Annotated in this window: 49 protein-coding genes and 2 pseudogenes; 17 read left to right on the forward strand and 34 right to left on the reverse strand. The window is 71.7% G+C overall.

Going from position 1 to position 56,333, the window contains the following annotated elements:
• Window positions 1–235 precede the first annotated feature (235 nt).
• Window positions 236–1,024, reverse strand: coding sequence for an MBL fold metallo-hydrolase (locus AB0I10_RS25625; protein ID WP_363154958.1), 789 nt, complete (start codon window positions 1,022–1,024; stop codon window positions 236–238).
• Between the two features lie 132 nt (window positions 1,025–1,156).
• Between AB0I10_RS25625 and AB0I10_RS25630 the strand changes: the two genes are divergently transcribed.
• The 3 genes from AB0I10_RS25630 to AB0I10_RS25640 all read left to right on the forward strand — a co-directional run bounded on the left by AB0I10_RS25630 (window position 1,157) and on the right by AB0I10_RS25640 (window position 2,801).
• Entirely contained in the window at window positions 1,157–1,525 is a 369-nt protein-coding gene (locus AB0I10_RS25630; RefSeq protein ID WP_363154959.1) for a cupin domain-containing protein, read from the forward strand.
• A 290-nt stretch (window positions 1,526–1,815) separates the two neighbouring features.
• Window positions 1,816–2,208 (forward strand): thioredoxin, encoded by a 393-nt coding sequence (gene trxA / locus AB0I10_RS25635; RefSeq protein ID WP_363154960.1) that lies wholly within the window; start codon window positions 1,816–1,818, stop codon window positions 2,206–2,208.
• Window positions 2,205–2,801 carry a histidine phosphatase family protein gene (locus tag AB0I10_RS25640; protein ID WP_363154961.1) on the forward strand — a complete coding sequence of 199 codons (597 nt, stop codon included), beginning with the start codon at window positions 2,205–2,207 and terminating at the stop codon, window positions 2,799–2,801. Before trxA ends, AB0I10_RS25640 begins: the two co-directional genes overlap by 4 nt.
• A gap of 30 nt (window positions 2,802–2,831) precedes the next feature.
• Here AB0I10_RS25640 and AB0I10_RS25645 read toward each other — a convergent pair whose 3' ends face one another.
• From AB0I10_RS25645 to AB0I10_RS25695, 11 genes are all read right to left on the reverse strand, one after another.
• The gene (locus tag AB0I10_RS25645) at window positions 2,832–3,863 is read right to left on the reverse strand and encodes a rod shape-determining protein (protein ID WP_363154962.1); all 1,032 of its coding nucleotides are present in this window, start codon (window positions 3,861–3,863) and stop codon (window positions 2,832–2,834) included.
• 95 nt (window positions 3,864–3,958) lie between these two features.
• Window positions 3,959–4,621 (reverse strand): hypothetical protein, encoded by a 663-nt coding sequence (locus AB0I10_RS25650; protein WP_363154963.1) that lies wholly within the window; start codon window positions 4,619–4,621, stop codon window positions 3,959–3,961.
• Window positions 4,605–5,414 (reverse strand): FkbM family methyltransferase, encoded by an 810-nt coding sequence (locus AB0I10_RS25655; RefSeq protein ID WP_363154964.1) that lies wholly within the window; start codon window positions 5,412–5,414, stop codon window positions 4,605–4,607. The genes AB0I10_RS25650 and AB0I10_RS25655 overlap by 17 nt, the downstream gene beginning before the upstream one ends.
• Window positions 5,411–5,635 carry a Trm112 family protein gene (locus AB0I10_RS25660; RefSeq protein ID WP_363154965.1) on the reverse strand — a complete coding sequence of 75 codons (225 nt, stop codon included), beginning with the start codon at window positions 5,633–5,635 and terminating at the stop codon, window positions 5,411–5,413. Before AB0I10_RS25660 ends, AB0I10_RS25655 begins: the two co-directional genes overlap by 4 nt.
• A complete protein-coding gene (locus AB0I10_RS25665) occupies window positions 5,622–6,602 on the reverse strand; it encodes a DMT family transporter (RefSeq protein WP_363155004.1) in 981 nt (326 codons plus the stop codon). Before AB0I10_RS25665 ends, AB0I10_RS25660 begins: the two co-directional genes overlap by 14 nt.
• 4 nt (window positions 6,603–6,606) lie before the next feature.
• The gene (locus AB0I10_RS25670; RefSeq protein WP_363154966.1) at window positions 6,607–7,380 is read right to left on the reverse strand and encodes a class I SAM-dependent methyltransferase; all 774 of its coding nucleotides are present in this window, start codon (window positions 7,378–7,380) and stop codon (window positions 6,607–6,609) included.
• The gene (locus AB0I10_RS25675; RefSeq protein WP_363154967.1) at window positions 7,377–8,924 is read right to left on the reverse strand and encodes a condensation protein; all 1,548 of its coding nucleotides are present in this window, start codon (window positions 8,922–8,924) and stop codon (window positions 7,377–7,379) included. Before AB0I10_RS25675 ends, AB0I10_RS25670 begins: the two co-directional genes overlap by 4 nt.
• On the reverse strand, window positions 8,921–13,576 hold the full coding sequence (locus AB0I10_RS25680; protein WP_363154968.1) for an alpha-(1->3)-arabinofuranosyltransferase family protein: 4,656 nt from the start codon (window positions 13,574–13,576) through the stop codon (window positions 8,921–8,923). The genes AB0I10_RS25675 and AB0I10_RS25680 overlap by 4 nt, the downstream gene beginning before the upstream one ends.
• A 49-nt stretch (window positions 13,577–13,625) precedes the next feature.
• A complete protein-coding gene (locus AB0I10_RS25685; protein WP_363154969.1) occupies window positions 13,626–14,351 on the reverse strand; it encodes a class I SAM-dependent methyltransferase in 726 nt (241 codons plus the stop codon).
• A gap of 7 nt (window positions 14,352–14,358) precedes the next feature.
• A complete protein-coding gene (locus AB0I10_RS25690) occupies window positions 14,359–15,579 on the reverse strand; it encodes a glycosyltransferase family 4 protein (RefSeq protein ID WP_363154970.1) in 1,221 nt (406 codons plus the stop codon).
• Between the two features lie 288 nt (window positions 15,580–15,867).
• Window positions 15,868–16,866, reverse strand: coding sequence for a DUF3068 domain-containing protein (locus AB0I10_RS25695; protein ID WP_363154971.1), 999 nt, complete (start codon window positions 16,864–16,866; stop codon window positions 15,868–15,870).
• A 275-nt stretch (window positions 16,867–17,141) separates the two neighbouring features.
• On the opposite strand from AB0I10_RS25695, the gene AB0I10_RS25700 reads away from it, so the two are divergent.
• Both AB0I10_RS25700 and AB0I10_RS25705 read left to right on the forward strand, forming a co-directional pair.
• Window positions 17,142–17,288 (forward strand): hypothetical protein, encoded by a 147-nt coding sequence (locus tag AB0I10_RS25700; protein WP_363154972.1) that lies wholly within the window; start codon window positions 17,142–17,144, stop codon window positions 17,286–17,288.
• 9 nt (window positions 17,289–17,297) lie between these two features.
• Entirely contained in the window at window positions 17,298–18,614 is a 1,317-nt protein-coding gene (locus tag AB0I10_RS25705) for a helix-turn-helix domain-containing protein (RefSeq protein ID WP_363154973.1), read from the forward strand.
• A 12-nt stretch (window positions 18,615–18,626) separates the two neighbouring features.
• On the opposite strand, the gene AB0I10_RS25710 is transcribed toward AB0I10_RS25705, so the two are convergent.
• A complete protein-coding gene (locus AB0I10_RS25710) occupies window positions 18,627–19,568 on the reverse strand; it encodes a GntR family transcriptional regulator (protein ID WP_363154974.1) in 942 nt (313 codons plus the stop codon).
• A 203-nt stretch (window positions 19,569–19,771) separates the two neighbouring features.
• Between AB0I10_RS25710 and AB0I10_RS25715 the strand changes: the two genes are divergently transcribed.
• Complete coding sequence (locus tag AB0I10_RS25715; protein WP_363154975.1) at window positions 19,772–21,388, forward strand: MFS transporter; 1,617 nt, start codon at window positions 19,772–19,774, stop codon at window positions 21,386–21,388.
• On the opposite strand, the gene AB0I10_RS25720 is transcribed toward AB0I10_RS25715, so the two are convergent.
• Window positions 21,381–22,010, reverse strand: a complete 630-nt coding sequence (locus AB0I10_RS25720; RefSeq protein WP_363154976.1) for a disulfide bond formation protein DsbA — start codon at window positions 22,008–22,010, stop codon at window positions 21,381–21,383. The genes AB0I10_RS25715 and AB0I10_RS25720 overlap by 8 nt on opposite strands.
• A 101-nt stretch (window positions 22,011–22,111) precedes the next feature.
• A complete protein-coding gene (locus tag AB0I10_RS25725; RefSeq protein WP_363154977.1) occupies window positions 22,112–22,543 on the reverse strand; it encodes a MarR family transcriptional regulator in 432 nt (143 codons plus the stop codon).
• 87 nt (window positions 22,544–22,630) lie between these two features.
• Between AB0I10_RS25725 and AB0I10_RS25730 the strand changes: the two genes are divergently transcribed.
• The 4 genes and pseudogenes from AB0I10_RS25730 to AB0I10_RS25745 form a co-directional block, all read left to right on the forward strand.
• Window positions 22,631–23,650, forward strand: a complete 1,020-nt coding sequence (locus AB0I10_RS25730) for an NADP-dependent oxidoreductase (RefSeq protein WP_363154978.1) — start codon at window positions 22,631–22,633, stop codon at window positions 23,648–23,650.
• A gap of 181 nt (window positions 23,651–23,831) precedes the next feature.
• Window positions 23,832–24,260, forward strand: a complete 429-nt coding sequence (locus tag AB0I10_RS25735; RefSeq protein WP_363154979.1) for an organic hydroperoxide resistance protein — start codon at window positions 23,832–23,834, stop codon at window positions 24,258–24,260.
• Window positions 24,261–24,468: 208 nt separating this feature from the next.
• Window positions 24,469–25,527 (forward strand): LacI family DNA-binding transcriptional regulator, encoded by a 1,059-nt coding sequence (locus tag AB0I10_RS25740; protein ID WP_363154980.1) that lies wholly within the window; start codon window positions 24,469–24,471, stop codon window positions 25,525–25,527.
• Window positions 25,528–25,591: 64 nt separating this feature from the next.
• Window positions 25,592–27,094, forward strand: a pseudogene (locus tag AB0I10_RS25745) (sugar ABC transporter ATP-binding protein); the annotation flags it as partial.
• Window positions 27,095–27,127: 33 nt separating this feature from the next.
• Here AB0I10_RS25745 and AB0I10_RS25750 read toward each other — a convergent pair.
• Complete coding sequence (locus tag AB0I10_RS25750) at window positions 27,128–28,327, reverse strand: transposase (protein WP_363154981.1); 1,200 nt, start codon at window positions 28,325–28,327, stop codon at window positions 27,128–27,130.
• Between the two features lie 139 nt (window positions 28,328–28,466).
• Here AB0I10_RS25750 and AB0I10_RS25755 point away from each other — a divergent pair.
• Together AB0I10_RS25755 and rbsK are read left to right on the forward strand one after the other, a co-directional pair.
• A pseudogene (locus AB0I10_RS25755) lies at window positions 28,467–29,159 on the forward strand (substrate-binding domain-containing protein); the annotation flags it as partial.
• A gap of 47 nt (window positions 29,160–29,206) precedes the next feature.
• The gene (gene rbsK, locus AB0I10_RS25760; RefSeq protein WP_363155005.1) at window positions 29,207–30,115 is read left to right on the forward strand and encodes a ribokinase; all 909 of its coding nucleotides are present in this window, start codon (window positions 29,207–29,209) and stop codon (window positions 30,113–30,115) included.
• Window positions 30,116–30,222: 107 nt separating this feature from the next.
• Here the strand turns inward: rbsK and AB0I10_RS25765 are convergent, their stop codons facing one another.
• The 3 genes from AB0I10_RS25765 to AB0I10_RS25775 all read right to left on the reverse strand — a co-directional run bounded on the left by AB0I10_RS25765 (window position 30,223) and on the right by AB0I10_RS25775 (window position 33,736).
• On the reverse strand, window positions 30,223–31,668 hold the full coding sequence (locus tag AB0I10_RS25765) for a nitrilase-related carbon-nitrogen hydrolase (protein ID WP_363154982.1): 1,446 nt from the start codon (window positions 31,666–31,668) through the stop codon (window positions 30,223–30,225).
• 94 nt (window positions 31,669–31,762) lie between these two features.
• Window positions 31,763–33,052, reverse strand: a complete 1,290-nt coding sequence (locus AB0I10_RS25770) for a pyroglutamyl peptidase (protein WP_363154983.1) — start codon at window positions 33,050–33,052, stop codon at window positions 31,763–31,765.
• A 114-nt stretch (window positions 33,053–33,166) separates the two neighbouring features.
• Entirely contained in the window at window positions 33,167–33,736 is a 570-nt protein-coding gene (locus tag AB0I10_RS25775) for a TetR/AcrR family transcriptional regulator (protein ID WP_363155006.1), read from the reverse strand.
• Window positions 33,737–34,011: 275 nt separating this feature from the next.
• Between AB0I10_RS25775 and AB0I10_RS25780 the strand changes: the two genes are divergently transcribed.
• Window positions 34,012–36,537, forward strand: a complete 2,526-nt coding sequence (locus AB0I10_RS25780) for a glycoside hydrolase family 3 C-terminal domain-containing protein (RefSeq protein WP_363154984.1) — start codon at window positions 34,012–34,014, stop codon at window positions 36,535–36,537.
• Between the two features lie 13 nt (window positions 36,538–36,550).
• Here AB0I10_RS25780 and AB0I10_RS25785 read toward each other — a convergent pair whose 3' ends face one another.
• From AB0I10_RS25785 to AB0I10_RS25795, 3 genes are all read right to left on the reverse strand, one after another.
• Complete coding sequence (locus tag AB0I10_RS25785; RefSeq protein ID WP_363154985.1) at window positions 36,551–37,249, reverse strand: DUF4097 family beta strand repeat-containing protein; 699 nt, start codon at window positions 37,247–37,249, stop codon at window positions 36,551–36,553.
• A gap of 234 nt (window positions 37,250–37,483) precedes the next feature.
• Window positions 37,484–38,509 carry an aldose epimerase family protein gene (locus AB0I10_RS25790; RefSeq protein ID WP_363155007.1) on the reverse strand — a complete coding sequence of 342 codons (1,026 nt, stop codon included), beginning with the start codon at window positions 38,507–38,509 and terminating at the stop codon, window positions 37,484–37,486.
• A 19-nt stretch (window positions 38,510–38,528) separates the two neighbouring features.
• Window positions 38,529–39,446: an SGNH/GDSL hydrolase family protein gene (locus tag AB0I10_RS25795; RefSeq protein WP_363154986.1), complete on the reverse strand. Its 918-nt coding sequence runs from the start codon at window positions 39,444–39,446 to the stop codon at window positions 38,529–38,531.
• Between the two features lie 321 nt (window positions 39,447–39,767).
• Between AB0I10_RS25795 and AB0I10_RS25800 the strand changes: the two genes are divergently transcribed.
• Entirely contained in the window at window positions 39,768–40,262 is a 495-nt protein-coding gene (locus AB0I10_RS25800) for a DUF3145 domain-containing protein (RefSeq protein ID WP_363154987.1), read from the forward strand.
• Window positions 40,263–40,654: 392 nt separating this feature from the next.
• Here AB0I10_RS25800 and AB0I10_RS25805 read toward each other — a convergent pair whose 3' ends face one another.
• The 5 genes from AB0I10_RS25805 to AB0I10_RS25825 form a co-directional block, all read right to left on the reverse strand.
• On the reverse strand, window positions 40,655–41,920 hold the full coding sequence (locus AB0I10_RS25805) for a beta-ketoacyl-[acyl-carrier-protein] synthase family protein (RefSeq protein WP_363154988.1): 1,266 nt from the start codon (window positions 41,918–41,920) through the stop codon (window positions 40,655–40,657).
• Between the two features lie 76 nt (window positions 41,921–41,996).
• On the reverse strand, window positions 41,997–42,245 hold the full coding sequence (locus AB0I10_RS25810; protein WP_363154989.1) for an acyl carrier protein: 249 nt from the start codon (window positions 42,243–42,245) through the stop codon (window positions 41,997–41,999).
• Window positions 42,246–42,348: 103 nt separating this feature from the next.
• On the reverse strand, window positions 42,349–43,395 hold the full coding sequence (locus tag AB0I10_RS25815) for a ketoacyl-ACP synthase III (protein ID WP_363154990.1): 1,047 nt from the start codon (window positions 43,393–43,395) through the stop codon (window positions 42,349–42,351).
• Window positions 43,396–43,408: 13 nt separating this feature from the next.
• The gene (locus tag AB0I10_RS25820; RefSeq protein WP_363154991.1) at window positions 43,409–44,371 is read right to left on the reverse strand and encodes an ACP S-malonyltransferase; all 963 of its coding nucleotides are present in this window, start codon (window positions 44,369–44,371) and stop codon (window positions 43,409–43,411) included.
• A gap of 89 nt (window positions 44,372–44,460) precedes the next feature.
• Window positions 44,461–45,645, reverse strand: a complete 1,185-nt coding sequence (locus tag AB0I10_RS25825; RefSeq protein WP_248866473.1) for a helix-turn-helix domain-containing protein — start codon at window positions 45,643–45,645, stop codon at window positions 44,461–44,463.
• A gap of 58 nt (window positions 45,646–45,703) precedes the next feature.
• Here AB0I10_RS25825 and AB0I10_RS25830 point away from each other — a divergent pair, with 58 nt between their 5' ends.
• Window positions 45,704–46,375, forward strand: a complete 672-nt coding sequence (locus AB0I10_RS25830; RefSeq protein ID WP_363154992.1) for a pirin family protein — start codon at window positions 45,704–45,706, stop codon at window positions 46,373–46,375.
• Window positions 46,376–46,450: 75 nt separating this feature from the next.
• On the opposite strand, the gene AB0I10_RS25835 is transcribed toward AB0I10_RS25830, so the two are convergent.
• Window positions 46,451–47,263 carry a serine hydrolase domain-containing protein gene (locus tag AB0I10_RS25835; RefSeq protein WP_363154993.1) on the reverse strand — a complete coding sequence of 271 codons (813 nt, stop codon included), beginning with the start codon at window positions 47,261–47,263 and terminating at the stop codon, window positions 46,451–46,453.
• 137 nt (window positions 47,264–47,400) lie between these two features.
• Between AB0I10_RS25835 and AB0I10_RS25840 the strand changes: the two genes are divergently transcribed.
• On the forward strand, window positions 47,401–47,889 hold the full coding sequence (locus AB0I10_RS25840; protein WP_363154994.1) for a MerR family transcriptional regulator: 489 nt from the start codon (window positions 47,401–47,403) through the stop codon (window positions 47,887–47,889).
• Between the two features lie 7 nt (window positions 47,890–47,896).
• Window positions 47,897–48,913 (forward strand): aldo/keto reductase, encoded by a 1,017-nt coding sequence (locus tag AB0I10_RS25845; RefSeq protein ID WP_363154995.1) that lies wholly within the window; start codon window positions 47,897–47,899, stop codon window positions 48,911–48,913.
• A 32-nt stretch (window positions 48,914–48,945) separates the two neighbouring features.
• Here AB0I10_RS25845 and AB0I10_RS25850 read toward each other — a convergent pair whose 3' ends face one another.
• The 6 genes from AB0I10_RS25850 to AB0I10_RS25875 form a co-directional block, all read right to left on the reverse strand.
• Window positions 48,946–50,238: an acyltransferase gene (locus AB0I10_RS25850; RefSeq protein WP_363154996.1), complete on the reverse strand. Its 1,293-nt coding sequence runs from the start codon at window positions 50,236–50,238 to the stop codon at window positions 48,946–48,948.
• Between the two features lie 81 nt (window positions 50,239–50,319).
• Entirely contained in the window at window positions 50,320–51,486 is a 1,167-nt protein-coding gene (locus tag AB0I10_RS25855; protein ID WP_363154997.1) for an alpha/beta hydrolase, read from the reverse strand.
• Between the two features lie 197 nt (window positions 51,487–51,683).
• Entirely contained in the window at window positions 51,684–52,364 is a 681-nt protein-coding gene (locus AB0I10_RS25860) for a response regulator transcription factor (protein ID WP_363154998.1), read from the reverse strand.
• Window positions 52,361–53,842 carry a sensor histidine kinase gene (locus AB0I10_RS25865; protein ID WP_363154999.1) on the reverse strand — a complete coding sequence of 494 codons (1,482 nt, stop codon included), beginning with the start codon at window positions 53,840–53,842 and terminating at the stop codon, window positions 52,361–52,363. The genes AB0I10_RS25860 and AB0I10_RS25865 overlap by 4 nt, the downstream gene beginning before the upstream one ends.
• A 135-nt stretch (window positions 53,843–53,977) precedes the next feature.
• Window positions 53,978–54,856 carry a DUF4429 domain-containing protein gene (locus AB0I10_RS25870; RefSeq protein ID WP_363155000.1) on the reverse strand — a complete coding sequence of 293 codons (879 nt, stop codon included), beginning with the start codon at window positions 54,854–54,856 and terminating at the stop codon, window positions 53,978–53,980.
• 189 nt (window positions 54,857–55,045) lie between these two features.
• Window positions 55,046–56,260 carry an alpha/beta hydrolase gene (locus AB0I10_RS25875; RefSeq protein ID WP_363155001.1) on the reverse strand — a complete coding sequence of 405 codons (1,215 nt, stop codon included), beginning with the start codon at window positions 56,258–56,260 and terminating at the stop codon, window positions 55,046–55,048.
• Between the last annotated feature and the right edge of the window lie 73 nt (window positions 56,261–56,333).

A 56,333-nucleotide genomic window follows, 5' to 3' on the forward strand; every position in this document is an offset into this window, starting at 1 on the left:
GGTTCCCCATGGTCAGGATGGCGACGCCTACGCGCAGATGACGCACAGATGAATGCTCCGTTCTTGGTGGCTCCCTGCGATGCTAGCCGCCAGGACGAGAAGGCCGCCGATTTGTCCCGTACGGGAGTGCAGATGGCCACAACTACGGTGCCGCCAGCGGCAATTCTTTGGCGGCCGGGGGATCGTCGAGGCGTGGTGCGGGGCCGCAGCGGGCGCGATCGGCCTCGTGACGACGTCAGGACTCGGTGGCCGCCCCGCCGGTCAGGATGCTCGGGCGGGCGACGAATTCCGCCTCCGGGCTGAAACGCACCGCGAGACCGTCGGCCAGGGAGCGAAGCGCACCGGCGCAGTCGCCGCGGAACGAGGAACCGTGCATGACGGCCAGCGTGTGCGGTGCGAGCTTGGCGAGGGAGCGCATCGTCTCGACCGCCGCGGTCAGGCAGGAGGTCTGGCGGAACATCTCCTCGGCTTCCAGGGCGGCCTCGACCAGGTCGTTCTCGGTGACCGCGGGGCCGTTGCCGACGTGGGTGAAGAGGTCACCGCACAGGAGAGTGCCGGTGTTCTCCTCGTACAGCACACGTGCCTCCCAATTGTGCGGCACATGCGGGGTGTTGAGATTCCGGACGCGGCGGCGCACCTTTTTGCCGCCCAGGTCCAGCGTCTCGCCGTCGGCCATCGGGCGCGGCGGGCGGTCGGCCAGGTCGTTGAGGGAGACCAGGCAGCCGAGCAGGCCGTGCGCCACCTCGGCATGCGGGGCCGCGGCCAGGAACTGGTTCATGGCTCCGCACTCGTCCGCCTCGACATGCCCGAAGGTCAGCCAGCGCAGCCGGTCGACGGGCACCACCCGGCCGACGGCTTCCGAGACGGCGGGGAACAGCGACCGCATGCCCGTGTGGAAGAGCAGCGGCTCCTCCGCGTCGACCAGGAACTGGTTGAAGGTGAACCCTGCGGGCGGCGCGATCTCGGGAACGAAGGTGGATATCCGGTAGATGCCTTCGGCTATCTCATCGACGGATGTCTCCATGAGCAGCACGTCCTTCCAGCACCGCCCCCTGCCCATGGTAGGTCCGGAACAGGGGGCCTGCCGTGCGGGTGGCTGCCCGCTGCCGTGCGGCGCACCATGGAAGGACCAGGGGGGTTGGCAGGAGGAATCCTCATGTTGGAAGTCAAAACGGTCGACAAGCCGGATGAACGGCGGGACTTTCCCCGAGGCCACCTCGAAGCCCTGCACCTCAGCGGACTGGACTTCGCCGTGGCCACGTTCGAGCCCGGCTGGCGCTGGTCGGAGTCGCTACGCCCGCTCGTCGCGACGGACAGCTGCGAGGTGCACCACAACGGCCTCGTGGTGCAGGGGCGGATGCGCATCAGGATGAACGACGGCGCGGAGTCCGAAGTGGGGCCCGGCGATGTGTTCGTCGTCTCTCCCGGGCACGACGCCTGGGTCGTCGGTGACGAGCAGGTCATCCTGTACGACTTCGCCGGCGGTATGGCCACCGATTACGGTAAGGCGGCGGGCGGGTCATAGGCGTCCGCGGCACGCGCCGGGCATGTGCTGCGCATCCCGGCGTGGTGTTCGAGGCCGGCGGTCGCTGTCGGCCTCTGCCGCTGTATGGCACGGCCCTTCCGGAATGTGGAATGTTGACGGTGGGTTCTCGGCGTGTGGATGCACACGCCGATTTGCATGTCTAGGACGGCGCCCGGTGGGCAGGGGAGCGGGACGGTCCGGCATGCGATGCGGAATAGGGGCACACGGTGTGCCCGTTACCGCAGCTGGACACCCATGGGACACCGACGACAGACCGGAAGCAGGCAAGCATGAGCACGGTTGAGCTCACCAAGGACAACTTCGACGAGATCGTCTCCGGCAGCGAATTCGTCCTGATCGACTTCTGGGCCGAGTGGTGCGGCCCCTGCAAGCAGTTCGGCCCGGTCTTCGAGCGGTCGTCCGACAAGCACGACGACCTGGTCTTCGCCAAGGTCGACACGGAGGCGCAGCCCGAGCTGGCGGCGGCGTTCCAGATCCAGTCCATCCCGACCCTGATGATCGTCCGCGACAACATCGCGGTGTTCGCCCAGCCGGGCGCGCTGCCGGAGGCCGCTCTGGAGGACGTCATCGGCCAGGCCCGCGGTCTGGACATGGACGAGGTCCGCGCCTCGGTCGCCGAGGCCCAGGAGAGCGAGCAGGGGCAGCAGGCGCAGGCCGAGTGAGTGAGCTGCTGCTGATCAGGCACGGCGAGACCGAGTGGAGCCGGTCAGGTCGGCACACCAGCTGGACCGATCTGCCGCTCACCGCCGCAGGCGAGGAGCAGGCCCGCGCGCTGCGGCCGCTGCTGTCCGGCCGGAAGATCGGGCGGGTGTACGCCAGCCCGATGGTGCGGGCGCTGCGCACCGCCGAGCTGGCGGGCCTGGCGCGGCCGGCGATCGATGCCGAGCTGCGGGAATGGGATTACGGCGGCTACGAGGGCATCGCCACCGCCGAGATCCACCGCGGCACGCCCGGCTGGTATCTGTTCACCGACGGGGTCGCCCCCGGGCCCGACGAGCACCCCGGGGAGTCGCCCGAGCAGGTCGGGGCGCGTGCCGACCGGGTGCTGGCGCGGATCGCGCCGTGGCTCGATGCGGATGAGGGCGATGTGGCGCTGGTGGCGCATGCGCACTTTCTGCGGGTGCTGACCGCCCGGAGGCTCGGACTTCCGGCCGCCGCGGGCGGGTTCTTCACGTTCGAGACCGGGGCGGTCGGCGTCCTGGGGACCGAGCACGGCCGCCCCGCGGTGGTCGCCTGGAACGCCCGGAGTCTGTGAGGGAACGCCCGGAGTCCGTGAGGCGCGGGGTTACGGAGCCATCGGATCGAGGTGCAGGGGTTTCACCTTGCCCTCGATCATGGCGCCCAGCCCCTGTACGGCGCAGGTGCTGGGGCAGTCCGCGATGTGCACCGGCATGGTGGTGGCCTGCTGGATCATCGGCTCCAGGCCGGGGATCAGCGCACTGCCGCCCGCGAGCATGATGCCGCGCTCCCCGAGGTCGGCCACCAGGTCCGGCGGGCAGCGGCGGAGCACCGCCCCGATGCCGTCGAGAATCGAGGTCAGGGGGGTGGCGATGGCATGCCGTACCCGTTCGGCGTCGACAAACACGGAGCGGGCCTGGCCGCTGTGCATGTCCCGGCCGTGCACCTCGGTCGATCCCGTGGCGAGCCCGCCGGTGTGGGAGAGCAGCAGGTGCAGCGGGCGTGCGCCCTGGCCCGCCAGCATCAGCTCGTGGTGCAGTCGCAGATGCTGGATCACCGCGTGATCGATGGCATTGCCGCCCACGGGGACGGTCTCGGCGGCCACGATCGAACCGAGTGAGAGCACCGCGACCTGCGTGGTGCCGGCGCCGCACACCACGATCATGGTCGCTTCGGGGTGCTCCACCGGGAGCCCGCAGCCGACGGCCGCGGCGATCAGGGTGTCGACCAGCTCGACATGGCGGGCACCCAGGCCGGTGAGCGTCTCCACGGCGGCCCGCTGGGACAGCGGCTGGCTGCCGTAAGGGAGGCAGACCGCGGCGCGCATCGAGGGCCGGCGCCGCCAGCTCTTGCGCAGTTTCTCGCCGACGAGATGACGCAGCAGCCGCTGGGCCATGTCGATGTCCACGATGGTGCCGCCGGATACCGGGCGCACCACGCGGATGTAGTCGGGTGTGCGGCCGTCCATCAACTCGGCCTGGTCGCCGACGGCCAGCACCGCGCCGGTGCGGATATTGACCGCGGCGGCGGTCGGCTCATCGACCACCAGGCCCTGGTTCTTGACATACACCCTGGTCCGGGCCGCGCCCAAGTCGACGGCGGCCGAGCAGCGCCGCAGTTGGGCCAGGCTGATGGTCATGGGTGATTCCTCCCCAGAAGGCTGGTATGGATGGAGTACTCGCACGTGACCATTCGCAGGTGGCCACTCGTACGCCATCCTCCGGTCGTGGCACGTCAGCTGCCTGCTGGAGAGGGCCAGTCGGGGGACGGGTGAAGGGGCGCGGCGCCTCGGTCCACACGCCGCTGGAACAGGCCCCAGGTGAACTCCGTGACGATGGCCTGGGGCTCGCCGTCAGGGTCGGGGGCCGTGCAGGCCAGGGCCCAGCGGGTGGGTGCGCTGCCCTCCATCGGGCGGGCCGGGGCGAAGGCGCGCGCGACCTCGTCGACGGTGCAGGACCAGGGCGTGAGGTCCGCGGTCGTACGGAGTTCGGGGGCGGCGGCACCGGGCGCGCGCACCAGCCAGGCGTTGACGACGGTGCCCCGGGCGGCGGTGAGCACTTCGAACCTCAGCTCGGGCCAGAGGGGGACGGGCCAGGTCAGGGCCTCGCAGGTCAGGTCGCCGAGGCGCCGGGCGGTGACGGTCTCGGGGGTGCCGAGCAGGGCGCGGTAGGGCTGGACGCCGCGCGCTTGCGGTGCGTGCATCCGCGCCTGCCAGCGGCGGTTGGCCTCGCGCAATTCCGCGCGGGAGACGTCCAGTTCGCGCAGCGCGTCCTGGACGAGACCGGGCTGGTGGTCGGCCATGCGGCGCAGCAGGACGAGCTGGAAGGCAACCGGTCCGGGCAGGTCGGAGGGGGTGCCGGAGCCGGTGGGCGGGTCATTGTCAGTGGTGCGGTTCATGATGGACATGGTCGTGGACGGTGCGGGTCGCGGGGGATCCGGGACGGTCGCCGTCGGGGAGGAAGAGGACGGAATTGACGTAGCGGCGGTGCGGTGCGAGGGAGCGGCGCAGCAGCCCGTGTTCGGCGACGTGGGAGGTGCGGGACTGATGAGCGGACAGATCGAAGTCGGCCAGTGGCGTCCAGTGGTCGTGCGGCAGGACCCAGCCGCGATAGCCGCGGGCGGCCGTCCAGTCCAGTACCGGCCGGAGCGGCTGGATGCGGGTCTCCAACTCGACGAAGAGCGCCGGGTGTTCGCGCTCGACGAGGTCGGCCGCACCGCGCAGCACCGCCAGCTCCCCGCCGTCCACATCGATCTTGATGAGGGTGACGGAGGCCAGGCCGAGGGCGTCCAGGGGGAGGCAGGGCACGTCGAGGGCGGTGCCGTGCAGTTCGCGGCGGACGAGCGAGGAGACCCCGCGGTCGCCGCGGCCGTCCGGGGGCAGCCAGAGGGTGGCGCAGCCGGCGTGGTCGGTGGCGGCGGCGGGGACGACATCGACATGCGGCGGGGTGACGGAGGCGATCAGCCGGGCGAGATGGGGGACCGGCTCGATGGTGACGACGCGATCCGCGCGCCGGGCCAGCCGACGGGTCCAGGGGCCGTACCACCCGCCGACGTCCACGGCCGTGCCGCCCGGCGGGCAGAAGTCGGCCAGCCGACGCAACTCCGGTTCGAACCGCGGATAGAGCCCGGCCGCCATGGCCGACACCAGCCGGGCCGGCAGCCGCGGGCCGAGCCGGGCGGCGAGCGTCACGACCGCGTCTCCTGCTCGGTGAGGCAGCGCAGCAGACGCTCGTGTTCGGCGTCCGTGACCTGTTCGCCGGAGGAGGGGAGGAGCTGGGGGATGCCGTCGAGGATCGGATAGCGGCGCCGCAGCCGGGGGTTGTAGAGGGCGTCGTCGGGGGTGAGGAGGGACAGCGGGCCCTTGTCGAGCGGGCAGGCGAGGATCTTCAGCAGCGGGTCATCGGGCTTCATGGCTCAACTCCGTTAAGGGGGAGGGGGATTCAGCGGGCGGATCGGGGGCGTTCGCCGGGGCGGTCTCGCGGGCGGGGGCCGGGGCGTCGTGATCGTGGCGGGGGAGTGCGAGCAGGACGGACAGGGCGACGGCCGTGCCGCCCAGCCGCAGCGCCAGCCGTACGGGCTCGGCGGGCAGCGGCTCTCCGAAGGCGACGGTGCCGCAGGCGACGGTGAAGACGCAGGTGACGGTGGAGCAGACGGGGACGATGACGGAGGCGCGGCAGCGTTGCAGGGCGGTCTGGGACAGCACCAGGCCGGTGGCTCCGGTGAAGAGCAGGAGGTAGGGATAGGGCGAGCGGAAGAGTTCCGCGGCGGCGCCCGGGATGTCGCGGGTGGTGAGCAGGCCGGAGACGCCCTTGATGGCGAGTGAGCTGACGCCGTAGAGGAGGCCGATGGCCACCCCGTAGGGGACTCCCGCGGTCGGCAGGCGGTGGCGGCGCTTGGCGCGGCGTTCCGCCGAGCCGTACAGCAGCAGCCCCGCGGCCAGCGACGGTACGGCGATGGCGAGGAGTGTCGCGGGCGGCGCGGTACGGGCGATGGCCTGCGCGTCATCGTCCTGGAGGGAGGCGACGACCAGCCCCAGCGCGACGAGTATCGCCACGATGCTCTGCCGCTCACGGCCGCTGGTCCGCTCGCCGAGCACCGCTGAGGAGAGGAGCAGCAGCAGGACCAGACCCGAGATGAAGATGCCCTGAGCGGCGGCTATGGGGAGGGTGCGATAGACGGCGAGTTGGGCGGCGAAACCGGCGGCCAGGGCGAGCGAGCCGCCGAGCCACAGCGGGCTGCTGAGGAGGTGGCGGACGACCCGGGCGGGCTGCCGGGTGCTGAGTGCGGGCAGCGTGGACAGCGCGCGCTTCTCCAGCACAAAGCCGGTGCTGTAAAGGACGTTGGCGAGCAGCGCGGCCGCCACGCCCCACCACAGCATCGCCCTACTCCCTTCTCCGGCGGGCATGCGCGAGCAGGATGGAGGCCAGGGACGGGACATGGCATGCGGCGCGGTCGAGGGGCCGCAGCGGGCGCGGCACATCGTGATACGGCGCGCCGGCGATCCGTACGACATCGAAGCCGGACGCGGTGAGGAAGCCGCGTAACGCGCGGGCGGTGTAGAGGCGCAGATGGCCGACGACCTGGGTGCCGGGCCGGCCATGGATACGGCGCATGCTCACCTCCGAGAAGACGGGCTGGACTCCGGCGAGCAGGAGTCCGCGGTTGTACCAGGCGGCGAGATTGGGGGTGGAGAGCATCAGATGGCCGCCGGGGCGCAGTACCCGGTGCAGCTCGTCCAGGGCCGCGTCGGGGTCGACGAGATGCTCGACGACCTCGCTGAAGAGCACGGCGTCGGCGGAGCCGGTCGCGAACGGCAGCCCGCCGTCGGTCAGTTCGCCGCGCACCGCGTACGGGATGCGGGTCGCGGCGCGGCGCAGCGCGTCCTGCGACCAGTCGACGCCGACCAGGCGGTGACCGGCAAGGACACCCGCGGCGGTGGCGGCGGCGGTGCCGTCGCCGCAGCCGATGTCCAGGATGGTCGCGGCCGGTGCCCCCGTGCGTACCGGCCCCAGGGCGCGGGCCAGCAGCAGGGCCTGTCGTCGGCTGCGGGCATCGCCCGAGGCGACCGGCACGGCGGGGTTCTCGTAGAAGTCGCGCAGGCCGGCGGGGGGTGGAGTGACGCCGTGGGAAGGAGGGGCGGTCGGGGGACGGGTCATCGGGCGCCTCCTTCGGCCCGGGACGCGGGCGGGGTCGGGGGTGGGGCCCAGGCGGTGGCGGCGAGCGAGCTCTCGAAGAGGGCGCCCAGCCGGGCGCCGGCCGCGTCGTCCAGGAGGGCGTGCGACCAGCGCAGCGCGAGCTGGATACGGCCGCTGACGGAGACGGTGGTGACGGTCAGCCCGCGCGGCATCCTGGCCGGGGCGGAGAACCACACCGCGGTCGGACGGCCCGCGTCGCCGAAATCCAGCGGGTAGGGGATACGGCCGATGTTGGAGAGGAGAGTGGTGGACGTCCAGGGCGCGGCGGCGGTACGCAGCGCACGGGTGACCGCGCCGCGCAGCCCTACGGGCAGGACGGGCGCGGTCAACAGCGTTCCGGCGAGACCGAGTTGGGGCCCCGGCGCGGACTTGAGGGCCCGGGTACGGGCGGCCGTACGGTGCAGCAGCCGGGTCACCGCGTCGGGGTCGGGCGGGTCGGCGGTGAGCAGCTCGGCGTCCCGGTGCTCCTCGGGACGGAAGCCGACCGAGACCAGCCTGGTGCCGTTGCCGATGGGCATGTCCGTGCCGCGTGGACGGTCGTCGACGGGCATGGTGACGACGACGGGGGAGGTGGGGCGCGAGTGCAGCCGGTTCCAGCGCGCGACCATCAGGCAGGTGGCGACGAGGAGTTGATCGTTGACGGTGTAGGGCGCCCGGCCGTCGACCCGCGGCGGCCGGGCGGGAACGGGGAGCTCGACGATGAGCATGCCGTTGCCGTTGCCGTTGCCGTTGCCGTTGCCGTAGCTGGTGCTGGTGCTGGTGCTGGTGCTGGTGCTGGTGCTGGTGGGGAACCGGCTGCCGTCGCTCTGGCCACGACCGTGCCCGTGCCCGTGCCCGTGGTCGGCGGCGAGGCGGGCCGGGCGGGCGAGGCCGTGCCCGGGGCCCGTCGCGTCATCGGGCGGGATCCGGTCCGTGCGGGGCTCGGCGGCGCGTACGGGCGGCGGGGCCGGCGAGTTGTCCGCGCCCCCGTACAACTCGGCGGCGGTGGCCAGCACTCGGAGGCAGGCCGGGCCGTCCAGCGCGGTGTGGTTGATGGTGAGGAGCAGGACAGTGGCAGCGCTGCCGTCGGCGGCCCCCGGTCTCTCGATCACCTCCAGCCGGACGGGCGGCGACGCGTCCAGGGGCGGGCAGTCGGCGAGCGCGCGTTCCCGGGCCCGTATGAGTGCCTCAGGGCCTGGGGGCGGGAAGGCGACCGGGTCCACATCCGGGACGGCGGTGAGTTCCCACTCGTAGCGGCGGCGCCACCAGCGGACGGGGGCCTGGCGCATCAGGATGCGGGGGTGCCGGGTGAGCGCCTGGTGGAAGGCGGCGCGCAGGCGCGCGTGGTCGACCCGGCCCGGGAGGTGCACCTCGATATGGACGGTCTCCGGCTCGTCGTCCTGGAGGCAATGCCGGGCGATCTCATCGACGACGGGGAAGGGGAGGCGGGTGATCGCGGGTTCGCGAGCCGTGGCGGTGGGCGGAACGCCGGACGGTTCGTGCCGGGCCGGTTGGAGTGCGGTCATCGGTTGGTCTCCTCCCCGCTGTCGTCCGGGCGGGCGGGCCCGTCGTCACGTGGCCCGTCGTCACGCGGACCGTCGCTACGGGGATGGGTGGCACCGCCCGGCAGGCGCCGGTCGGCCCAGTTCGGTCCGCCGGACCGGGACCGCCCCCGGGCCACGATCGGCCGCCCGGCCTCGGTCGGGGGGCCCGCCTCGGCCGGATTACCGCCCTGTACTCCGTCACGGCCGCCTCGCGCCCCACGCCCCGTCCGGTCCCGCCGGCGGCGGGGCAGCGGCGGTGGCGGGGGAGGCGACGGAGGCGCGTACGGACCGGACGGGCTGTACGGACCGGACGGCAGTGGCGAGGTGGCCGGATCCGGTGCCGTCGGGCCGCCCGCGCCGGCCGCCCGACCCACCGGTTCGTTCCGCGCCGGTACGGTCACCACCGCCGCCACGAGCGCCAGCAGGGCCAGCGCCTGGGCGACGCCGCTGAACGCCCCCTCGTCGGCGGCGATCGGTTCGCCCGCGCCGAGGGCCGCCGTGATACCGGCGCCCAGCATGGCCAGGAGGGCGAGCGGCACAAGCAGGTCCCGCCGGAAACGGGCCGCCAGCGCCAGCAGCGGCACGATCAGGGCGTACGGGCCTGCTGCCATCGCCACCACCACGGTAAGTGCCAGCGCGCCCAGCACCCAGGACGGCTCGGGCGGGGCCTGCGCTGCCGGAGGCGGGGTGCGCGGGGTGCGTCGGACCAGGGCGGAGACGATCAGCAGCGCGAGGCCCAGAGCGCCGCCGATCAGGCCCAGGTCGTAGACGGTGGCCGGTTCGTAGGACAGCTCGACGGTGCCGCCCGCGCCCGCCGGGACGAGGAAGGCCTGCTGCCAGCCGTCCAGCCGGAGCGGCGTCAGTTCCCGTCCGTTGAGCGTGGCGTGCCAGCCGTCGTTGGCGTTCTCGTACATCTGGAGGTAGGCGGCCTTGCCCGCTCCGACGGCGACGCTGCGGCGATCGCCCGCCCAATTCCCGGCGGTGACCTTACGCACCGCACCAGCCGTCGATGCCGATGAATCCGATGAATCCGATGAAGCTGATGAATCCGACGAAGCCGAAGCAGCCGGAGAAGCTGATGAATCCGACGAAGCCGAAGCAGCGGACGACTCCTCGGGCGCCCCTGCCCCCGCCTCAGCCCCCTTCCCCCTCCGCAGGGTCACATCCGTCAGCGCCAGGGGGCCCTGGTCGCCGGCCTCCACCCGGTGCCGCCCGGAGGGCAGTTCCAGGCGGCCGTCGCGGGCGTCGCCGGCGCACAACTCCACGGTGATCGGGCGGCGTTCGGTGAGATCGCGGAGCGAGCCGGAGGCCTTGGTCGCGTGCAGGATCCCGTCGACGGCGAGCATCGGGCCCTGGCCGCAGCCGACCGAGAAGCGTTTGCCGGCCGGCGGCCGGGGCGTGCGGTACGCGTCCAGCGCCGGGACATAGACCTCGCTGAGGCCGACCGGCAGCTGGAGCGCCTGCCCGGCGACCGGGTTGTGCAGGGTCAGCGGTTTGACCTTGCTGATGGTGATGTCGAGGCGGTCGGTGGTGATCGGGTCGAAGCGGGCCTGGCCGTTCTCGTCGACGCCCGCGGTGGCCGCCCCGTGGGGCGAGTTGATCAGTATCTGTTCCGGCCGGGTGGAGATACCGCCGGCCGCGGCCAGCACGATCTGGTCGATCTTCTTCTTGCCGGGCCAGCGCAGATGGAGCGTGGGCCGGTCGCCCGCGATCCAGGCGGTGGTCAGATCGCCGTCGACGAGGTTGCGGGGGCTGAGCGACTGACCGAAGCCGAAGCTGGTGGAGTCGGCGGTGGCGGTGATCCGGTCCTTCTGCTCGGGTGCGATCCGGTCCAGAAGCCGGTCGAGTTCGGGACCCGGGACGGCCAGCGCCTTGCCGGAGATCGCATAGGACGCGCTCGCGTTCGTACGGAACTGGCGGTGCAGGCCGATCTCGGCGGAGACCGGGGAGAGGCCGCCGGGGTCGCTGCCCCGGTGGAGGGAGACGGTCTCGGCTGGGGCGTCGGAACGCTGTGCGTCGGCGGGGAGCTGGAGGAGACGGGTGACCTGGATGCCGGGGATGGTGATCTCGGCGAAGCCCGCGCCGGAGAGTCCGGCGCGCGGCGTCTGCGAGCCGAGGATGGTGACCTTCAGCCATTTCGCGTTCCCGGCAGGGGCCTTGACCTGCTGCTTCGTGCCGTCGGGCCGCAGTGTGCCGTCGACGCTGCCGCGGTCGGTCTGCACCCGTACGGACGTCGGGGCGGCGCGCAGACCGTCCCCGGGCAGCGGTGTGAGGGAGATCGACGAAGGGACGGACGTGGGCTGGGTGAAGGTGATCTGCGCCCACTGCCCTACGGGGTCGCCCGCGCTGCCCTCCGCCCAGGCGGTGTCCGGATTGCCGTCGAAGGCGTTCACCGGGTCGTACTGCGGCAGGTGGAAGAGCCAGTTGCCGCTGGTGGAGGCGGTGACGGAGCGGGCGCCGCGGAGCACCGCGGTGGTCTGGTGCTCGATGCCGGAGGTGGGCAGGATCTGCCGGGGCGGCCGGCCGGGGTCCTGGACGCTGTCGGGATGGTTCTTCTCGTCGGCCGTGTACGTATACGACGTATTGCTGTTGACCAGGCCGAAGCGGGTGTCGGCGCGGCGCAGGCCGTCGGCGGTCAGCTGGAGCGGCGGGGTGCCGATGCCGGGGTGGTTGTCGCCGGTCAGGACGGTGGGGCGAGAGCGCAGGGCGGGGTCGGCGGACAGCTGAAGGAGCGCCTCCGGGCCGCCGCTGAGCCGTGCGGTGTCCGCGACGGACTTGGCCGTGACCCGGCCGGGCTTCGGGGTGTCCCGGGGCTCGTAGATCTCGACCGAGCGCTGGCGCGGGTAGAGGCCCTGGATCTGCAGCGGGGCCTCGGCGGGGATTCTGCCGCCGGTGGTCAGCGGGCCGAAGGCGGCCGCTTTGCGGTAGCCGGATGCCTCCAGGGTGCGTTTGACGGTCTGCGGCGGGACATAGCCGATCTGGTCCGGGTCGAGGTCGTTACGTACGACCACATCGTGGATGCCTGCCCGGCCCAAGTAGTCGCGCAGGCCGGGGACTTGGGCGCCGGACAGCAGGGCCTGTTCGACGGCGTCCAGGGCGCGGCGGGCGCCCGCGGTGCCGAACGGGATGAAGTCGCGCTGCGCCCAGGGGGATTCGGCGAGAACGTCCAGGGGTTCGTCGATCGGCGAGCCCCAGGTGTAGATGCCGTGCGCGGTGGCGGGGACGATCAGGGCGCGGTTGTCGGGGGTGTGGGTCCTGAGCCAGTCGGCGGTCTGCTCCCAGTAGGTGGGCAGCTTGGTGAAGGCGCCGGGCTGAAGGATGCTGCCGGTGAGGAAGGGGAGAGCGAGGGCGGGGAGGACGAGGAGAGCGGTGAGCAGGGGGAGCTGCCGGCGGGCGGGGATGCGGCGGGTGCCACGGCGTTCGGTGGCGACCTGGAGCAGATGCGCCAGGCCGAGGGTGAGCGCCAGCGCGAGGCCGGGGGTGAATTTGTAGATGTTGCGGAACGGGCGCAGCCAGCCGTTCAGCCAGTCCTGCCACAGGCCGTGCACGGGGCCGCCCAGCGCACCGCCGTATCCGGCCAGCGCGATCAGCGCCACGGCCAGCACGGTCAGCAGCAGCCAGCGCCGCTCGGGCAGATCGCGGCGGGCCAGTCCGGCCAGGCCGAGCGCGGCGGCCAGCGCGGAACCCAGTACCGCGAACGCATGGGCTGTCATGGTCCAGCCGGCCGGCAGCCAGGGTTCGCCGAAGTTGAGATAGCCGACCCAGTTGCCCGCGCCGCGCAGCATCTCGGTGGCGGACATGGTGCCGGTGGTGGTGTCGGCCTGCTCGACGAACGGCATGAAGTTCTCACCGTGGATGCCCAGCAGCAGGAGCGGCACCACCCACCAGGCGGTGGCCAGCACCACGCCGGGGATCCACCAGGCGAGCAGTTTCGGGCGACGCGGCCCCGTACGGGAGAGCAGATACAGGCCGACGGGTAACAGCGAGGCCAGCGTCGAGGCCGCGTTGACGCCGCCCATGAAGGGGATCAGCAGCGCCGAGCGGGTGGCGGCGATACGGGCGGAGACCTGCGGGTTGGTCAGCGGCAGCAGAACCCAGGGGAGCAGCGCGCCGGGGAGCGCTGCGGCGGAGGTGGAGCCGATGACGATGGTGAAGGTCGGCCACAGGGCGTAGCAGGCGGCGGCCAGGAGCCGGGCCGGCGGAGTGCCGAAGCACAGCCGCTCGGCCAGCCGCAGCGCGCCCCAGAACGCGGCGGTCACGATCAGCGACATCCACAGCCGCTCGGCCAGCCAGATGGGGAGATGCGCCAGATCCGTCAGGCCGTAATACGGGAGGGTCGGAAAGGCATAGCCGATGTACTGGTCGGCGAGACCGCCGAAGCCCGCCCGGTCGTGCCACAGCTGCCCGAGATCACCGAGGAACTTCCATGGGTCGGTCGTCACGCCCAGCTTGGTCTCGAATGTCATCTTCCCTGGTGAGGGGGCCAGGAAGCCGACCAGGGCGAGCGCCCAGAACGCGAACAGCCAGCGCCTGCTCCGCGGTTGGCCGGGTGGCGGGCCGGCCGGCGACGGCGTCGGTGTGCCCCCGGTGTCGGGCGACCCCGGGGACATGGACAGTGCGAGGGTCTGGGTCATGACAACCGCCGGGGGACGTGGGGCGGCCGGCCGGGGAGACGGATCCGGATCACGGCAGCCGCCGGAGGATGAGGAGGAGGTTCCAGGTGGCGATTTCGCGGACGCCGGGTAGGCGGGGGATGGTCTCGGCGAGGAACGGCGCGTAGCGCGAGCGGGCCGACACGAGGGCGATGTCGTCGCGGGCCCGCACCTGGCGCAGGGTGGGGCCGACATGCACGGCGAAGAGGTTCTCGCCCAAGGTGTGCTTGGCCGGCCGGCCGGTGCGCCGCCGGTAGCGGGCGCGGGCCCGCTCGGCGCCCAAGTAGTGCCAGGGCGCGGTCTCATGGCCGCCCCAGGGGGACAGCCAGTTGGTGAAGGCCACGTAGATCAGCCCGCCGGGGCGGGTGACCCGGACCATTTCGCTGAGGAAGGTCTGCGGGTCGGCGACATGCTCCAGGACGTTGGACGAGAAGCAGACATCGGCGGCGCCGTCGGCCAGCGGCAGCAGATAGCCGTCCGCGACCACCGCCCCCTCGGGGACCCGGCCGCGGGCGGTCAGCTCCGCCGTATCGGGCTCGAAGAGATAGCCGTACGCGCCGCGGCGCCGGAACTCCTCGGTGAAGTGCCCGCTGCCGCCGCCGACGTCGGCGACCACCGCTCCCTTCAACGGGACATGGCGTTCGACCTGGTCGGCGGCGTCGCGGGCGAGCAGTCTGTAACAGTGTTCCGGTTCGGTCTGTTCGCGCAGGAAGGCCCGGAAGAGGGCGTAGGACCTGCGCAGCGAGGGGTCGCGCACCGGGGCATCACCGCCTGGGAAGCGTATTGATGAACGCCTCCGCGGCGACCGCCCGGAAGCTGCGGACCGTGTGGCTCCATCTGAAGTGGGCGGTGCGCTGCTCGGCGGCGGCACCCAGGGCGTCCCGGCGGTGGGCGCTGAGTGCGAGGGTGCACCAGTGCGCGGCGAACGAGCTCTCGCCGCGGGCCAGCAGACCGGTGACGCCGTCCTCGACGGAGTCGCGCAGGCCGGGGATGTCGAAGCCGACGGCGGGGGTGCGGCGGGCAGCGGCCTCCATGACCACCAGGCCCCAGCCCTCGACCAGCGAGGGATGCAGCAACAGCCAGGCAGAGCACAGGAGTTGGTGTTTGCGCCGCTCGGAGATATGGCCGGTGAAGGTGACATCGGGGCCGGCCATCGCCGTCAGTCGCGCCCGCTCCGGGCCGTCGCCGACGATGACGAGCCGTCCGCCGGTCACCGGGCGGACCCGTTCCCACAGGCGCAGCAGCAGGTCGATGCGCTTGTATTCGACGAGCCGGCCCATGGCCAGGAAGAGCGGTTCGGGCGCCTTGGGGACGAGCGGTCCGGGCTCCTCCACGCCGTTGTACACGAGGCGGATACGGTCCGGTTCCACGCCGAGGCCGTGCAGTGCGGACGCCGTCGAGCCCGAGACGGCGACCATCAGATTGCGGCGGTGGGTGCCGGCCAGCGCCCAGTGCTCCAGGCGGCGGCCGAGCCGCGCGGCGGGCCCCGGATATCGCATCTGCCACAGGTCCGTATGGACGTGGTTGACCAGGCACAGGGTCGGGCCGCGGTGCCACAGCGGCGCGAGATACGGCATACCGTTGCACACCTCGACCAGCAGATCGCAGGCGCCGACCCGGCGGGCCAACTGGCGGGGTGCACGCAGGAAATGACCCGCGTCGCCGCCCGCGGACACCACACGGTAGCCGCGGGCGGGGGCACCTCCCTGGTCATGGGGAGAAGCCAAGAGCTTGGGGGATGCCGGTCCGCCGCACAACAGGGTGACCTGGTGGCCGTGCGCGGTGAGACCTTCGGCGATCCGGTCCACCAGGAGCTCGGAGCCGCCGGCGGCGGGGTTGCCCAGGTCGCGGCGGGCGAGGAAGACGATACGGCGGGGGAGCGGGGGCGGCCCGGACGAGGGGGGTCCGGGCAGCGGAGACGGCGCGGGGGAGGGGGATGGCGCGGGTGGCGAGAGGGGCGGGGACGGTGGTACGTGCTGGGGCATGTGCGCTCCAACTCGTCTCAGGGTGCGGTACCAGCGGTGGGGGACGTACTGCGCTGAGTCGCTCGGGGTCGTGCTGCATCATGCGGTGCTGAGGTGCTGAGGGGTTTCCGTGGTGCTGTGGTGCTTCGGCGGTGCTGCGGTGCGATTGCTGTGGTGTTGCGGATTCTGCCGACCGGAAGGACGGCCGTCTGCGTGTGGGGTGGATAGTTTTCGCCGACCTGTTCGATGCGGCTACTCACCGGGGTGACAAAATCCGGGTCCGTCGTTGCTGACGGTTCATCACTTTGCTCAGGGCTTGCCGACTGGCTGTCTCCCACGCACCACCAGCCCCACGCCGATCAGCGCAAGCGCGCCGCCCGCCGCCGCGGCGCCCACCGGCAGCGTCCCCCCGACCAGCGCCAGCTTGTCGCTGTCGGCCTTCGCCAGTGCCACCTGGTCCCGCTGCGTCGCCGGCGTGAACTGGAGGTGCTCGCCGTCCAGCAGCGTCACCGCATCGCGCCCGGTGCCCGGCGCGCGCAGCGTCTTGCGCGGCGAGATCGAGGCGTTGATGATCCGGCCCGTGCGCTGCTCGACGACCAGCTCGATCCCGGAGTTGGCATACCACTCCTCGGCCTGGATCTGGCCCTGCTGCGGCCGCCCGACCAGCCGCCCGGGGACCTGCCGGCTGCCGGCCCTGGTGGGCCCTACGGTCCCGGTGAAGCGATAGCCCTGGTACCCCTGGATCTTCTTCGTGCCGGCGAAGCGGAGCGGCACGGCGGCGCCCAGCGTGTTGTCCCACCAGCGGTAGCTCTTCTTCTGTACATCAAAGGGGAATTTGAGGTAAGCATCGCCGTCGAAGCGGGTCGGGGCCTCCTCGCAGCAGTGCACCGGGGCGTTGCTGCGCCGGTCGGTCACCCAGCGCTCGGTGTTCCACTGGAACGCCTTGCGCGGATCCTTCAGGGCCAGCGTCTTCGGGGTGTCGACGGTCGTGGAGACATCCCATACGGCCCGCCCGCTCTCCTCGCTCGCCGTGACATCGCCCAGCACATGCCGGGTGATGGTGATCTTCTGCCACTTCCTGGTTTTCAGCGACTCGGTGTCGAAGTAGCTGCCGGTGCCGGTGAAGACCGTGGTGACATCGACATCGACCGGGGTGACCTTGGCCCGCGGCTCGACGTACCAGGCCAGCATGGGCGCGAGGACCAGCAGGAAGACGCCGAGGCCCAGCAGGACCAGCGACAGGGGCGAGGCGGTGGCCGGGGCGGTGACTGAGGCGGGCCGGGCGCCTGTCGTACCGGATTCACGCATAACGAGCACTCCTGGAAGCGGTGGGGAACACGCTCTGGTGCACGTGCGGCGTCGTCTGACGCGCCATGGGCCGGGAAGGTAAGCGAACTCTTGACAGGGAGTCAATGCCCTTCCACACTCGGCAGGCACCACGACTGACGTGGTGCCGCGCTGTGGGAACGCGGCATCGAGCCGGACCTGCGGGCGCAATCCGCCCCGGGCCGGACCGTGTGCCGTACCAACCTCGACGGAGACCGACAACGGCCTCCGGCATCGACGAAGGGGCTCGCCGCGCCATGCACCGTATGCTCGCCGCCGTACTGACCGCGCTGGCCGCCGCCGCCCTCGCCGTAGGCGCCGGGTTCGGCATCGTCGCCGCCCTGGAAGCGCCTCCCGAACAGCCCAACGTGCCGCTGGTGACCTTTGACCGGACCGGCGAGTAGGAGGCCGGGATGACGAGGCGGGCGGGACGGGACGGGCCGGGCGCCGAAGGGCAGGGCGTGGTGACCGCCGTCCGCTCGGCCTGGCGGGAGGTCCCGCCCTACCAGGTGCGGCAGTTCGCCGCGCTGGCCATGGACGAGGTACCCACCCTGGCCCAGGACATCCTGCGCGAGATCCGCCGTGAGTATCCCCAACTGCCGCTGATTCCCGATGAGTCCGGGGAGCCGCAGGCCCTGATCGGCATCCGGCAGTCGCTGGAGCACTTCGTGGAGCACATGACGGCCGGGCTGGACCGCCCGCATGTCCATCCACGGGTCTTCCAGGAGTTCGGCCGCGGCGAGGGCATGCAGGGCCGCAGCCTGGACGCGCTGCAGGCCATCTACCGGCTCGGCGTACGGCTGGCCTGGCGGCGGCTGGCCGAGATCGGCCAGCAGGTCGCCATCCCGGCCCCGGCGATGTACGAACTCGCCGAGTCCGGCTTCGAGTACCTCGACGGGCTGGTCGCCGAATCCGTCCGCGGCTACGCCGAGGCCGCCGCCCGCCAGGCCGGCGAACGGCTGCGGCTGCAACGCCGCCTGATGGAGCAGCTGTTCGCCGGCGATCCGGAGGCTGTGGCGGGCGGCGGTGCGGGTACTCCCCATGCCCCGAAAGCCATGGGGGAGGGCGGGGGCGATCCGGTGTCCGCGCTCGCCGAGGTCGCCGCCCGCATCGGCTGGCCGCTGCCCGAGCGGGTGGCGGTCGCGGTCCTGCTGCGCCCGGCCCGGGAGGCGGTGGCGCCCGCCGTCGCCTCGGACGTCCTGCTGGACATGGAGTGCGAACGGCCGCGGCTGGTGGTGCCGGAGCCGGACGCCCCAGGACGGCGGGAACTGCTGGCGCGCGCGGCGGCCGGCTGGTCGGGTGCGATCGGGCCGGTCGTACCGCTGCTGGACGCCGCGAAGTCGCTGCGTTGGGCCGGGGCCGCGGTCGGACTGGTGGAGCGCGGACTGCTGCCCGCCGGCGAGCTGTTGCAGTGCACCGAGCACACCGAGGCGCTGGTCCTGCTGCCGCCCGAGGAGCTGATCGACGACCTCACCCGCCGCCGGCTCGCACCGCTGACCCGCTGCGGCCCCACCCACGGCCGCCGGCTCGCGGAGACCCTGCTCGCCTGGCTGGAGACCCGCGGCGGCGCCCCCGAGGTCGCCGCCCGGCTCGGCGTCCATCCGCAGACGGTGCGCTACCGGCTGCGCCAGATACGGGAGTTATGGGGATGGGAGATGGATGACCCGGACCGCCGCTTCGAACTGGAGCTGGTGTTACGTGCGCGGAGGCTCCGCGGGGAGCTGGACTGAGGGCGCCGAGCGTCAGGCCCCGCCCGCCCGGCGCTCGATGAGCAGCCCCATCCCGTCCATGATGCGGGCCAGCCCGAACTCGAAGATCGATTCCAGGTTCACCACGTCCTCGTCGATCCCCGCGACCCCCGCGTACATGGGGTAGGAGCCCGAGGTGAGGATGCCCTCGAACGCAGGCTCCATCGACGCCATCCACTGGTCCTGGTCCATCCCCGTCTCCTGCTCGGACTCAAGATCGTCCTCGAACCCGGAGGCAGTGGACAGCACAAAGCTCAGCAGCGTCAGGGCCATGTGGATCAGCGTCACCGGGTCCGCCCCCTTGACCCGCGCCATGGTCCATTCGATGAGCGCCATCGCATTCGGCATCGGCTGCGGCCGGGTGACCGACAGATACTGCGCGAGCCACGGATGCCGCTGGTAGAGCGCCCACTGCAGTCGTGCCCCCGCCTCCATCCGGTCCCGCCATCCCTCCGGCGCCGGGTCGGGCAGCCGTACGTCCTCGAACGCCGCATTCGCCATCAGCAGCACCAGCTCGTCCTTGTTCGCCACATGCCGGTAGAGCGCCATCGAGGACACCCCGAACTCGGCGGCCACCCGACGCATCGACAGCGCCCGCAGCCCCTCGGCGTCGGCGACCTTGATCGCGGCCCGTACGACGCGGTCGCGGCTCAGCCCGCTGTCGGCGTCGCGCGGCCGGCGTCCGCGGGGCGGTTCGCCGCGCGCGGCCCGCTGGGGTTCGGCCACTACGGTGCCCACACCCGGCACGGCCCGTACGACCCCCTCCTGACGCAGCGTGGTCAGCACCTTGGTCGCGGTCGCCATCGCCACGCCCCACTCCTGGGTGATCCGCCGGGTCGAGGGCACCCGGTCGCCCGGTGCCAGCTCGCCGGCGTCGATACGGCGCCGGATGTCGTCGGCGATCCGACGGTAGGGCGGCGGGGCGGGGCGGTCCACGAGCGGCCTCCGTACTAGTGCACTAGGGCGGTGTCGAGGGGTCGAGGGTAGCAGTGGGCCTCTGACTGGGGCCTCTGGCCGGGGTCCTTGGCACGGCTGGACGGGACGGATCCCGACCCGGGTGCACTAGTGTGACGCACCTCCAACTCCCTTCTCCCGCTTGATGTTTGCACCGTAATCACCGGCTGCTTACTGTGTCACTCATGTCGTTTACTCCGTACACACCCCAACCGCTGGCCGGCCGCCGGGAGTGGACCGCCCTCGGCGTCCTCCTGCTGCCCTGTCTGCTCGTCTCGATGGACGTCTCGGTGCTCTACTTCGCGGTGCCGTTCCTGACGGAGGAGCTGCAGCCGAGCAGCGTCCAGCAGCTATGGATCCTGGACATCTACGCCTTCGTGCTGGCCGGCCTGCTCATCACCATGGGCGCGCTTGGCGACCGCATCGGCCGCCGCCGGCTGTTGCTGACCGGCGCCGTGCTCTTCGGCCTTGCCTCCGGCGTCGCCGCGTATGCGCAGAGCGCGGAAATGCTGATCGCCGCACGGGCGTTGCTCGGTATCGGCGGCGCGACCCTGATGCCGTCCACGCTCGCGCTGATCCGCAATCTCTTCCACGACGCAAAGCAGCGCGGCAAGGCGATCGCCATCTGGTCGGCGGCGACGACCGGCGGGATCGCGATCGGCCCGGTGCTCAGCGGGGCGCTGCTGGAGAACTTCTGGTGGGGCTCGGTCTTTCTGATCAACGCGCCCGCGATGGTGCTGCTGCTGGTCTGCGGGCCGCTGCTGCTGCCGGAGTTCAAGAACCCGGCGGCCGGGCGCTTCGATCTGCCCGGCGCGGTGCTTTCACTGGCGGCGATGCTGCCGATCGTCTACGGGATCAAGGAGATCGCCCGCGACGGTGTGTCGGCACCGCCCGTACTCGCCCTGGTGATCGGCTTGTTGGCCGCCGCCGGATTCGTCCTCCGTCAGCGCACCGCCCGCCATCCGATGCTCGACCTGGAGCTGTTCCGGCACGCCGGGTTCAGCGTCTCGGTGCTGATGAACCTGCTGGCGATGTTCGCCGTCGTCGGCTGTGCGGTGTTCTTCACCCAGTACCTCCAGTCGGTACGGGGCATGCGCCCGATGGAGGCGGCGTTGTGGAACCTGCTGCCGACCCTCGCGGTGGGCGGAATGGCGGCGGTCGCCGCCGGGCTCGCCCAGCGGATGAACCGGGCGTACATCATCGGCATGGGGTTCGTGATCGCAACCGGCGGATTCGTCTGGCTGTCCTGGCTGGAGCCGGGCTCGGCCCTCTGGTTCGTGCTGGTCGGCTCTGCGGTCTACGCCTCGGGCCTGGTGATGGTGATGTCCCTCGGCAATGAACTGGCCCTCGGGGTCGCCCCGCCGGAGCGGGCCGGCTCCGCCTCGGCCGTACTGGAGTCGGGCACGGAGCTGGGCGGCGCGCTCGGGATGGCGATCCTGGGCAGCATCGGGGGCGCGGTCTACCGGGGCGACATCGATGGGGCGCTGCCCACCGGCCTTCCCGTGGAGGCGGCCGACGCGGCACGCGAGACCCTGGCGGGCGCCGCCGCGGTCGCCGGCCAGCTCCCGGGCCGGGCGGGCGAGGCGCTGCTGACGGCGGCCCGTGCGGCCTTCACCGAAGGGCTGCATGTGGCCGTAGTGGGCGCCGCGGGCGTGATGGCCTTGGGGGCGGTGCTGGCGGTGGGGCTGCTGCGGGGCGTCCATCCCCCCGCCCCCGAACCCACCCCCGAAGGGGGAGAGGGGGAGAAGGCGGGCGAGCGCTTGGCACCCGCCGCCACCCCCTCCCGTGGCGGCGTCAGCTGAAGTCGAGGTCGCCGGTACGGGTCCGCTTCAGCTCGAAGAACTTGTCGTAACCCGCGAGGAGGCGGGCGCCGTCGAAGACCCGTACCGCTTCCTCGCCGCGCGGGATCGCCGTCAGGACCGGGCCGAAGAACGCGACACCGTCGACATGCATCGTGGGCGTGCCGACGTCCTCGCCGACCGGGTCCATGCCCTGGTGGTGGCTCTTGCGCAGCGCGTCGTCGTACGCCTCGCGGTCGGCGGCACCGGCCAGCCCGGCCGGCAGCCCGACCTCGGCCAGCGCCTCCTCGACGACGGTGGCGGTGTCCTCGCGGCCTTCGTTGTGGATGCGGGTACCGAGCGCGGTGTACAGATCGCGCAGCACCTCCTCGCCGTGCTCCTGTGCGGCGGCTATGCACACCCGCACCGGACCCCAGCCCTCGTCCAGCAGTGCGCGGTACTTCTCGGGCAGGTCCTCGCGGCCCTCGTTGAGCACCGAGAGGCTCATCACCCGGAAGCGCAGATCCAGGTCACGGTGCTGCTCGACCTCCAGGATCCAGCGGGAGGAGATCCAGGCGAAGGGGCAGATGGGGTCGAAGTAGAAGTCGACGGTGTGGCGGGCGGTGCCGGCGGTCTGGGACGTCATGGCTCACAGACTAGAGCGCTACCGGCCCTCTCAGATGGGACAGTCGGGGCCCATGATCGTGGGCCAATTCTGCCGTCGGGCGCGCAGTGGCCCCCTCGCGCTCACTCGGGCGCGATGCCCAGCATCCGCTGGAGCAGTTCCTTGAGCAGCGTGCGCTCGGCGACGGTCAGCTGGCCCAGGGGCTCGCGTGCGAAGTCGAGCGAGGTGCGCAGCCGCTCGGCGGTGCGCTCGCCCTCCGCGGTCGGGGCGGCCAGCTTGATGCGGCGGTCGGCCGGGTCGGGGCGGCGCTCCACCAGGCCGCGGGACTCCAGGCGGTCCACGATTCCGGTGATATTCGACGGCTCGCACTTCAGCCGCTGCGCGACCTGGCGCATGGGCAGCGGCTCGACGCAGAGCAGGCTCAGCACCCGCGCCTGGGCCCCCGTGAGGGAGTGCTCGGCCGCGGCGTGCTCGTACTCGTCGTAGTAGCGGGCGACGACGGTGCCGATGAGGTCGACGACCTCGACGGTCAGGGGGTCTGCGCGCGGAGTCATGGACACGAGGATAACCAATTACTTGACAACATGAAATATTGAGGAGCATGGTTGTTTCAGTACCTGAAACATTAGGAGGATCGCGCTATGTCCGCACTGCCCACGACCGGCCGCGAATGGCACCTCGTCGCCCGCCCGCACGGCTGGCCCACCCCGGAGGACTTCGTGCTGCGCGAGGCCGCGGTGCCCGAGGTCGGCGAGGGCCAGATCCTCGTCCGCACCCTGCACTTCTCCGTCGACCCGTACATGCGCGGCCGGATGAACGATGTGAAGTCGTATGTCCCGCCGTTCCAGCTGGACCAGCCGATGGACGGCGGCGCGGTCGGCGAGGTCATCGCCTCGCGCGATGCGTCCATCGCCGTAGGCGACCACGTCCTGCACGGCCTCGGCTGGCGCGAGTACGCGGTGCTGGACGCCAAGCGCGCCGCGAAGGTGGACGCGTCGCTGGCTCCGCTCACCGCCTACCTCGGCGTGCTGGGCATGCCCGGTCTGACCGCCTACGCGGGCCTGCTGGAGGTCGCCTCCTTCAAGGAGGGCGACACCGTCTTCGTGTCCGGCGCGGCCGGCGCGGTGGGCAGCGAGGTGGGCCAGATCGCCCGGCTCAAGGGCGCCTCCCGGGTCATCGGCTCGGCCGGTTCCGACGAGAAGGTCAAGCTCCTGGTCGAGGAGTACGGCTTCGACGCCGCCTTCAACTACAAGAACGGCGACGTCACCAAGCAGCTCAAGGAAGCCGCGCCGGACGGCATCGACGTCTACTTCGACAACGTCGGCGGCGACCACCTCGAAGCGGCCATCAGCGCGCTCAACGTCCATGGCCGCGTCGCGATCTGCGGCATGATCTCGATGTACAACTCCACCGAGCCGTCCCCGGCGCCCCGCAACCTCGCGATGGTGATCGGCAAGCGGCTGCGCCTTCAGGGCCTGCTGGTGTCCGACCACGCCGACCTCCAGCCGCAGTTCGTCGAGGAGGTCTCCGCCTGGATCCGCTCCGGCGAGCTGAAGTACAGCGAGACCGAGGTGGTCGGCATCGAGAACGGTTTCGATGCCTTCCTGGGCCTGCTGCGCGGCGAGAACACCGGAAAGATGATCGTGAGCCTGGGCGGCTGACGGCCGGCTTCCGGTTGGCGGCCGGACCTGACCGGCCGGCCGGCGGGGTGGGGGCGGGGGAGCGAAAGCCGGTGAGCCTCGCCCACCGGCCCTCACCCCCTTGCCCCCCGCCCGTTAGGCTCAGCGGCAAGCCGTCGCGATCCGTGGGCGCGAGTCGCGGCGAACCACAGGAGGATTCGGTATGTCCATCCAGACCGTCGACGTCGTCTACACCGCTGTCGCCACCGCTGAGAACGGCCGTGACGGCCGCGTCGCCAGCGACGACGGCAAGCTCGACGTGGTCGTCAACCCGCCCAAGGAGCAGGGCGGCAGCGGCGCCGGCACCAACCCCGAGCAGCTCTTCGCGGCGGGTTACAGCGCCTGCTTCCAGGGCGCGCTCAGCGTCGTCGGCCGCCGGGAGAACGCGGATGTCTCCGGCTCCCGGGTGACCGCCAAGGTCGGCATCGGCAAGACCCCGACCGGTGGCTTCGGCCTCACGGTCGAGATCACCGCCTCGATCCCCAACGTCGACGCGGCCACCGCCAAGGACCTCGTGGAGAAGGCGCACCAGGTGTGCCCTTACTCCAGCGCCACCCGTGGCAACATCGAGGTCAAGCTGACCGTCGCCTGAGACGGGGCCGCCGGGTACCCGGCACAGCCTGAAGCCGAGGGCCGTACCCCAGCGGGGTGCGGCCCTCGGCCGTGCGTACCCACGCCGGCCCGAGGCCCTCCTGTGATGTGGGCCACATTGTCGATGTCTTGACGCACCCCCCGTGTAATCGATTTCGTGGGGCCTCACGAAACTCAAGAAAACGATTACACGGGGCGGCGGCGGAGCCATGGCGAACATCAAGGATGTGGCAGAACGGGCGGGGGTCTCCGTCGCCACCGTCTCCCGGGTGCTCAACGGCCGTAGCCCGGTCGCCGAGACCCGCGAGCGGGTGCTCGCCGCCGTACGGGAACTGGGCTACCGCCCCAACAACGTCGCCCGCGCGCTGCGCACCGCACGCACCGGAGCGCTCGGCCTGATCATCAGCGACCTCACCAACCCCTTCTTCACCGAGCTGGCGGACGCCGTCGAGGACGAGGCCCGCAGCCTCGGCTACAGCCTCGTCATCGGCAACGCCGGCGAACGCCCCGACCAGCAGGACGACTACATCCGCACCCTGCTGGACCGACGGATCGACGGCCTGCTGGTCAGCTCGGCCGGCACCGGCTCGGCGATGCTCAGCGAGGCCGTCGCCTCCGGCACCCCGCTGGTCCTGCTGGACCGCACCGTGCCCGGCATCGACGCCCCCTGCGTACGCGCCGACGGCCGCGCCGCGCTCACCGACCTCGCCGCCCACCTCGCCGCCCTCGGCCGCCGCCGCCCCGCGATCATCGTCGCCCCGGCCGGCACCCCCACCGGCGACGAGCGCCTGGACCTCTTCCGTACGGCGCTGGCCGCGCACGGCATCGCGCTGCCCGACGAGCGAAGCAAGATGGGGGCACCCCCGGACGGAGTCTGGGGGAGGGTCGGCGCCACCCTCGACCTCCAGCACACCGGCGGCCGCCGTGTGATGAGCGACTTCCTCGACCTGGCAGAGCCGCCGGACGCGGTGCTCGCCACCGACAACCTGATGGCGCTGGGCGCGATGGACGAACTCCGCGCGCGCGGCCTGCGGGTCCCCGACGACGTGGCGCTGGTGGTCTACGACGACGTGCCGTGGTTCACCCACACCGATCCGCCGCTGACCGCCATCGCCCAGCCCACCCGCGATCTGGGCCGGGCCGCCGTGCACACCCTGCTGGAGTGCGTCGAAGGCCGCCGCCCCGAATCGGTGCTGCTGCCGGCCCGGCTCGTACCGCGCCGTTCCTGCGGCGAGACCCCGTCGACGGACGAACCCACCACCGACTGACGAGCCGGCTGAGAACGGAACCCAGAGGCAGACACCCGAGGAAGAGAGAAGAGAGGGGCAGCGCATGACCGGCGTCAAAGACGACGTACCGGGCGGCCGTGAACTGCTGCGCGTGGAGGGGGTGACCAAGTCGTTCCCGGGCGTGCGCGCGCTGGACGGCGTGGATCTCAGCCTGCGCACCGGTGAGGTGCACGTCCTCCTCGGCGAGAACGGTGCCGGCAAGAGCACACTCATCAAGATGCTCTCCGGCGCCCACCGTCCCGACGAGGGCCGCATCGTGGTGGACGGTCAGGAGGTGCACATCCGTTCCGCGCAGGACGCGGAACGGCTCGGCATCGCCACCATCTACCAGGAGTTCAACCTCGTCCCCGGCCTGACCGTGGCCGAGAACATCTTCCTCGGCCGCCAGCCGCGCACCGCGCTCGGCCTCGTCGACAAGAAGACGATGCGGGCGCGGGCCGCCGAACTGCTCCGGCGCGTACGGCTGGACGTCTCCCCGAACACGCCGGTCGCCGAACTGGGCATCGCCCGCCTCCAGATGGTGGAGATCGCCAAGGCGCTCAGCCTTGACGCCCGCGTCCTGATCATGGACGAGCCGACCGCGGTCCTCACCTCCGAGGAGGTGCAGACGCTCTTCGGTATCGTCCGCGAACTGCGCCAATCCGGCGTCGGCATCATCTTCATCACCCACCACCTCGATGAGATCGGCGCCCTCGGCGACCGGGTCACGGTCCTCCGCGACGGCCGCTCGGTCGATGAAGTGCCCGCCACCACCGGCGAGGACGAGCTGATCCGCCTCATGGTCGGACGGGACATCGCCGAGCAGTACCCGCGCCGGCGCCCCGACGAGCCCGGTGCGCCTCTGCTGCGCGTACGCGGTCTGACCCGCAACGGCTCGAAGGCCGGGCCGGTCTTCGAGGGCGTCGACTTCGAGGTGCGGGCCGGTGAGGTCGTGGGCCTCGCTGGGCTGGTCGGCGCCGGCCGGACCGAGGTCGTCCGGGCCGTCTTCGGAGTGGACCGCTATGACGCCGGTACGGTCGAGATCGACGGAAAGCGGCTCGCCCGCGGCGACGTCCGCGCCGCGATGCGCGCCGGGCTCGGACTCGTGCCGGAGGACCGCAAGGGCCAGGGCCTGGTCCTGGACGCGTCCCTCCAGGACAACCTGACGCTGGCCCGGCTGGACCGCGACACCCGCGGCGGTCTGGTGGACCGGAGGGCGCAGCGGCGCGAAGCGGCCGCTGTCGCCGGGCAGTTGAAGGTCCGGATGAGCGGCCTCGCGCAGCATGCCCGTACGCTTTCCGGCGGCAACCAGCAGAAGATCGTCATCGGCAAGTGGCTGCTGGCGGACACCAGACTGCTGATCCTCGACGAGCCGACGCGCGGCATCGACGTCGGCGCGAAGGTCGAGATCTACCAGCTCATCAACGAACTGACGGCGTCGGGCCGCGCGGTCCTGATGATCTCCAGCGATCTGCCCGAGGTGCTCGGCATGAGCGATCGGGTGCTGGTGATGTCCCAGGGCCGGCTGGCCGGTGAGCTGACGGCCGCCACCCAGAACGCCGTGGTGACTCCTCCACCCCATGAACGGGGTGGCTTCTCGCTATGCCGGTTGAGCTTCGCGACGGACCAGCCCGGCCCGTATGACGTTGAGAGCTCCGACTGTGTCGGCATGCGCAGTGTGGCCGCACGCCTGGCAGTGGAACTTCTCCTGTGTGGGCCGGTTCTCCTTCGCGGTGTGCCCGCACTCGGGGCAGGTGCGGGAGGTGTTGCGGGAGTTCACCGCTATCACTTCCCGCCCGGCGCTCTCAGCCTTGGCGTTCAGGATCGCGAGGAACACCCCCCATCCGGCGTCGGCTATCGAACGGTTCAGCCCGGCCTTAGCTGCGGCCCCATTGGGCAGGAAGCCGCCCGGCTTGTCAGGGTCGGGCTTCGGAGCGGGAGCCTTCCGCATGTTGCGGATCGCCAGGTCTTCGTGCGCGATGACGTCGTGTTCGCGGACGAGGGCGAGGGCGGTCTTGTGCGCGTGGTCGAGGCGCTGGCGCCGCACCTTGCGGTGCAGGGCGGCGACCTTGTGCACGGCCTTGCGGCGGCGTGTGCTCCCCCGCTTGCACCGGGAGAGGCCCTGCTGCGCGACATCCAGCCTCTTTGCGGCCTTCTTCCCTTGACACGGGTTGGGCACGAATCCGCCGTTCGAGTCGGCGAGGAAGTTGGTGATGCCCATGTCGATGCCGACCACCGAGCCCGTGGCTGGGAGCGGTTCCGGCTGGGCCTGCTCGGCGGTCAACACCACGTACCAGCGGCGCCCTTCGCGCTTGACACTCACAGTCTTGACCTTGCCGACCACCGGCCGGTGTTGGTGCACCTTGACGTGTCCGACGCCCTGGAAGCGGACGCGGGTCACCGTGTCGTGCGGAGTCGAGTCCCAGCGGCAGCCGTCACCGTTCTTGGGGAAGTCCACCGTGTCGAAGCGGCCTGCCCCACGAAAGCGCGGATAGCCGGGCTTCTCCCCGGCCTTGACCCGGCGGAAGAGCGCCTGCATCGCCTTGTCCAGTCGGCGCAACGTTGCCTGTTGGGAGCTGAACGACCAGCGGCCCTGACGCTCAGGGTCGAACGCCCGGATCTCCTTCAGCTGCGCCGACTGCTGCCCGTACCGGACAGAGGTCTTCGAGACGTGCCGGTAGGCGTCGCGGCGTTCTTGCAAGGCGCCGTTGTAAAGCGAGCAGTGATCGCGCAGCATCTCGGCGAGCGCCTGGTCCTGCCGGACGGTGGGCCGCATGAGGAACTTGTACGCACGGATCACCCGGCCCACCCCCTTTCAACGACTGCAATCACCCTAGTACGGGCCACTGACAACGCAGCCGATCACACCGCTCCGAGGCTTCGCACCAAGATCGTTTCCTCGTCGGCTCGAAGGCCCAAGTCCCCGGCGAAGGCCAGGGATGGAGACGTTCACCAGCCAGGACGTCAAGGCGGCGATCATCAACCCGGTCGACTCCGACGCCGCCGTCCCGGCCGTCGGCGTCGCCAACCGGGCGAAGGTGCCGGTCATCTCCATCGACCGCGGTGTCAACGGCGGCGATATCGGCTCGACCATCGCCTCCGACAACGTCGAGGGCGGCCGCCTCGCCGCCCGTACGCTGGCCGAATCGCTGGGCGGCAAGGGCAAGGTGGCGTTTCTGGAGGGCCAGCCCGGCACCTCCGCCGCCCGCGAACGCGGCCGGGGCTTCGAGGAGGGCATCAAGAAGTACCCCGGTATCCAGGTCGTCGCCCGGCAGCCCGCCGACTTCGACCGCACCAAGGGCATGGATGTGATGTCCAATATGCTCCAGGCGCACCGCGATATCGGCGGGGTGTTCGCCGCCAACGACGAGATGGCGCTCGGCGCGTCCAAGGCGCTGGGCGGCAGGTCCGGCAAGGACGTGAAGGTGGTGGCGTTCGACGGTACGCCGGACGGTGTCCGCGCGGTCCGCGACGGCAGCCTCACCGCGACCGTCGCCCAGCAGCCGAAACTCCTCGGCAAGCAGGCGGTGGAGTGGGCGCTGAAGGCTTCCCGCGGTGAGAAGCTGCCGCAATCGGTCAAGGTGCCGGTGGTGCTGGTGACGGCGGAGAACGCCGCGAAGTTCGACGGCTGACGAAGGCCGACGGCGGTAACAGTGGAACAGTGGAGATGAGAAGGCGCATGTATGACGTCCTGGTGGTCGGCTCGGCCAACGCGGATCTGACGGTACGGGTGGAGCGGCGGCCCGGCGCCGGTGAGACCGTGCTCGGCACGGACCTGGTCGAATCGGCCGGCGGCAAGGGCGCCAACCAGGCGGCCGCCGCGGCCCGGCTCGGCGGGCGCACCGCGCTGCTGGCGCGGGTCGGCGGCGACGCGTTCGGCGAGATGCTGCTGAGCGCACAGCGCGACGCGGGCACGGATGTCGCGCCGGTGATCGTGGACGACGCGGCCCGCACCGGCACCGCGATGATCATCGTCAGCCCGGACGGCGACAACAGCATCGTCGTCTCGCCGGGCGCCAACGCCGCGCTGACCCCGGACGACGTGGCCGCGGCGAGGCACGTCATCGCCGCTTCCTCGGTGGTCTCCCTCCAGCTGGAGATCCCGATGGAGAGCGTACGGGCCGCCGCCGCGACCGCCGAGGAGGCCGGTACCCGGGTCGTCCTCAACCCCTCCCCGGCCCCCGACGCCCTGGCGCACGGACTCCTCGCCGTGGCCGACCCGTTGGTGGTCAACGAACACGAGGCACGGCAGCTGTCCGGGCTCACCGACGGCAAGCCCGCGGAGTGGGCGCGTGCGCTGCGCGACCAGGGAGCGCGCTCGGTCGTCGTCACCCTCGGCGGGGACGGCGCCCTGGTCCTGGACGCCTCGGGCGTGCGCGAGGTCCCGGGCGTGAAGGTCAAGGCCGTGGACACCACGGGTGCGGGTGACGCCTTCACCGGTGCCCTTGCCACCCGCCTGGCCCGCGGCGACGCCCTCCCCGACGCGGCTCGCTTCGCCGTACGCGTCGGTGCCGCCGCGGTCACGAAGCCGGGAGCCCAGCCGTCGTACCCGAGCCTCGCGGAACTGGACGAGCTGCCGGGGGCCTGAGGCTCGCGTCAGCCGCGTCAGCCGCGTCGGGCGCGCCGGCCGCATCGGCCGCATGGGCCCGACCAGTCCGATCAGCCTGAACAGTCCCATCAGTTCGATCAGCCCCCTCAGGCCTCTTGCGGGTCGAGCTCCTTCGGCCCGTACAGCGCGTGCTCCGCGCCCGTCGCCAGCGCCCAGTAGCGGTCGCCGTAGGACCAGTGCCACCACTCGGTCGGGTAGTTGACCAGGCCCGCCTTGGTCAGCGCCGCGTTCAGCACCCGGCGGTGGGCGCGGGCGGCGGGCGGGAGGTCCGGCGCGCCCGTGTAGCAGGCGCGGTCGCTCTCCTCCGGAGAGGCGTTGATCGGTGTCCCCATGTCGACGGGGTCGCCGTCGGCGGTGACGAGCGTGACGTCCACCGCGCTGCCTGCGCTGTGCGGGGCAATGCCGGGCGGAGAGACGTAGCGGCTGGCGGCCTCATGGATGCGCGCCGCGTCCCAGTCGGGGTGGGTGGCGCGCAGCTCGTCCGCGTACTCCTCGAAGTAGCGGCGCTGCAGAGCGAGCGGCCGGTAGCCCTCGACCAACTGCAGCCGCAGCCCGTCCGGCAGCGACTCCTGTGCCGCCAGCAGCCGTCGCAGCACGCCCTCGCGCAGATGCGAGAAGGCCCCCTGCTCGTCATCCCTCAGTCCGGACACCAGCAGCCCGGGCGCCGCCGTCCATACGTCCACCAGAGGCTCGTCGCACTCCCGGACGGGGACCGCGGCCACCGCCGGGTCCGCCATCAGCGTGATCCGGTCGCGGACATCGGTCAGCACCAGCTCCGAACCACCGCCCGGCACCAGCTCCGACCCGTCGCCGGCCACCGCCACCCGCTCGCCCGTGGGCAGCCAGGCGCCGCTGCGGCCGCAGACCGGGCCGGGACTGTCGAGGCCGGTACCCGTGCCGGTGCCGTTGGCGAGCACGATGTGCAGCCCGTGTTCCCGCGCCAGATCCGCATAGCGCGTCAACCACTCCGCGTTGCCGTGAAACGAACTGGCCAGATACACCCGGCAGCCGTCCGCCGCGGCCCGCTCGGGCACCTCGGGGAAGTGGTTGTCGAAGCAGGTGGCGAGCGCGAACCGGATCCCGCCCAGGGTGAAGCGGCCATGGGCGGTGCCCGGGGCGAAGATGTCGTTCTCCGCCCCGGACAGATGCCGCTTGTCGTAGCGGGTGAGCAGCGCGCCGTCCGGCCCGTAGACGAACGAGGAGATATGCGGGCGGGATCCTCCCCCATAGCCCTCACGGCATGGGAGGTGCCCCCATCCGGCGCCGCGCCCCGGGGCGTTGACGACCGCGGCGACTCCGGACTCCCGGCACGCCTCCCGTACGGGCGCGAGCCGGGCGTCCTCGGGCGTGACCGTCATCCCCTCCGGATCGGCCGCTATCGCCTCCAGGTCGTAGCGCGACAGCGCCAGTTCAGGGAAGACCACCAGACCGGCGCCGCGCTCGGCGGCCTCGGTGATGAGCGCGGCCATCTGCGCGGCATTGGCGTCGATGTCGCGCGGGACCGGCGTGAACTGTGCGGCAGCAATGATCATGCGTTCATGATGCCTGCCGCGCCCGCGGCGTGGGCGGGCCTGTGGATAACTCCCTCGCGCGCAGGCCGGCGGCCTGAACTCCGGGCGTCCCGGCCTATCGCCGGCCGGTCTCCGACACCGCCACCGTCACGATCGCCCGCACCTGCCCGGTGATCGTGACCCGGTTCCGTACGAAGACGGGATCGCTGACCTGGCCGGTCGCCGGGTCCGTGTTGCCGGGGCCGAACGCCAGCACCGGCGTGTGCAGATGCCCGCCGGCGAGCTCCGGCCGCACCGCGTCCCGCAGCAGCGTCGCCCGGTAGGCGATCTCGTTGGAGAGGTAGTCGCCGCCGCCCCCGGCACGCGCCGTGGACCCCGGAGTCGGACCGTCCGGCCGGTCGACCGGGTCCGTGCCGCCGGCCGGGATCTCGGTGACGGAGGTGTTGTCGAGCACCGGATACGGCCCGGTGCCGGCCGCGATGATCCGCTCGTACGGCAGGCTCGTGGTGGTCCACTGCGGCTGCGGGTGCACTGTCGGCAACCCGTCCGGAATCGGCACGGTCTCCGTTCTCGCCTCCCGCGCATTGTCCGGAGAGCCGCCCCGCCAGGCCCCGTTGGTCCGCTCCAGGTCGAACTGGCCAGGCCGCCCCTGGCTGACGGTGGTGAACAGGTCTGCCTGCCGCGCCCCGCGCCGGAAATGCGGCAGCAGCGTTCGCTCCACCGTCCCTTCCGCGAAGTCCGCCCACCGCACCGGGAAGACCGCCGTCTCGATCCGGGCCGGCCGCCCCGACGCGGTACGCACCGTCGTCCCGTCCAGCGCCAGCGCCGCCGCCCCCGACGGATTGCTCCGCCGCACATCGTCGTCCAGCTGGAACGGATCGAAGCCGGTCACAACGATCCGCAGGACGCGCTTCCCGGCGGGCAGATCGATCGAGTCCTGGCCGCGCGACGCCCGTTCCAACAGTCCGACAAGGGAAGCCCGTTGGGATGTCGACCGTCCGAAGTCCGGCCGCCACCCCCGAAGTTCCTTTGTCATCCCCAGCCGCGCCCAGTACAGCGGCCGGTCGTCGTCCCGGCTCAGATCGCCGCCCGCGGGCCCGCGCCCCTGCGCCCGGTCCACGGCCCGCCGCCACAGCGCACGGCCCTCGCGTACGACATACCGCTTCGCCTCCGGATACGTCGTCACCCGCGCCAACCCGCGTGCGAACTCCCGCTCCCACCGGGCGAATCCGCTGCGCCGAAGGATCTCCTGGGGTGCGGCCTGTGTCAGCCGCCCCTCCTCCACTGTGGCGGCGGACGTTTCACCGGGTGCCGCCGTGGCCGCGTCCGGAGCCGTCAGGGAAAGGGGGACCGCGGCGATCAGTGCGACACCGAGCGCGCCCAGCCTGGTACGTATGTGTCTCATGGGGTGAGTAAAGCGGGTACGTGCACGGGGGCGGTAGAGGTATGGATACCGGGCCCGTCGTGTCCTACTGGTCCGCGGAGACCATCGGCGCGTTACTCGTCGCCGGAGTCGGGATCACACTGGTCGGGCTGGGCCGCCCTGCTCGGCGTCTTGGTCGGCGTTTTGATCGGTGTCCCGCCCGAGCAATGCCAGGAAGTCCCGGAACGACGCGGACATATCGACGTCCTCCGGATCTAGCAGCCACTGCAGTTGGAGCCCGTCCATGACGGCGACCATGAGGGGAGCCGCCTGATCCGGTGTCAGGCCGCCGGGCAGCGTGTCGCCGAATTCGGCCCGGAGGGCGGCCGCCAGCGATTCCCGTACGGCGCGGAAGCGGGACTCGAAGAAGTCCCGGGCGGGGTGGTCCTCGGTGACGCTGTCCGCGGACAGGACCGTGTAGGTCTGGACGATGCCGGGGCGGGTGGCGTTGTAGTCGACGAGCTGGGTGAGGATCTCCGTGCGCGAAGTGCCGGAGGCCGCCGCGGCGGAGGCCAGGTCCCAGCGGTCACGCGCCTCCAGGACACCGACCAGCAGCAGTTCCTTCGTGGGGAAGTGGTGCAGCAGCCCCTGCTGGCTCAGTCCGGCGCGCTCGGCGACGGCGGCCAGGGACGTGCGGCGGTAGCCGCGCTCGGAGATGAGCTCCATGGCGGCCTGCAGGATGGCCTCGCGCCGCTCCGCGCGCTGGGCCACCCGCCCGCCGCCGCTCCGCCGGGAAACCGGCCGGGTGCCGGCGCGGGGCGTGTCCTGATCTCGTACAGCCAATGGGTCTCTTGCGTTCACCGGGCGAGGGTAACCCCCAAGGGATTCCCCGTGTTCCCCTGCACCAGCGCATAACGGAGCGATAACTTCCCCTGGTGTCCACATGGCAAGAGGGTATGAATTCAGGCCATGGGACCGCACGAGCACTCAGGGAGCGCCGCATGACGGACCGGCAGGACTCCATCGACTCCACCGACCCCACCGACTACGCCGCAGCCGTCGCGAAGGCGCTCGCCGCGCTCGATCTCGACACCAAGGCCCGGCTGCTGTCCGGTCAGGACATGTGGACGCTGCCCGCCGTGCCCGGGATCGGGCTGCGGTCGCTGGTCATGTCGGACGGTCCGATCGGGGTGCGGGGACGGGAGTGGGGCGCCGGGGACCCGTCGGTCGCGCTGCCCAGCCCCACGGCGCTGGCCGCCACCTGGGACCCGGAGCTGGCCCGCCGCGCCGGTCACCTCCTCGCCCAGGAGGCCCGCCGCAAGGGCGTCCACGTACTACTGGCGCCGACCGTCAATCTGCACCGTTCGCCCCTCGGCGGCCGCCACTTCGAGTGCTATTCGGAGGATCCGCTGCTGACCGGCGTGATCGGCGCCGGGTATGTGCGAGGTGTGCAGGAGGGCGGGGTCGGTGCGACGGTCAAGCACTTCGTCGGAAACGACGCCGAGACGGACCGGCTCACCGTCGACAACCGCATCGCCCCGCGCCCGCTGCGCGAGCTCTATCTCGCGCCCTTTGAGTACATCGTCGAAAACGCCCACCCCTGGGGCATCATGACCGCATACAACCAGGTCAACGGCTCGACGATGACCGAGCACCGCTATCTCGTCACCGAAGTCCTGCGTGGCGAATGGGGCTTCGACGGCTTCAACGTCTCGGACTGGACGGCGGCGCGCGACACGGTGCGCGCGCTCCGGGGCGGCCTGGACGTGGCGATGCCGGGGCCCCGTACGGTCTTCGGCGCGCCGCTCGCCGCTGCCGTGCGCGCGGGCGAGGTGGCCGAATCCGAAGTGGACGATGCGGTGCGCCGGGTGCTGCTGCTCGCCGCCCGTACGGGATGCCTGGAGGGGGTGCCGGCCGCCGTCGATCCGACGGACGTCCCCGAGGGGATCGACGGCCGGGCGGTGGCCCGCGAGGTCGCCCGGCGGGCCTTTGTGCTCCTGCGGAACGAGCCGGTGGAGGGCCGGTCGATCGGCGGGGTGCGGCGGGCGCTGCCGATCGATACCGCCGCGGTCCGCGAGGTCGCCGTCATAGGGGCGGCCGCCCGCGATGCCCGGGTGCTCGGCGGCGGCTCCGCGACCGTCTTCCCCGAGAAGACCATCTCCCCGCTGGAGGGCCTGCGTGCCGCGTTGCCCGACGGCGTCGAGGTAACCTTCGCGGTCGGCGCCGACCCCCGCACCAGGGTCCCGCACGCCCGCGCCGGCTTCGCCCTGCGCGCCCGATTTCTGGCTGCGGACGGCCAAGTACTCGCCGAGGAGCCACAGTTCGATGGCAAGGTGCTGATCACGGGCGGCTTTCCCGACGGCGTCACCCGGCAGAACCTCGACGCCGTCGAGCTGACCGGCAGTTTCACCCCGCAGGTCACCGGCGGCCACACCCTCGCCGTCTCCGGCACCGGCGATCTGCGGCTCACCGTCGGCGGCTCGGTCCTCTTCGCCGACCACTGTGCGCCGGACGGAGACGACCCGTTCGAGGCGTTCATGAACCCCGTCGAGCGGCGGGTGACGGCGGATCTGACGGCCGGCGAGGAGGTCGCGGTGACGCTGCGGTTCGTGCCGCGCGCCCTGGGCCCGAGCGAGGGCATGGACGCGCTGAGCTTCGCCCTCGGGCACAGCGAACCGCAGCGCGACCCCGACGCGGAGATCGAGGAGGCGGTCCGCGCGGCCGCGGCCGCCGACGTGGCGATCGTCGTCGTCGCCACCACGGAAGAGGTCGAGTCGGAGGGCTTCGACCGTACGGACCTGAGGCTGCCGGGCCGCCAGGACGAGCTGGTCACCCGGGTCGCCGCCGCCAACCCGCACACCATCGTGGTCGTCAACTCCGGTTCCCCGGTGGAACTCCCGTACCGCGACCGGGTCCCTGCGGTGCTGCTGAGCTGGTTCCCCGGTCAGGAGGCCGGTGCGGCGCTGGCCGACGTCCTCCTCGGTACGCATGAACCGGGCGGCCGCCTCCCCACGACGTGGCCGGCCCGCCTCGCGGACGCGCCGGTCACCCGCGTCACCCCCAACGACGGCGAACTCCCCTACTCCGAGGGCATGTTCATCGGCTACCGCGCCTGGCAGCGGCCCGGCGTCCCGGCCCCCGCGTACGCCTTCGGCCACGGCCTGGGCTACACCGACTGGGAGTACGAGGCGCTCGACACCACCCCCGACTCGGTGCGGGTCCGGCTCCGCAACACGGGGGAGCGGCCGGGGCGCGAGGTCGTACAGATCTACCTGGCGCCCCGGCACGATGCCGCCGGGGAAGCGGCCGAGCGGCCGGTCCGCTGGCTGGCCGGTTTCGCCGCCGTCGAGGCCGGTCCGGGCGAGGCCGCGGAGGCCGAGATTCCGCTGCCGGACCGTGCCTTCGAGATCTGGGACGAGACGGCGGGCGGCCGGCGCCGGATCGAGGGCGTCTACACCATCGAAGCGGCGCACAGCATCGAGGACCGCCGGCTGACCGCGGAGGTCACCGTCGGCCGACGGCGATGACCCGGAGCGCTCATCAGGAATTCACCACCGACACATCACCACCGCTCGTCTCCGCCGTCACCTTGTGCGCGGAGCTCCCGTCCGTCTGTACCGAGACCTTGCGGTTGCCGCCGCTCGTCGAGGCGTCCACCGCGTAGGAGCCCTTGGGGAGGCGGATCGTGACACTGCCTCCGCTGGTCTTCCCCGAGACCTCGTCGGGCGCCCGGGTCAGGGCGACGTCCACATCCCCGCCACTGGTCTCCACCTCCGTCTTACGGGCCGCGGAGTCCGCGACGGTGATGTCGCCGCCGCTGGTCTCCGCGGTGATCGCGCCGGAGGTGCCGCGGATCGTGATGTCCCCGCCACTGGTGTGCAGATCGACGGAGGCGTTACGCGGCAGCAGCACCTTGTAGTTCACCTGGCAGCGGCTCCCGAAGCCGTCGCATTCCTCGGCCTTGAGGGTGAGCCGGCCGTCCTTGACCGAGTGTTCGGGGCTGGGCTTGTTGTCGTCGTTGTACTCGTACTTCTCCGTCACCTTGACCGATCCGCCGCCGTCGATCGGCACGATCTCGATGTTCCCGCCGTGCGTGGTCGTCGACAGGGCCGTGACCTTGCCGTCCACGGTGTACGTACGCTGCGCCTTCTCGGTCGAGCCGACCCCGGAGCAGCCGGTCAGCAGGACGGTCAACACCCCGCAGGACAGAGCGAGATGAGAAGCGCGGAGGCGGGCCATGTGTGTTTCTCCCCGAAGCAGGTGAAGGTTACTGGTCGTCAGGTCATCGCGACGTCCCCATTTTCCGGCCTCGGTACCGCCCGGTCGTCACCGAAGGGGATGAACTTCCCTTTCCGGTGCCCCTAAGGGTTGCCCTGAGCGCCGCCCGCCGACAGCGCGCCCAGCCCGTACGACGCGCGCGGACCGGCACACCGGCACACCGGCTCCACGACATCAGTCATGCCGCCTGGTCAGTCAGTCCGGCCGTACCGAGAAGCGGTAGACGCTCTCCGAGCGGTAGGTCTCACCGGGGACGAGGGCCGTGCGCGGGAAGTCCGGGCGGTTGGGGGAGTCGGGGAAGTGCTGGGTCTCCAGGGCGAGTCCGGCCGCCGGGCCGTAGGGGGTCCCTGACGTGCCGGTCAGGGTCCCGTCGAGGTGGTCGGCGGTGTAGAGCTGGATGCCGGGCTCGGTGGTCGCCAGCTCCAGCGCGCGTCCGGAGCGCGGGTCGTACAGCTCCGCGACCGTGCGCGGCGTCCCGGCCACCCCGCCGTCGAGCGCGAAGTTGTGGTCGAAGGGGCGGTCCACCGCGCGCGGCTTCCGGAAGTCGAAGCGGGTGCCGGTGACGTCGGCGGGCTCGGCGCGCACCGGGATGCCGGTGCTGTCGACGGGCGTGTAACGGGACGCCGCCAGCCGCAGCCGGTGGCCGGTGGCGCTGCCGCTGTCATCGCCGCCGAGGTTGAGATAGGTGTGGTTCGTCAGGTTGACGACGGTCGGGGCGTCGGTGCGGGCGCGGTAGGCGATGCGCAGCGCGCCGCCGGGGGCGAGCGTGTAGCTGACGCGTACGTCCAGGGCGCCGGGGAAGCCCTCCTCACCGTCCGGGCTGACCCGGCGCAGCTCCACCCCGTCCGCGACCGGCCGGGCGTCCCACACCACCCGGGAGAAGCTCCGCGGTCCGCCGTGCAGGCTGTGCGGCCCGTCGTTCGGTGTCAGGGCGTACGACCGGCCGTCGAGCGCGAAGGCCGCGCCCGCGATCCGGTTGGCGTACCGCCCGACCAGCGCGCCGAAGTACGAGCCGCCGTGCGCCACGTACGACTCCAGGCCGGCGAAGCCCAGCGCCACCTGCCCGGACTTCCCGTCTCGGTCCGGCGTCTCGATCGTCTGCACGATGCCGCCGTACGTCAGGACGCGGACCCGCAGCCCGCCCGACTCCAGGGTCCAGCGGTCGACGGGGGTGCCGTCGTCCAGCGCGCCGAAGCGCTCCGTGCCGACCTGCGTGTTCAGGGCCGCTCCTCCTGCGTGTTCAGCGTCGCTCCTCGCGGGTGATCGTCCGGAACGCCAACGCCGCCAGCTCCTGCTGGCCGCGGGTGCCCGGGTGGAACCAGTCCCAGGTGCTCAACTGCCGATCGGTGAAGCGGTGGTCGAAGACGGCCCCGTCGAACCGGCAGAGCGCGTCCTTGCCGCACACGTCCTTCAGCGCCGCGTTGTACCCCATCACCCGCTTCCGCACCTGCCAGCGCCGGTGCTCCGCCTTCTTCGTCAGATCGTCCGGGTCGCGCAGCATCGACCCGCAGATGCCCAGCTTCCACACCTGCTTGCCGAGCGGGTTCTTGCGCCCCTCCGACCACAGCCGCAGCAGATCGGGCACCGCGGCGACATACACCTGGGTGCGCGGCAGGGCGCGCCGCAGCTTCTTCATGGACGCCTCGAACTGGGCGCGGAAGACGGCCGTGGGGGTCATCGCCCGTACCTCGCTGCGGCAGGCGTCATTGGCCCCGATCAGGACCGTGACCAGCTCGGGCTTGCGGACGGCGGCCTCCGCCACCTGGTCCGGCAGATCGCTCATCAGGGCGCCGGTCCTGGCGTGGTTCCAGCTGTGCGTGGCGGGGTTCTCGACCAGCCGCCGGGCGAGGCTGTCGACCTTGGGGTCGGTGCCGGTGGCCCAGGAGACCTGGGGGCAGTCGGAGAGCACCGTGCAGGCGTCGAAGCCGACGGTGATGGAGTCGCCCAGCGCGGCGATCGAGGCGGGGTCGGTGCGCCAGGCGGGCGCCGGCTTCGCGGCCGGGCGCTTGGCCGGTGAGCTGCTGTGCGGGGCGGCGGAGTTGCCGTCGGAACTGCAGCCGGCCACGGCGATCAGGAGGGCGGAGGTGGCCGCGGTGAGCGAGGAGAGGACGCCGGCCCGCCGGCGCCGGGGCCGGGCGGGGCAATCGATCTGCGTCATCCCCTGTCCCCTCCGGCGTGCGAGTGATATCTCTTCGGTACCGACGGTACGTCACGCCTCGACCGGCACCGCGCGGTAGCTTTGCCCCGTGCTTGCCTGGCGGTGACTCAAAATGGCAAGTGCAGTCGGCACAGACAAATTACATCACGTCATTTCCTGTCCCTTTTGCGGCAAATTGTGGCTAATGGTGTTTACTGTAGGTCACCTCGCAGGCTGGTGCCGAAGTGATCACTGGGGCAGAATGTCAACTGTCCCGGCCGTAACCGGAACGGGCACGAGGCCGCTGGGGAAGGCGAACCTCGAACCGCACTGGAGGTCCCGGTGACGACACGTGGAGTTCTGTACGTCCACTCCGCTCCGCGCGCGCTGTGCCCGCACGTCGAATGGGCCGTGGCGGGCGTTCTCGGTGTGCGCGTCAATCTCGACTGGATCCGCCAGCCGGCGGCCCCCGGGACATGGAGAGCCGAATTCTCCTGGCAGGGCGAGGTCGGCACCGCCTCCAAGCTCGCCTCCGCGCTGCGCGGCTGGCACCTGCTGCGCTTCGAAGTGACCGCGGAACCCTGCTCCACCGCCGAGGGCGAGCGCTACAGCTCCACCCCCGAACTGGGCATCTTTCACGCCGTCACGGGCCTGCACGGCGACATCCTCATCCCCGAGGACCGGCTGCGCGCCGCCGTCGCCCGCTCGGCGCGCGGCGAGACCGAGCTGGCCGCCGAGGTCTCCAAGCTGCTGGGCAAGCCCTGGGACGACGAACTGGAGCCGTTCCGGTACGCGGGCGAGGGCGCCCCGGTGCGCTGGCTCCACCAGGTCGTCTGAGGAGCCAGGCGCCCGTGCGCTGTCTGCACCAGGTCGTCTGAGGAGCCAGGCGCCCGTGCGCTGTCTGCACCAAGTCGTCTGAGCCCCCGTCGGGCGCCGTGCGGCCGCCCGGAGTTGTCCTGGAGCGCGCTCCGGGCCGCCCGCGGCTGACGCCCGGCGCCGTCCGGCTCCGGATGGACACGGTGGGGTCCGATGGGCTCGCGCCGCTCGCCGGATCCGCCGCCGAGCACGGTCTGCGGTTCGTCGACGCCCCGCCTGGGTGCCGGACTCCCCGTGGAAGAGGGGCAGTTGACTGCTCGCCGCTCGGTTGCTCATGGTTGCGGCGTTCGCCGGGTACGACCAAGGGCCGCCCGGTCGATGCGACCGGGCGGCCCTCAGCGTGTACGGATCGGTCAGACCGACCGGAAGGCCAGCACCACGTTGTGGCCGCCGAACCCGAACGAGTCGTTCAGTGCCGCGATCCGGCCCTCGGCGGGCAGCTTGCGGGGCTCGCCCACCACGATGTCCGCGTCGGCCTCGGGGTCGAGGTTCTCCACGTTGATCGTCGGCGGCGCCACCCGGTGGTGCAGCGCCAGGATCGAGGCGACCGTCTCGATGCCGCCCGCGCCGCCCAGGAGGTGGCCGGTCATGGACTTCGTGGCGGAGACCGCCATGTGGTCGACGTCGTCGCCGAAGACCTTGCGCAGCGCCTTCAGCTCGGCCAGGTCGCCCTGCGGGGTCGACGTGGCGTGCGCGTTGACATGCACGATCTCGGCCGGGTCGAGGTCGCTGTTGGCCAGCAGGTTCTGCAGCGCGTGCGCGATGCCGTTGCCGGACGGCTCGGGCTGCACGATGTCGTGGCTGTCGGCGGAGATGCCCTGGCCGACGGCCTCGGCGTAGACCTTGGCGCCCCGCTTGGCGGCGTGCTCGGCCGACTCCAGGACGATCACGCCGGCGCCCTCACCGAGGACGAAGCCGTTGCGCGCGGTGTCGAAGGGGCGGGAGGCACCCTGCGGGTCGTCGTTCGACTTCGACATCGCCATCATGTTGCCGAACGCGGCGATCGGCAGCGGGTGGATCGCCGCCTCCGTGCCGCCCGCGATGACGATGTCCGCACGGCCCGTGCGGATCATCTCGATGGCATAGCCGATCGCCTCGGAGCCGGACGCACAGGCGCTGACCGGGGTGTGCACACCCGCGCGGGCGTTCACGTCCAGGCCGACGTTGGCGGACGGGCCGTTGGGCATCAGCATCGGCACGGTGTGCGGGGAGACGCGGCGTACGCCCTTCTCCTTGAGCACGTCGTACTGGCCGAGCAGGGTCGTCACACCGCCGATACCGGAGGCGATGACGGCGCCGAGCCGGTCGGGGTCGACGGACGCGTCCTCGCCGGCCTTGGCGGTGAAACCGGCGTCCGCCCACGCCTCGCGGGCCGCGATCAGCGCGAACTGCGCCGAGCGGTCCAGCTTGCGGGCCTGCGCCCGGGGGAGGACGTCCGCCGGGTCGACGGCCGCCTGCGCGGCGATACGGACAGGCAGTTCGGCGGCCCAGTCCTGGTCGAGCGTGCTCGCACCGGACCGGCCGGCGAGCAGGGCTTCCCAGGTCGAAGCGCTGTCGCCACCCAACGGTGTGGTTGCGCCGATACCGGTGACGACCACGGTGCGATTGGTCGTGTTCACGGGATTCTTACTCCACGGGTAGAGGGGTCTGAATAGACGGCGCCACCGCCGGGTGGCGACATGCGCAGGAGCTGGATCAGCTCTGGTGCTTGAGGATGTAGGCGGTCGCGTCGCCGACCGTCTTCAGGTTCTTGACGTCGTCGTCCGGGATCTTCACGTCGAAGCGCTCTTCGGCGGCGACGACGACCTCGACCATGGACAGCGAGTCGACGTCGAGGTCATCGGTGAAGGACTTGCCCTCCTGGACGTCCTCGGTGGGGATCCCGGCGATCTCGTTCACGATCTCGGCGAGACCGGCGACGATCTCTTCCTTGGTGGCGGCCATGATGGCGCTCCTTCGGTCTTTATAGGGGGAAACTGCGTTTTTCAGTGAAGCTCTGTGCAGTGGCCGGAACGTACGAAGACGTACGGCACTGCGCAGATCTTGCCTAGGGGAGGGTAACGACCGTCGCGGCGTACACGAGACCCGCCCCGAAGCCGATGACCAGCGCGGTGTCCCCGCTCTTGGCCTGCCCGGTCGCCAGCAGCCGCTCCATGGCGAGCGGAATCGAGGCGGCCGAGGTGTTGCCGGTGGTCTCCACGTCACGGGCGACCGTCACGCTCTCCGGCAGTTTCAGGGTCTTCACCATCGAATCGATGATCCGCATATTGGCCTGGTGCGGGATGAAGACGTCCAGGTCCTCCGGGCTGACTCCGGCCGCGTCCAGCGCCTGCTGGGCGACCTTCGCCATCTCGAACACCGCCCAGCGGAAGACCGCTTGGCCCTCCTGCGTGATGGCGGGGTAGCGGATCGCCTCGGGAGCGGTGCGCTCGTCCGGGCCGTCGCCGCCGGGCACCGGGGTCGTACGGTAGGCGTCCCAGGCCACGGTCTGCTTGATGGTCTCGGACTTGTCGCCCTCCGAGCCCCAGACGGTCGGGCCGATCGCCGGTGCCTTCGCGGGGCCGACGATCACGGCGCCGGCGCCGTCACCGAAGAGGAAGGCCGTCGCGCGGTCCTCCAGGTCCGTCAGGTCCGAGAGCCGCTCGACGCCGATGACCAGGACGTACTCCGCGGAACCTTCGACGACCATGCCCTTGGCCAGGGTCAGGCCGTAGCCGAAGCCCGCGCAGCCCGCCGAGATGTCGAACGCGGCCGGCTTGCCCGCACCGATCAGATGCGCGATCTCGGTCGCGATGGCCGGGGTCTGCTTGAAGTGCGAGACGGTCGACACGATCACCGCGCCGATCTGCTCGGGCGTGATGCCGGCGTCGGCGATCGCCTTGCCGGACGCCTCCACCGACATGGTGGCGACGGTCTCGTCGGGGCCCGCCCAGTGGCGCGTGGCGATGCCCGACCGCGAGCGGATCCACTCGTCGGACGAGTCGATGTGCTTGAGGATCTCGTCGTTGGGCACCACACGGGTCGGGCGGTAGCCGCCGACGCCCATGATCCGCGCGTACGGGGCGCCCTTCGAGGGCTTGATCTTCGAGGTCATGCGCTTCGGGCTCCTATTCGGCCGGTACTGCGGTGTCGGCATGCTCGGCGATCAGAGCGCGGGCCGCGTCGAGGTCGTCGGGCGTCTTGAGGGCGAGCGTCTTCACGCCGGGCAGGGCGCGCTTGGCCAGGCCGACCAGTGTGCCGCCGGGAGCCGCCTCGATCAGCGCGGTGACACCGAGCTCCTTGAAGGTCTCCATGCACAGGTCCCAGCGCACGGGGTTGGCCACCTGGCCCACCAGCCGCTGCACCAGCTCCTGCCCGGAGGAGACCACCTGCCCGTCCTTGTTGGAGACGTAACGGGTGTGCGGATCGGCGATCGCCTCGTCGGCCGCCGATTCGCCGACCGCGGCCTCCAGCGCCGAGACCGCGGGCGCCATGTGGTGCGTGTGGAACGCGCCGGCCACCTTCAGCGGGATCACCTTACGGGTGCCCTCCGGCTTGTCCTCGACCAGCGCGGCGATCTGCTCCGCGGTGCCCGCGGCCACGATCTGGCCCGCGCCGTTCACGTTCGCCGGGGTCAGCCCCAGCTTCTCCAGATGCGGCAGGACGACGGCCTCATCGCCGCCCAGCAGGGCGGCCATGCCGGTCTCGGTGACGGCCGCGGCCTCGGCCATGGCCTGCCCGCGGCGGCGCACCAGCGTCATCGCGGCGCCGTCCGAGAGGGTGCCGGTCAGCGCGGCGGCTGCGAGCTCACCGACGCTGTGACCGGCCGCGGCGCCGACCTGCGCGGCGAAGTCCTCGGACGTCGTGAACAACTGCCGGGCGGAGATCAGCGAGGCCGCCACCAGCAGCGGCTGCGCCACCGCCGTGTCGCGGATCTCGTCCGCGTCGGCCTTCGTGCCGTAGTGGACCAGGTCGAGGTCGATGGCGGCAGACCACTCACGGAGCCGGTCTTCGACACCGGGGAGGTCGAGCCAGGGGGTCAGGAAGCCGGGCGTCTGAGCGCCTTGGCCGGGAGCGACGAGTACGAGCACCCTCACACTCTCTCTTGCGGGAGGTCCCGCCCGCCCGTGGGGACAGGGACGAAGAACCATCGGGGGAATTGTTGATGTCCGACAAAAGTCTAGAGTTGCGCCTCACCGTCAGCCAGACGCCCCAGGATCAACGCGATACGCAGGGTGAACGCGGAGCGCACATCGGACGGCGACCATCCGGTGACGTCTGTCACACGTCGCAGCCGATAGCGCACGGTGTTGGGGTGGACGAACAACATTCGGGCCGCGCCCTCAAGGCTGCTTGCCTGCTCCAGATAGACGCTCAGTGTCTCCAGGAGCGCCGACCCCGCTTCCTCCAGCGGTCTGTAGATCTCCTCCACCAACTGCTCTCGCGCGACCGGGTCCGAAGCCATCGCGCGCTCCGGCAGCAGATCGTCCGCGAGGACCGGCCGGGGAGCGTCCGGCCAGGCGGCGCACGCCCGCAGTCCGGCGGCCGCGGCCTGCGCGGACCGGGTCGCGGCGAGCAGATCGGAAACCACCGGGCCCGCCACCACGGGACCCGCCGCGTACGGGCCGATCAGCGCCTTCGCGGCCTTGAGCGGATTGTCCGAGCCACCCGCGATCACCACCAGGCGGCTGCCCAGGACACCCGTCAGAACCTGGAGCTTGGCGTGCCGGGCGGCCCGCCGGATCGCCTCGACGGTCAGCTCGCTGTCCCCGTCCGGGGCGGTGCCGAGCACCACACAGACATGTTCGGGGGAGTTCCAGCCCAGTGCGGCGGCCCGCGACACCGCGCCCTCGTCGGCCTCTCCGGAGAGCACCGCGTTGACCACCAGCGACTCCAGCCGGGCATCCCACGCACCCCGCGCCTCGGCGGCCTGCGCATAGACCTGCGCGGTGGCGAAGGCGATCTCCCGGGCGTAGACCAGCAGCGCCTCACGCAGGACGGACTCATCGCCGGGCGCCGCGACATCGTCGATCGCGGACTCCATGACCTCGATCGTCGTCCGGACCATCTCCACGGTCTGGCGCAGCGTGATCGCCCGGGTCAGCTCGCGCGGCGCGGTACCGAAGACATCGGTGCTGATGGCCTGCGGCGTCTCGGGATGCCGGAACCATTCGGTGAAAGCGGCGATACCGGCCTGCGCCACCAGACCGATCCAGGAGCGGTTCTCCGGTGGCATCGCGCGGTACCAGGGCAGCGTGGCGTCCATGCGGGCGATGGCCGCGGCCGCCAGTTTGCCGGCCGACTGCTCCAGGCGGCGGAGGGTAGCCGAATGCGGGTGCGCGTCGCGCGATGCGGGTTCAGACACGGGGACAAGCCTGCCCTATCGGGATGAGGGGGTGAGGTGGCGGGGCTACCGTGGCGCCATGATTGAGGTGCGCAGAGGCGCTGAACGCTATCGGGACGACGACGCGAAGGCCGGAATCGAGTCGCTGCATGCGTTCTCCTTCGGGCCGCACTTCGACCCGGACAACCTGCGTTTCGGCGCGCTGATCGCCTGCAACGAGGAGCGGCTGGCGGCCGGCGCCGGCTTCGACGAGCATCCGCACCGCGACACGGAGATCGTCACCTGGGTCATCGAGGGCGAGCTGACACACCGCGACTCGACGGGCCACGAGACCACCGTACGTCCCGGCGATCTCCAGCGGCTCAGCTCGGCCGGCGGCGTACGGCATATCGAGCGCAATGACGGTACGCGGCCGCTGCGCTTTGTGCAGATGTGGCTGGCGGCGACCGAATTCGGCGGCGACCCGGCGTACGAGGTGGTCCGCGGCATCGCCGACGGCACCCCGTACGCGGTCCCGCGGGCCGGCGCGATGCTGCACCTGCGCCGCCTCGCCGACGGCGAACGCACCGCGGTCCCGGATGCCACGCGCGTCTATGTGCACGTGGTGCGGGGTGCGGTCCGGATCGGCGAGCGGCGCCTCGATACGGGCGACGCGGCGCGGATCACCGACGCGGAGGGGCTGGAGCTGACGGGAGCGGGGGCAGCGGAGTGCCTGGTGTGGGAGATGGGGCCGGAGGCCACCGGCGTGTGAGGCGCGGGCATACGCATCCGGAGGCCGGTGCGTACGCCCTGAGCCCGTCGCCCGGCTCGGCCCGATGAGCCCGGCTCAGGTCAGCTCGGCGAGGACCGCGTCGGTCAGCACCGGCCAGGCCTCGACGGCCCACGGCCCGAAGGCCCGGTCGGCCAGCGCCACGCACGCAGCCTTTGCGTCTGGGTCCACCCACAGGAACGTTCCCGACTGCCCGAAGTGCCCGAACGTACGCGGCGAGGACGACGCGCCGGTCCAGTGCGGCGACTTGCCGTCGCGGATCTCGAAGCCCAGTCCCCAGTCGTTGGGCTTCTGGTGCCCGTAGCCGGGCAGCACACCCGTCACGCCGGGGTAGGCCACCGACGTCGCCTCCGCGAGCGTCTCCGGGGCGAGCAGCCGCGGCGCCTGGAGCTCGGCGGCGAACCGGATGAGATCCGCGACCGTCGAGACGCCGTCCTTGGCGGGCGAGCCGGGCAGCTCGGTCGCCGTCATGCCGAGCGGCTCCAGCACCGCCTCGTGCAGATACTGCGGGAAGGGGATGTCGGTCGCCTTGGCGATGTGGTCGCCGAGCGCCTCGAAGCCGGTGTTGGAGTAGAGCCGGCGGGTGCCCGGTTCGGCCATCGTGCGCTGCTCGTCGAAGGCCAGACCGGAGGTGTGCGCGAGGAGATGACGGACCGTGGACCCCTCCGGGCCGGCCGGTTCGTCCAGCTCGATGGCGCCCTCCTCGACGGCCAGCAGCGCGGCGTACGCGGCGAGCGGCTTGGTCACCGACGCCAGCGCGAAACGGTGCTCCAGCGGTCCGTACGATCCGGCCACCGTGCCGTCGGCGCGTACGACGGCGGCGGCAGCGGTGGGCACCGGCCAGTTCTCGATCATCCGCAGGCTCTGCATGTCCCCGAGCCTAAGGGGTGCCCTGATGCCCTCAAATTCCGGTCAAGTCTTCCCTTGGATCTCGCTTGCTTGGAGTGCACTCGAACTCTCTAGCGTTGGAGAAGTCGAGAGGAATCCGGCAGGAGGGGAGACGCAGCATGACGGTGACGCAGAGCGAACCGGTGACGGCAGGTGCGGTCGCGATCGGTGGTCATTCGGGGAGTGTGCGCGGCTGCAGAGCGACGCCCGTCCATCCGCGGCCCGCCGGCCGGGACCAGTACACGATCAGCGAGGTGGCCGAACACACCGGGCTCAGCGCCCACACCCTGCGCTGGTACGAGCGGATCGGCCTGATGCCGCATGTGGACCGTACGCACACGGGTCAGCGGCGCTTCACCAACCGCGATCTGGACTGGCTGAGCCTGGTGACCAAGCTCCGGCTGACCGGCATGCCGGTCGCGGACATGGTCCGCTATGCCGAGCTGGTGCGGGCCGGCGAGGGCACCTTCACCGCCCGCGAGGAGCTGCTGACCACGCACCGGGAGGACGTACGGCAGCGCATCGCGGAGCTGCAGAGCACGCTGGACATACTCGACTACAAGATCGGCGTCTATGCCGACGCCCGACGGGCGTCTGAGAGGTTCTGAGGTCTCCATGGGTAGCGAGAAGATCGACACGGTTGAGCTGGGCACCGGCGGCCCGCGGGTCGGCGTGCAGGGCCTCGGCTGTATGGGCATGAGCTTCGCCTACGGCCCGACGGACGCCGACGAGGCACGGGCCACGCTGGAGCGGGCGCTGGAGCTGGGCGTCACGCTCTACGACACCGCCGATGTGTACGGCATGGGGGAGAACGAGAAGTTCATCGCGCCGTTCATCCAGGCACACCGCGACGAGGTCGTGCTGGCCACCAAGTTCGCGCTGTCCTACGACCCGGCAGAGCCGACCAAGCGCGTCATCCGCAATGACCGTCCCTACATCCGCCAGGCCGTCGAGGCCAGTCTGCGGCGGCTCGGCGTGGACGAGATCGACCTCTACTACATGCACCGGCGCGATGTGAACGTCCCCATCGAGGAATCGGTCGGTGCGATGGCGGAGCTGGTGGCCGAGGGCAAGGTCAAGCACCTGGGGCTGAGCGAGGTGACCGGCTCCGAACTGCGCGCGGCGCAGGCCGTGCACCCGATCGCGGCGCTGCAGTCGGAATGGTCGCTGTTCAGCCGGGACGTCGAGGGCGGCGTGATGGCGGCCGCAGTTGAGCTCGGCGTCGGCTTCGTGCCGTACTCGCCGCTCGGCCGCGGTTTCCTGGCCGGCTCGTTCGTCAGCGCCGACAAGGAACTGGGCGAGGACGACTTCCGCCGCCAGCAGCCCCGCTTCACCGGTGACAACGCGGCCGTCAACGCCGCCCTGCTGGAGCCGGTCCGGAAGGTCGCCGAGGCCCATGGCGCGTCGCTCGGCCAGATCGCGCTGGCCTGGGTGCAGCAGCAGGCCACGGCGCGGGGCCTCGCCGTCGTACCGATCCCCGGCACGCGCAAGCGCACCCGGATCGAGGAGAACACCGCCGCCACACGGATCGAACTGAGCGAGCAGGACCTGGCCCTCCTGGAGCCGATCGCCGGGCAGGTAGCGGGGGCGCGCTACGCGGACATGACGTTCACGTCTGCCGGCCGGGAGTAGCCCCGTAGCCGGCCTGGCGCCCCTGCCCTCGCTCACGCCAGCCCCAGCGCGAACACCGCGAACCCTGCGGCCAGGACGGCTGCGGCGGCGCGGCGGAGGCGGGTGACGCCGGTCCAGGGCGCCTCGAAGCGGCGGGTGGTACGGCCGATGAGGATCAGGGCGGCGGCGAAGACGGGCAGCCAGGCGAGCCGGGCGAGGATCCAGCCGGGGGTGTCGGGCGCGACGGTCAGGCCGGGCACCGCGCCCGGACCGAAGAAGGACGCGGGCACGGCGGCCGAGAGCATCGCGGTCTGGTGCCAGCACAGGATCGTCATCGCGGAGAGGTTGATGACGACGACCGGTGCCCAGAGGGCGGGCCGGCGCAGCAGTTTCGCGAGCCGGTCGCGGAGCAGGATCGCTGCGCCGGACTGCGCCGCCGCCAGGGCCAGGACCAGCAGCGACGGCGGGTGTGAGTTCGTACGGGCCTCGCCGGGGACGCCGACCATGCTCGCCGGGTAGTGGAAGAACAGCAGCAGCGCGGCGAACAGGGCGGCGCCCCCGAGGAGCAGCGACCAGGCGGCGCGCCTGCCGAGCCGCTTCTCACCCCAGGAGACGCCGAGTTGGTAGGCGAACATCCAGCCGGGGAGCAGGTTGAGCAGGCTCAGCCAGGACGGCATGGCGTCCGCGGACGGTCCGTAACGCAGGAAGTCCACCGTGGCCACCGCGGCGAGCAGCGGTGCCGCGGCCCAGGCGCCCAGCCGCCGCGCGGCACGTAGGCAGTACGGCGTGAGCGCGGTGATCGCCGCATACACGCCGACGAACCACAGCGGCTGGATCACCAGCGTCGCCCCGGTCCGCAGGGTCGCCTCCGGCACCCCCAGCGCGTACAGAAGGGGGAGCATCGCCGCCCACACGGCGGTCACTCCGAGTACGGGGCGCCCCAGTCGTACGAGCCGGCCGCGCAGCCAGACGCCGGTCGACCCGCCCCGCTCGGTGGCGCGCCGGAAGGACAGCACCGAGGAATGGCCGCCGACCAGGAAGAAGATGCCGAGCATCTGGAGCACCCAACTGGCGGGCGAGAGAAAGCCGAAGGCGGACAGCGGGCTGGCGTTGTGCAGCGCTCCGTCGGCGTCGAGGGTGAAGCCGCCGAGCAGCCAGTGGCCGGTGGGCACGGCGAGCAGTGCCAGGGCCCGTAGGCCGTCGATGGCGCGGTCGCGGTGGGCCGGGGTGCGGTCCTCGATCGAGCGGACCGCTTTCCGGGCCGCTCGCCAGGTTGCTTTCGGTGCGGTTTCCGGGGCTGTTTTCCGGCCCGTACGGCTTCCGGGTGCGAGGAGTGCGATGGCCATGAGGGGTCCTTGAGTTGAGGCGTCCTTGTGGTCAGGAGTGGCGGCGGAGTCCGGGGTACGGCGCGGGCCCGAAGCGGGCGGTCAGCGCACCTCGCCGTACCGGCCCAAGGTGATGGCGGCGAAGTTGCGCAGGGAGTCCGTGCCCGGGGCGAGATAGCCGGTGTGGCCCTCGGCCCGCTCGGCGGAGACATGGCGCGCGCCGAAGGCGGGGTCGGTGGGGTCCTCGCCGTGGCCCAGGCCCAGCAGTTCGACGTTCGGGATGTCGCCGATCCAGTCGGACGCATCGCGGGCCGCCCAGACCCGTGCCGAGGTACGCAGCTCCGCCACGCTGTCCCGGCGCATACCGGGGGAGCCGAAGACGATCAGGTCGGCGATTGCGCCGCGGCCCACCTCCGGGGCGGCCAGTCCGCAGACAACCGAGCCATAGCTGTGGCAGAGCACGGTGGGGGCCGGGGCGCCGGTGGCGGCGAGGCCGGACAGCAGGCGGCCCAGCCGCGGCGCACCGGCCTCCGCGAGCCGGCCGGTGGCGGCGTCAGGGCCGATGCCGACCGGCGTGGTGTATCCGGCCCAGGCTATGACGGCCGTACGCGTGCCGGGTGCGTCGGCGGCCATCTGAGCGCGCAGCGAGGTGGCCATGCCGGTCGGCGTGCCGTACGGGTCTTTCGCGCGGTCGAAGGAGGCCAGATCGATGTCCGACCCGGGCACGATCACCGCGCTGCGTTCGGCGGTGGTCAAGTCGCCGTGGACTTCCGCGACTTGACCGCGTCCGCGCGGGTCGAAGGCGAGAATGTGACGGCCGGGCGCGAGCAGGGCGGCGCAGCGGTCGGCCGCCTTCCTGGCCTGCCGGTGGTCCTGGAGTGTGCCGGCCGGATCGGTGGCGCGGGCCATCTGGCGGTCCCGTTCGGCCTTCAGGGCGAGGGCGTTGGCCTCGTACCGCAGTGTGATGGGCGCGCCGTCGAGGTTGCCTACGGTCAGCGGGTGCCGGGTCGCGAGCGTATGCCGCTGTGCTTCGGTCAGCGAGCCGAAGAAGCGGGCGACGTCGGTGGGGGCCGCGGTCGCGGGGTCCGGCGGCCGGACGCCGAGGGAGTGGTCGGCGCGCCAGGCGGCGGCGCCGGGCGGCGGGCCGGTGACGGCGGTCTGCGCGGAACCGGCCGCCCAGCCGCCGGTTCCGGCGGCGATGGCCACCGCGAGTGCGGCGGCGATGAGCGCGCGCTTGCTGCGCCGAGTGGCGGTTCGCAGCACGGACATGGTGGTGTCTCCCTCTCCCGTTGGTGTGGCAGAGGGAAACGTAGGAAGAGGGTGTACGACGTGGCGTCACACTGCGGAGCCAACTCCCAGGTGATACCGGGGTATGGGGTACCGGCTCCACTCGCCCTCAGGACGTAAGTGCTGGCCCCATCCCCTTGGTGGGGTTAACCCCACCCCTCACCGGGCCGGCCCACCCGTCATCTCTCCCCGGGCGCGACCAGCCCCGACTCATACGCGAAGATCACGGCCTGGGCGCGGTCCCGCAGCTCCAACTTGGCGAGGACACGGCCGATATGGGTCTTCACGGTCTGCTCGGCCAGGACCAGCGAATCGGCGATCTCCTGGTTCGAGAGGCCGCGCGCGATCAGTTCCAGGACTTCCGTCTCGCGCGGGGTGAGGCCGTTGAGCCGCAGCGAGGTCCGGCCTTTGCGGGGGGCCGGGCGCTGGCGCGCGAAATCGGCGATCAACCGTCGCGTCACCGACGGCGCGAGCAGCGCCTCACCGGCTGCCACGACGCGAACGGCGGAGATCAGATCGGCCGGCGGCGCGTCCTTCAGCAGAAACCCGGATGCGCCAGCGCGCAGCGCTTCGTACACGTAGTCATCGACATCGAAGGTGGTCAGCATCAGCACCTTCGGACGGTGGGTGACGCCGATGGGCGGATCGAGCAGCTGACGGGCCGCCTCCAGCCCGTCCATCTCGGGCATCCGCACATCCATCAGCACCACATCCGGATGCACCGTGCGGCTCAGCTCCACGCCCCGCACACCGTCCGGAGCATCACCCACCACATCGATATCGCTTTGCGCGGCGAGCAGCGCGGCAAAACCCGCCCGCACCATGGCCTGGTCGTCGACGATGATCACCCGAGTGGTCATGCGGAGGGAGAGTCCTTCGTGGAGGAGGGAGATGCGGAGGAGGGGGCCGAGGGGGAGGAAGACGGGGACGGCGAACCGTCCGGGGCGGAGCCCCCGGACGCGGACCCCGCAGACCGCGGGTCCGCCGATGACGGCAGCCCGGTCAGCGGCAGTTGGGCGGCGACCCGGAAGCCCCCGTCCGGCAGCGGCCCGGTGTCCAGCGAACCGTCCAGCAGACGCACCCGCTCCCGCATACCGATCAGGCCATGCCCGGTCCCGGTGGTCTCCAGCGGCGCGGACGGTGCGGGCGGCGCGGAGTTGACGACCAGGACGGTCAGCCGCGAGCCGTCCGCCGCCGTCGTCACCGACACCCGGGTCCGCGCTCCCGGGGCATGCCGCACCACATTGGCCAGCGCCTCCTGCACGATCCGGTACGCCGACAGATCCACCGCCGGTTCGAGCGCCACCGGCTCCTCGGGCAGTGCCAACTCGACCGGCACACCGGCCCGGACGGTCCCCTCGACCAGCTTCGGCAGCTGCCCGATCCCGGGCTGCGGAGCCTTCTCCGGGCCGCCGTGCCGCTCCGACTCCTCGCTGCGCAGCACGCCCAGCAGCCGGCGCATCTCCGCCAGCGATTCGCGCGCGGTCGCGGCGATCGCCCCGAACTCCTCCTGGGCCTCTTTGGGTATCCCGCCGATGCGGTACGGGGCACTGTCGGCCTGGACCGTGATCACCGACATGTGGTGGGCGACGACGTCATGCAGCTCGCGGGCGATACGGGTGCGCTCCTCCAGCAGTGTGCGGCGGGCGCGCTCCGCCTCGCTGATGGTCTCCTGCTCCCGCAACTTCCGTTGGGTGTCGCCCCGTTCCCGCAGGGTGCCGCCCATCAGCAGCATCACGCCGGAGAGCACGAACAGCAGCACCCAGGTGCCATAGCTGTGCTCGGGGGTGATCGGCTCGGCGAGCATGCCGGCCGCTCCGGTCGTCAGCCATACGGCGATGAGGGTGCGGCGGCGCTCGCGCAGGGACAGCGCCAGCATCAGCACGAGATAGCCGACGATCACCGTCGGCGGCCAGGGCCAGGCGCGGCCCGCGACGCCGTCGGCACCGGTGAGGGCCAGCGCGCACACCACGTCCGCCGCGAAGATCACCCACCATGCCTGCAGCGGCCGGGTCACCGCGAGCAGCAGCGGCACGGTCTGCGCGGTGGCGAGCCCGCCGGCCAGCCCGCCGTTCATGCCGTAGTCGTGGCCCAGGACGTTGATGCTCGACGGCAGCAGGGAGACCGCGAAAAGGAACGCGACGACATACGGCAACCGGCGCAGCCAGCGATTCTGGACGGTGCCGAAGAGCGGAGTGCCGGGCCCGGCCGGGGTGCCGAGCTCGACGGCGAGGACGCGCAGCGCCTGCCGCGCGGCGCGCGTCGCCCGGCTGCGGGCCGACTCGCGCTCTGCGCTGCGGGTCGGCTCGCGTTCTGGGGTGAGAGATCGTTTGGACATCGCGAAATCAATGTAAGCGGACCGCGCTCGCCGAAGCGTCATACCAGGGTTCGGCCTTCCGATCCGTACCACGGTATGACCCGACCAACGGGCCGACGGCCCTCGCACCCGCTCGGCACCCGCTCCGCGCCCGCCCTAAAGCTCCGCCAGCAGCTCGGCCTTCTTCGCGCTGAACTCGTCGTCCGTCAGCAGCCCCGCCTCGTGCAGCTCGCCGAGGTGCCGTATCCGGTCCGCGATGTCCGCCGGATCCCGGCGCGCGTCCCCGGCCCGCCGTACCGGCTCGCGGGGCGCGGTGTCCTGTGCCGGCTCGGCGGCCCGTACGGCCTGCAGCACCGCGGCCGCGAACGGCAGCGACTCATGGACCGGGCCGTAGCCGAGGCCGAAGACCACCGCGGCCGGGTCCTGGTCGGCCTCGTCGGCCCCCGCGTCCCGGCCCCCGCGCTCCAGCAGCCGCAGATAGCCGTTGAAGATCTCCGGTGAGCGCCACTCCACCCCGGCCAGCTCGCCGACCGTGAAGGTCTGGTCGCCGCTCTTCCACTTCGCGGACGACGCACCCGTCCAGAACCAGCGGAAGGCGACCGACCGGCCGTCGAAGGACGCCTTGCCGTCGTACGCCTTGAAGTGCAGCGGCGGCTCCGGAGCGGCCACCAGATGGCGCTCGGCGGGCTCCTTGGCCGCGGGCCCCAGCGCGGTGCGCAGCTCGTCGGCGTAGTACTCGGCCAGCGTCTCGCGCTCGGCCGGCAGCACCAGCCGGTACGGGTCGACGTCCTCCTTGAGCTGTCCGTCCGCCGCCTCCATCAGAGGATCGGCGCCGTGCCGTGGCACAGCGTGCAGCACCACCGTGCCCCGTCTGCCCTCGGACAGCTCGACCGACCTCAACGCCTCGTACGGAATGCGTCGCTCGCCGAGCGCCTGAAACAGCTTCGGCCTGCGGATCCCCCGTTCGAAGCGGATGAGTACGGAGTCCGTGTCGAACTCCCAGACGGCGTGAAAACCGGCCAGCACATCACCCATGCGGCTCATCGTATGCGGGCGATTGCCCGCCCGTCCCCCTTCCGGACACCTTGCGCTACGCGCGTCATCAGGCTCCCGGCCACCCGCCCCGTCCCCGTTCCGTCCCGTTCACCACGGTTTCCGCAGGCCCGGCCCGTCCCCGGGCGCCGGGCCGGGCCTGCGGCCGACCGGTCGTACGGCGTCCCGCCCTCAGGCGAGATCCGCGCTGCAATGGGGGTCATCGGTCGCGCACTCCACCGAGCTGACCGCGCCGACCCCGACCAGCGCGAAATTGCGCAGGCTGCGGGTGCCGGGCGCGAAGTATCCGGCGTGTCCGACGGCGCCCTCGGCCGACAGGATCCGGGAGCCGAAGGACGGATCGACCGGGTCCGCGCCGTGGCCGAGCCCGCCGACCTCCAGGTACGGCACGTCCTGGATCCAGTCGTCGGCGTCCCGCATCGCCCACACCCGGGCGTGTGTGCCCAGCCCGGAGCGGCTCTCGGCGCGCATCCCGGGGCTGCCCGCCACCGCGATGTCCTCGACGTTGGACGGCAGGTTGCGCGCGGCGACGCCGCACACCACGGACCCGTAGCTGTGGCAGAACAGCGAGACGGGCCCGGAGGTGGGCAGCGACTTCACGAGCGCACGCAGTCGGACCGCGCCGGCCTCGGCGAGCTGCCCGGTGGCGGCCTCGACCCCCAGGCCGGACGGCGAGGTGTAGTCGGCCCAGGCGATCACGGCGGTACGGGCCTGCGGCCGGGCATCGCGCTCCGCGGCGTACAGGGACCGGGCCATGCCGACGGGGGCGGCCGTCGCCCGCGCGGTGCGCTCGAAGGTCGACAGATTGGTGTCCACACCGGGCACGACGACGGAGACCCGGCGGGCCTTGCCGAGGTTGCCGAAGACCTCCGCGGCCCGGCCGCCGCTGGCCGGATCGAAGGCCAGGATCTGCCGCCCGCGGCTCATCATCGACTCGAAGCGGTGCATCAGCCGCCCGGCCTCCTGGCGTCCGACCGGCGTCAGCCGCTTATCGCCCATGCGCTGCTTCTCGATGGCGCGGGCGTCGTCGAGCGCCATCCGGTTCGCGCGGTAACGGAGTTGTACGGGGGCGCCGCCCATGTTGCCGACGGCCAGTGGGTATCGGGTCGCGAGCGTCCGGCGCTCGGCGGAGTCGAGCTTGGCGAAGAAGGACCGGATCGCGGCCGGAGTGCCGTCGGGGTCGGGCAGCGGACGTCCGTGAAAAGTGGCGTGCTTCCAAGCCTCGTTGGCGGTGGCCAGGGGATTGGCGTCCTCGTTGGTGCTTCTGATGGCCGTCCAGCCGGTCATGGCAAGCATCACGAACACCACCACCAGGGCGAGAGCGGCGCGCCAGGCGGTGGATTGCAGGAAACCGGAGGAGGGGCCGAGGCCCGGGAAGGAAGTCACCGCGAGCCACCCTAGGAGACTTGGCAGGGTGCCTGCTGAGCCCGTGAGTCATATCACGTTTCGCGGCGGGTAT

This window comes from Streptomyces sp. NPDC050636 (genome assembly GCF_040654775.1).
Taxonomy (GTDB): domain Bacteria; phylum Actinomycetota; class Actinomycetes; order Streptomycetales; family Streptomycetaceae; genus Streptomyces.

Coding starts and splice junctions, on each gene's coding strand:
- AB0I10_RS25630 (WP_363154959.1), top strand. CDS start 1,157: ATGTTGGAAGTCAAAACGGTCGACAAGCCGGATGAACGGCGGGACTTT.
- AB0I10_RS25765 (WP_363154982.1), bottom strand. CDS start 31,668: ATGATCATTGCTGCCGCACAGTTCACGCCGGTCCCGCGCGACATCGAC.
- AB0I10_RS25675 (WP_363154967.1), bottom strand. CDS start 8,924: ATGACCGCACTCCAACCGGCCCGGCACGAACCGTCCGGCGTTCCGCCC.
- AB0I10_RS25845 (WP_363154995.1), top strand. CDS start 47,897: ATGGGTAGCGAGAAGATCGACACGGTTGAGCTGGGCACCGGCGGCCCG.
- AB0I10_RS25690 (WP_363154970.1), bottom strand. CDS start 15,579: ATGCCCCAGCACGTACCACCGTCCCCGCCCCTCTCGCCACCCGCGCCA.
- AB0I10_RS25680 (WP_363154968.1), bottom strand. CDS start 13,576: ATGACCCAGACCCTCGCACTGTCCATGTCCCCGGGGTCGCCCGACACC.
- AB0I10_RS25740 (WP_363154980.1), top strand. CDS start 24,469: ATGGCGAACATCAAGGATGTGGCAGAACGGGCGGGGGTCTCCGTCGCC.
- AB0I10_RS25850 (WP_363154996.1), bottom strand. CDS start 50,238: ATGGCCATCGCACTCCTCGCACCCGGAAGCCGTACGGGCCGGAAAACA.
- AB0I10_RS25830 (WP_363154992.1), top strand. CDS start 45,704: ATGATTGAGGTGCGCAGAGGCGCTGAACGCTATCGGGACGACGACGCG.
- AB0I10_RS25810 (WP_363154989.1), bottom strand. CDS start 42,245: ATGGCCGCCACCAAGGAAGAGATCGTCGCCGGTCTCGCCGAGATCGTG.
- AB0I10_RS25720 (WP_363154976.1), bottom strand. CDS start 22,010: ATGACGTCCCAGACCGCCGGCACCGCCCGCCACACCGTCGACTTCTAC.
- AB0I10_RS25660 (WP_363154965.1), bottom strand. CDS start 5,635: ATGAAGCCCGATGACCCGCTGCTGAAGATCCTCGCCTGCCCGCTCGAC.
- AB0I10_RS25815 (WP_363154990.1), bottom strand. CDS start 43,395: ATGACCTCGAAGATCAAGCCCTCGAAGGGCGCCCCGTACGCGCGGATC.
- AB0I10_RS25870 (WP_363155000.1), bottom strand. CDS start 54,856: ATGGGTGATGTGCTGGCCGGTTTTCACGCCGTCTGGGAGTTCGACACG.
- AB0I10_RS25835 (WP_363154993.1), bottom strand. CDS start 47,263: ATGCAGAGCCTGCGGATGATCGAGAACTGGCCGGTGCCCACCGCTGCC.
- AB0I10_RS25865 (WP_363154999.1), bottom strand. CDS start 53,842: ATGTCCAAACGATCTCTCACCCCAGAACGCGAGCCGACCCGCAGCGCA.
- AB0I10_RS25665 (WP_363155004.1), bottom strand. CDS start 6,602: ATGCTGTGGTGGGGCGTGGCGGCCGCGCTGCTCGCCAACGTCCTTTAC.
- trxA (WP_363154960.1), top strand. CDS start 1,816: ATGAGCACGGTTGAGCTCACCAAGGACAACTTCGACGAGATCGTCTCC.
- AB0I10_RS25695 (WP_363154971.1), bottom strand. CDS start 16,866: ATGCGTGAATCCGGTACGACAGGCGCCCGGCCCGCCTCAGTCACCGCC.
- AB0I10_RS25780 (WP_363154984.1), top strand. CDS start 34,012: ATGACGGACCGGCAGGACTCCATCGACTCCACCGACCCCACCGACTAC.
- AB0I10_RS25730 (WP_363154978.1), top strand. CDS start 22,631: ATGTCCGCACTGCCCACGACCGGCCGCGAATGGCACCTCGTCGCCCGC.
- AB0I10_RS25785 (WP_363154985.1), bottom strand. CDS start 37,249: ATGGCCCGCCTCCGCGCTTCTCATCTCGCTCTGTCCTGCGGGGTGTTG.
- AB0I10_RS25705 (WP_363154973.1), top strand. CDS start 17,298: ATGACGAGGCGGGCGGGACGGGACGGGCCGGGCGCCGAAGGGCAGGGC.
- AB0I10_RS25860 (WP_363154998.1), bottom strand. CDS start 52,364: ATGACCACTCGGGTGATCATCGTCGACGACCAGGCCATGGTGCGGGCG.
- AB0I10_RS25840 (WP_363154994.1), top strand. CDS start 47,401: ATGACGGTGACGCAGAGCGAACCGGTGACGGCAGGTGCGGTCGCGATC.
- AB0I10_RS25775 (WP_363155006.1), bottom strand. CDS start 33,736: ATGGAGCTCATCTCCGAGCGCGGCTACCGCCGCACGTCCCTGGCCGCC.
- AB0I10_RS25855 (WP_363154997.1), bottom strand. CDS start 51,486: ATGTCCGTGCTGCGAACCGCCACTCGGCGCAGCAAGCGCGCGCTCATC.
- AB0I10_RS25670 (WP_363154966.1), bottom strand. CDS start 7,380: ATGACCCGTCCCCCGACCGCCCCTCCTTCCCACGGCGTCACTCCACCC.
- AB0I10_RS25700 (WP_363154972.1), top strand. CDS start 17,142: ATGCACCGTATGCTCGCCGCCGTACTGACCGCGCTGGCCGCCGCCGCC.
- AB0I10_RS25650 (WP_363154963.1), bottom strand. CDS start 4,621: ATGAACCGCACCACTGACAATGACCCGCCCACCGGCTCCGGCACCCCC.
- AB0I10_RS25625 (WP_363154958.1), bottom strand. CDS start 1,024: ATGGAGACATCCGTCGATGAGATAGCCGAAGGCATCTACCGGATATCC.
- AB0I10_RS25725 (WP_363154977.1), bottom strand. CDS start 22,543: ATGACTCCGCGCGCAGACCCCCTGACCGTCGAGGTCGTCGACCTCATC.
- AB0I10_RS25735 (WP_363154979.1), top strand. CDS start 23,832: ATGTCCATCCAGACCGTCGACGTCGTCTACACCGCTGTCGCCACCGCT.
- AB0I10_RS25645 (WP_363154962.1), bottom strand. CDS start 3,863: ATGACCATCAGCCTGGCCCAACTGCGGCGCTGCTCGGCCGCCGTCGAC.
- AB0I10_RS25770 (WP_363154983.1), bottom strand. CDS start 33,052: ATGAGACACATACGTACCAGGCTGGGCGCGCTCGGTGTCGCACTGATC.
- AB0I10_RS25715 (WP_363154975.1), top strand. CDS start 19,772: ATGTCGTTTACTCCGTACACACCCCAACCGCTGGCCGGCCGCCGGGAG.
- AB0I10_RS25795 (WP_363154986.1), bottom strand. CDS start 39,446: ATGACGCAGATCGATTGCCCCGCCCGGCCCCGGCGCCGGCGGGCCGGC.
- rbsK (WP_363155005.1), top strand. CDS start 29,207: ATGTATGACGTCCTGGTGGTCGGCTCGGCCAACGCGGATCTGACGGTA.